This window comes from Nocardioides luteus, from assembly GCF_015752315.1.
In the GTDB taxonomy this organism is placed as follows: Bacteria; Actinomycetota; Actinomycetes; order Propionibacteriales; family Nocardioidaceae; genus Nocardioides.
The window spans coordinates 2,220,470-2,276,654 of sequence record NZ_JADOVJ010000001.1; the positions used below are offsets into that span (position 1 = coordinate 2,220,470).

At 69.0% G+C, this 56,185-nt stretch carries 59 protein-coding genes (2 of these 59 cut by a window edge); 52 read left to right on the forward strand and 7 right to left on the reverse strand.

Annotation, left to right across the window (positions count from 1 at the left end):
- The 12 genes from pdxT to HD557_RS10695 all read left to right on the forward strand — a co-directional run.
- Positions 1–480: the 3' portion of a pyridoxal 5'-phosphate synthase glutaminase subunit PdxT gene (gene pdxT / locus HD557_RS10640; RefSeq protein WP_196873870.1), read on the forward strand. 93 nt of this gene lie to the left of the window's left edge; the window shows 480 of its 573 coding nt (coding positions 94–573); its start codon lies beyond the left edge, outside the window; it ends in the stop codon at positions 478–480.
- 107 nt (positions 481–587) lie between these two features.
- On the forward strand, positions 588–1,355 hold the full coding sequence (locus tag HD557_RS10645; protein WP_008356873.1) for a YebC/PmpR family DNA-binding transcriptional regulator: 768 nt from the start codon (positions 588–590) through the stop codon (positions 1,353–1,355).
- Positions 1,356–1,471: 116 nt separating this feature from the next.
- A complete protein-coding gene (locus HD557_RS10650; RefSeq protein WP_196873871.1) occupies positions 1,472–1,714 on the forward strand; it encodes a DUF6458 family protein in 243 nt (80 codons plus the stop codon).
- 145 nt (positions 1,715–1,859) lie between these two features.
- On the forward strand, positions 1,860–2,408 hold the full coding sequence (ruvC, locus tag HD557_RS10655; RefSeq protein WP_008356869.1) for a crossover junction endodeoxyribonuclease RuvC: 549 nt from the start codon (positions 1,860–1,862) through the stop codon (positions 2,406–2,408).
- A complete protein-coding gene (gene ruvA, locus HD557_RS10660) occupies positions 2,409–3,011 on the forward strand; it encodes a Holliday junction branch migration protein RuvA (RefSeq protein WP_196873872.1) in 603 nt (200 codons plus the stop codon). It abuts the gene before it with no gap.
- 6 nt (positions 3,012–3,017) lie between these two features.
- Entirely contained in the window at positions 3,018–4,100 is a 1,083-nt protein-coding gene (gene ruvB, locus HD557_RS10665; RefSeq protein ID WP_008356866.1) for a Holliday junction branch migration DNA helicase RuvB, read from the forward strand.
- Between the two features lie 87 nt (positions 4,101–4,187).
- Positions 4,188–4,565 carry a preprotein translocase subunit YajC gene (gene yajC / locus HD557_RS10670; RefSeq protein ID WP_196873873.1) on the forward strand — a complete coding sequence of 126 codons (378 nt, stop codon included), beginning with the start codon at positions 4,188–4,190 and terminating at the stop codon, positions 4,563–4,565.
- Positions 4,566–4,573: 8 nt separating this feature from the next.
- Positions 4,574–6,289: a protein translocase subunit SecD gene (gene secD, locus HD557_RS10675; RefSeq protein WP_196873874.1), complete on the forward strand. Its 1,716-nt coding sequence runs from the start codon at positions 4,574–4,576 to the stop codon at positions 6,287–6,289.
- A complete protein-coding gene (gene secF / locus HD557_RS10680) occupies positions 6,289–7,527 on the forward strand; it encodes a protein translocase subunit SecF (protein WP_008356860.1) in 1,239 nt (412 codons plus the stop codon). The genes secD and secF overlap by 1 nt, the downstream gene beginning before the upstream one ends.
- Complete coding sequence (locus tag HD557_RS10685; protein WP_196873875.1) at positions 7,524–8,090, forward strand: adenine phosphoribosyltransferase; 567 nt, start codon at positions 7,524–7,526, stop codon at positions 8,088–8,090. Before secF ends, HD557_RS10685 begins: the two co-directional genes overlap by 4 nt.
- A gap of 62 nt (positions 8,091–8,152) precedes the next feature.
- The gene (locus HD557_RS10690) at positions 8,153–10,468 is read left to right on the forward strand and encodes a RelA/SpoT family protein (RefSeq protein WP_008356856.1); all 2,316 of its coding nucleotides are present in this window, start codon (positions 8,153–8,155) and stop codon (positions 10,466–10,468) included.
- 137 nt (positions 10,469–10,605) lie between these two features.
- Positions 10,606–10,761, forward strand: a complete 156-nt coding sequence (locus tag HD557_RS10695; protein ID WP_231380254.1) for a hypothetical protein — start codon at positions 10,606–10,608, stop codon at positions 10,759–10,761.
- A gap of 79 nt (positions 10,762–10,840) precedes the next feature.
- Here HD557_RS10695 and HD557_RS10700 read toward each other — a convergent pair whose 3' ends face one another.
- Positions 10,841–12,079 carry a DUF349 domain-containing protein gene (locus HD557_RS10700; RefSeq protein WP_008356854.1) on the reverse strand — a complete coding sequence of 413 codons (1,239 nt, stop codon included), beginning with the start codon at positions 12,077–12,079 and terminating at the stop codon, positions 10,841–10,843.
- A 187-nt stretch (positions 12,080–12,266) separates the two neighbouring features.
- On the opposite strand from HD557_RS10700, the gene HD557_RS10705 reads away from it, so the two are divergent.
- From HD557_RS10705 to aroB, 22 genes are all read left to right on the forward strand, one after another.
- The gene (locus HD557_RS10705) at positions 12,267–12,962 is read left to right on the forward strand and encodes an MBL fold metallo-hydrolase (RefSeq protein WP_196873876.1); all 696 of its coding nucleotides are present in this window, start codon (positions 12,267–12,269) and stop codon (positions 12,960–12,962) included.
- Complete coding sequence (hisS, locus tag HD557_RS10710; RefSeq protein WP_196873877.1) at positions 12,959–14,308, forward strand: histidine--tRNA ligase; 1,350 nt, start codon at positions 12,959–12,961, stop codon at positions 14,306–14,308. The genes HD557_RS10705 and hisS overlap by 4 nt, the downstream gene beginning before the upstream one ends.
- A complete protein-coding gene (gene aspS, locus HD557_RS10715) occupies positions 14,305–16,089 on the forward strand; it encodes an aspartate--tRNA ligase (RefSeq protein WP_008356851.1) in 1,785 nt (594 codons plus the stop codon). Before hisS ends, aspS begins: the two co-directional genes overlap by 4 nt.
- A gap of 246 nt (positions 16,090–16,335) precedes the next feature.
- A complete protein-coding gene (locus HD557_RS10720) occupies positions 16,336–17,349 on the forward strand; it encodes an ABC transporter permease (protein ID WP_008356850.1) in 1,014 nt (337 codons plus the stop codon).
- 91 nt (positions 17,350–17,440) lie between these two features.
- A complete protein-coding gene (locus HD557_RS10725) occupies positions 17,441–19,144 on the forward strand; it encodes an ABC transporter substrate-binding protein (protein ID WP_008356849.1) in 1,704 nt (567 codons plus the stop codon).
- 177 nt (positions 19,145–19,321) lie between these two features.
- Positions 19,322–20,368 carry an ABC transporter permease gene (locus HD557_RS10730; RefSeq protein WP_008356848.1) on the forward strand — a complete coding sequence of 349 codons (1,047 nt, stop codon included), beginning with the start codon at positions 19,322–19,324 and terminating at the stop codon, positions 20,366–20,368.
- A gap of 15 nt (positions 20,369–20,383) precedes the next feature.
- Positions 20,384–21,469, forward strand: coding sequence for an ABC transporter ATP-binding protein (locus HD557_RS10735; protein WP_196873878.1), 1,086 nt, complete (start codon positions 20,384–20,386; stop codon positions 21,467–21,469).
- Positions 21,469–22,656, forward strand: coding sequence for an ABC transporter ATP-binding protein (locus HD557_RS10740; protein ID WP_196873879.1), 1,188 nt, complete (start codon positions 21,469–21,471; stop codon positions 22,654–22,656). The genes HD557_RS10735 and HD557_RS10740 overlap by 1 nt, the downstream gene beginning before the upstream one ends.
- A gap of 232 nt (positions 22,657–22,888) precedes the next feature.
- Complete coding sequence (locus HD557_RS10745) at positions 22,889–23,890, forward strand: ABC transporter permease (RefSeq protein WP_008356843.1); 1,002 nt, start codon at positions 22,889–22,891, stop codon at positions 23,888–23,890.
- Positions 23,891–23,937: 47 nt separating this feature from the next.
- Positions 23,938–25,749 (forward strand): ABC transporter substrate-binding protein, encoded by a 1,812-nt coding sequence (locus HD557_RS10750; RefSeq protein WP_196873881.1) that lies wholly within the window; start codon positions 23,938–23,940, stop codon positions 25,747–25,749.
- Between the two features lie 106 nt (positions 25,750–25,855).
- A complete protein-coding gene (locus HD557_RS10755) occupies positions 25,856–26,848 on the forward strand; it encodes an ABC transporter permease (protein WP_196873882.1) in 993 nt (330 codons plus the stop codon).
- Between the two features lie 50 nt (positions 26,849–26,898).
- Positions 26,899–28,227 carry a replication-associated recombination protein A gene (locus HD557_RS10760; RefSeq protein ID WP_196876365.1) on the forward strand — a complete coding sequence of 443 codons (1,329 nt, stop codon included), beginning with the start codon at positions 26,899–26,901 and terminating at the stop codon, positions 28,225–28,227.
- Between the two features lie 12 nt (positions 28,228–28,239).
- On the forward strand, positions 28,240–28,785 hold the full coding sequence (locus tag HD557_RS10765) for a hypothetical protein (protein WP_196873883.1): 546 nt from the start codon (positions 28,240–28,242) through the stop codon (positions 28,783–28,785).
- Complete coding sequence (locus HD557_RS10770; protein WP_008356832.1) at positions 28,782–29,096, forward strand: DUF6167 family protein; 315 nt, start codon at positions 28,782–28,784, stop codon at positions 29,094–29,096. Before HD557_RS10765 ends, HD557_RS10770 begins: the two co-directional genes overlap by 4 nt.
- An 8-nt stretch (positions 29,097–29,104) precedes the next feature.
- Positions 29,105–31,780 carry an alanine--tRNA ligase gene (gene alaS / locus HD557_RS10775; protein ID WP_196876366.1) on the forward strand — a complete coding sequence of 892 codons (2,676 nt, stop codon included), beginning with the start codon at positions 29,105–29,107 and terminating at the stop codon, positions 31,778–31,780.
- Positions 31,780–32,250 (forward strand): Holliday junction resolvase RuvX, encoded by a 471-nt coding sequence (gene ruvX, locus HD557_RS10780; protein ID WP_008356828.1) that lies wholly within the window; start codon positions 31,780–31,782, stop codon positions 32,248–32,250. The genes alaS and ruvX overlap by 1 nt, the downstream gene beginning before the upstream one ends.
- Positions 32,251–32,534: 284 nt before the next feature.
- Positions 32,535–33,791 (forward strand): endolytic transglycosylase MltG, encoded by a 1,257-nt coding sequence (gene mltG, locus HD557_RS10785; RefSeq protein ID WP_196873884.1) that lies wholly within the window; start codon positions 32,535–32,537, stop codon positions 33,789–33,791.
- A gap of 13 nt (positions 33,792–33,804) precedes the next feature.
- Positions 33,805–34,641 carry a shikimate dehydrogenase gene (locus HD557_RS10790; protein WP_196873885.1) on the forward strand — a complete coding sequence of 279 codons (837 nt, stop codon included), beginning with the start codon at positions 33,805–33,807 and terminating at the stop codon, positions 34,639–34,641.
- Positions 34,638–35,315 carry a prepilin peptidase gene (locus tag HD557_RS10795; protein WP_196873886.1) on the forward strand — a complete coding sequence of 226 codons (678 nt, stop codon included), beginning with the start codon at positions 34,638–34,640 and terminating at the stop codon, positions 35,313–35,315. The genes HD557_RS10790 and HD557_RS10795 overlap by 4 nt, the downstream gene beginning before the upstream one ends.
- A gap of 45 nt (positions 35,316–35,360) precedes the next feature.
- On the forward strand, positions 35,361–36,539 hold the full coding sequence (aroC, locus tag HD557_RS10800) for a chorismate synthase (RefSeq protein ID WP_196873887.1): 1,179 nt from the start codon (positions 35,361–35,363) through the stop codon (positions 36,537–36,539).
- The gene (locus tag HD557_RS10805) at positions 36,539–37,054 is read left to right on the forward strand and encodes a shikimate kinase (protein ID WP_008356815.1); all 516 of its coding nucleotides are present in this window, start codon (positions 36,539–36,541) and stop codon (positions 37,052–37,054) included. Before aroC ends, HD557_RS10805 begins: the two co-directional genes overlap by 1 nt.
- 2 nt (positions 37,055–37,056) lie before the next feature.
- Positions 37,057–38,154: a 3-dehydroquinate synthase gene (gene aroB, locus HD557_RS10810; RefSeq protein ID WP_196873888.1), complete on the forward strand. Its 1,098-nt coding sequence runs from the start codon at positions 37,057–37,059 to the stop codon at positions 38,152–38,154.
- A 16-nt stretch (positions 38,155–38,170) separates the two neighbouring features.
- Here aroB and HD557_RS10815 read toward each other — a convergent pair whose 3' ends face one another.
- Complete coding sequence (locus HD557_RS10815; RefSeq protein ID WP_196873889.1) at positions 38,171–38,632, reverse strand: VOC family protein; 462 nt, start codon at positions 38,630–38,632, stop codon at positions 38,171–38,173.
- 48 nt (positions 38,633–38,680) lie between these two features.
- The gene (locus HD557_RS10820; protein ID WP_008356809.1) at positions 38,681–39,070 is read right to left on the reverse strand and encodes a helix-turn-helix domain-containing protein; all 390 of its coding nucleotides are present in this window, start codon (positions 39,068–39,070) and stop codon (positions 38,681–38,683) included.
- A gap of 86 nt (positions 39,071–39,156) precedes the next feature.
- On the opposite strand from HD557_RS10820, the gene HD557_RS10825 reads away from it, so the two are divergent.
- Complete coding sequence (locus tag HD557_RS10825; RefSeq protein ID WP_196873890.1) at positions 39,157–39,723, forward strand: type IV toxin-antitoxin system AbiEi family antitoxin domain-containing protein; 567 nt, start codon at positions 39,157–39,159, stop codon at positions 39,721–39,723.
- Positions 39,704–40,564 carry a nucleotidyl transferase AbiEii/AbiGii toxin family protein gene (locus HD557_RS10830; protein ID WP_196873891.1) on the forward strand — a complete coding sequence of 287 codons (861 nt, stop codon included), beginning with the start codon at positions 39,704–39,706 and terminating at the stop codon, positions 40,562–40,564. Before HD557_RS10825 ends, HD557_RS10830 begins: the two co-directional genes overlap by 20 nt.
- An 8-nt stretch (positions 40,565–40,572) precedes the next feature.
- On the opposite strand, the gene HD557_RS10835 is transcribed toward HD557_RS10830, so the two are convergent.
- A complete protein-coding gene (locus HD557_RS10835) occupies positions 40,573–41,730 on the reverse strand; it encodes an acyl-CoA dehydrogenase family protein (protein ID WP_008356802.1) in 1,158 nt (385 codons plus the stop codon).
- Between the two features lie 49 nt (positions 41,731–41,779).
- Positions 41,780–42,385: a TetR/AcrR family transcriptional regulator gene (locus HD557_RS10840; RefSeq protein WP_196873892.1), complete on the reverse strand. Its 606-nt coding sequence runs from the start codon at positions 42,383–42,385 to the stop codon at positions 41,780–41,782.
- Positions 42,386–42,447: 62 nt separating this feature from the next.
- On the opposite strand from HD557_RS10840, the gene HD557_RS10845 reads away from it, so the two are divergent.
- The 14 genes from HD557_RS10845 to HD557_RS10910 all read left to right on the forward strand — a co-directional run bounded on the left by HD557_RS10845 (position 42,448) and on the right by HD557_RS10910 (position 54,032).
- Positions 42,448–42,912, forward strand: a complete 465-nt coding sequence (locus HD557_RS10845; protein WP_196873893.1) for a type II 3-dehydroquinate dehydratase — start codon at positions 42,448–42,450, stop codon at positions 42,910–42,912.
- Positions 42,913–42,976: 64 nt separating this feature from the next.
- A complete protein-coding gene (locus tag HD557_RS10850; RefSeq protein WP_196873894.1) occupies positions 42,977–43,564 on the forward strand; it encodes a hypothetical protein in 588 nt (195 codons plus the stop codon).
- A 115-nt stretch (positions 43,565–43,679) separates the two neighbouring features.
- Entirely contained in the window at positions 43,680–44,246 is a 567-nt protein-coding gene (efp, locus tag HD557_RS10855) for an elongation factor P (RefSeq protein ID WP_008356794.1), read from the forward strand.
- A 3-nt stretch (positions 44,247–44,249) separates the two neighbouring features.
- Positions 44,250–44,663: a transcription antitermination factor NusB gene (nusB, locus tag HD557_RS10860; RefSeq protein ID WP_196873895.1), complete on the forward strand. Its 414-nt coding sequence runs from the start codon at positions 44,250–44,252 to the stop codon at positions 44,661–44,663.
- A gap of 172 nt (positions 44,664–44,835) precedes the next feature.
- Positions 44,836–46,020, forward strand: coding sequence for a MinD/ParA family ATP-binding protein (locus HD557_RS10865; RefSeq protein ID WP_231380257.1), 1,185 nt, complete (start codon positions 44,836–44,838; stop codon positions 46,018–46,020).
- Positions 46,021–46,044: 24 nt separating this feature from the next.
- A complete protein-coding gene (locus tag HD557_RS10870; RefSeq protein WP_196873897.1) occupies positions 46,045–47,055 on the forward strand; it encodes an NADPH:quinone reductase in 1,011 nt (336 codons plus the stop codon).
- Positions 47,056–47,135: 80 nt separating this feature from the next.
- Positions 47,136–47,693, forward strand: coding sequence for a bifunctional pyr operon transcriptional regulator/uracil phosphoribosyltransferase PyrR (gene pyrR, locus HD557_RS10875; RefSeq protein WP_196876368.1), 558 nt, complete (start codon positions 47,136–47,138; stop codon positions 47,691–47,693).
- Positions 47,690–48,631 carry an aspartate carbamoyltransferase catalytic subunit gene (locus HD557_RS10880; protein WP_008356784.1) on the forward strand — a complete coding sequence of 314 codons (942 nt, stop codon included), beginning with the start codon at positions 47,690–47,692 and terminating at the stop codon, positions 48,629–48,631. Before pyrR ends, HD557_RS10880 begins: the two co-directional genes overlap by 4 nt.
- Positions 48,628–49,917: a dihydroorotase gene (locus tag HD557_RS10885; RefSeq protein WP_196873898.1), complete on the forward strand. Its 1,290-nt coding sequence runs from the start codon at positions 48,628–48,630 to the stop codon at positions 49,915–49,917. Before HD557_RS10880 ends, HD557_RS10885 begins: the two co-directional genes overlap by 4 nt.
- Before the next feature lie 11 nt (positions 49,918–49,928).
- On the forward strand, positions 49,929–50,690 hold the full coding sequence (locus HD557_RS10890; protein WP_307785589.1) for a methyltransferase domain-containing protein: 762 nt from the start codon (positions 49,929–49,931) through the stop codon (positions 50,688–50,690).
- Positions 50,691–50,823: 133 nt separating this feature from the next.
- A complete protein-coding gene (locus HD557_RS10895) occupies positions 50,824–51,342 on the forward strand; it encodes a TrmH family RNA methyltransferase (protein ID WP_196873899.1) in 519 nt (172 codons plus the stop codon).
- 30 nt (positions 51,343–51,372) lie between these two features.
- Positions 51,373–51,723 (forward strand): DUF2200 domain-containing protein, encoded by a 351-nt coding sequence (locus tag HD557_RS10900; protein ID WP_307785590.1) that lies wholly within the window; start codon positions 51,373–51,375, stop codon positions 51,721–51,723.
- A gap of 141 nt (positions 51,724–51,864) precedes the next feature.
- Complete coding sequence (locus HD557_RS10905; protein WP_231380258.1) at positions 51,865–53,475, forward strand: ABC-F family ATP-binding cassette domain-containing protein; 1,611 nt, start codon at positions 51,865–51,867, stop codon at positions 53,473–53,475.
- A gap of 122 nt (positions 53,476–53,597) precedes the next feature.
- Positions 53,598–54,032, forward strand: coding sequence for a hypothetical protein (locus HD557_RS10910; protein WP_196873900.1), 435 nt, complete (start codon positions 53,598–53,600; stop codon positions 54,030–54,032).
- Here HD557_RS10910 and HD557_RS10915 read toward each other — a convergent pair.
- Positions 54,016–54,207 (reverse strand): type II toxin-antitoxin system VapB family antitoxin, encoded by a 192-nt coding sequence (locus HD557_RS10915; protein ID WP_008356770.1) that lies wholly within the window; start codon positions 54,205–54,207, stop codon positions 54,016–54,018. The two genes, HD557_RS10910 and HD557_RS10915, sit on opposite strands and share 17 nt — an antisense overlap.
- Before the next feature lie 154 nt (positions 54,208–54,361).
- Here HD557_RS10915 and HD557_RS10920 point away from each other — a divergent pair, with 154 nt between their 5' ends.
- Positions 54,362–54,949: an NUDIX hydrolase gene (locus HD557_RS10920; RefSeq protein ID WP_196873901.1), complete on the forward strand. Its 588-nt coding sequence runs from the start codon at positions 54,362–54,364 to the stop codon at positions 54,947–54,949.
- Positions 54,950–55,082: 133 nt separating this feature from the next.
- Here the strand turns inward: HD557_RS10920 and HD557_RS10925 are convergent, their stop codons facing one another.
- Positions 55,083–55,589 (reverse strand): endonuclease V, encoded by a 507-nt coding sequence (locus tag HD557_RS10925; protein WP_196873902.1) that lies wholly within the window; start codon positions 55,587–55,589, stop codon positions 55,083–55,085.
- A 109-nt stretch (positions 55,590–55,698) separates the two neighbouring features.
- On the opposite strand from HD557_RS10925, the gene HD557_RS10930 reads away from it, so the two are divergent.
- A protein-coding gene (locus HD557_RS10930) for an AIM24 family protein (protein WP_196873903.1) crosses the window boundary here: on the forward strand, positions 55,699–56,185 show its 5' portion. 455 nt of this gene lie beyond the right edge of the window; only the first 487 of its 942 coding nucleotides appear in the window; it begins with the start codon at positions 55,699–55,701; its stop codon lies off the right edge, out of view.

The window sequence follows — 56,185 nt, forward strand, 5'->3', positions numbered from 1 at the left end:
CGGAGGGAGGAGCTCGACGCGTGCGACGCCCTCGTCATCCCCGGCGGTGAGTCGACGGCGATGTGGCGCCTTGCCCGTACGTTCGAGCTGCTCGACCCGCTCCGCGACCGTGTCCGCACCGGGATGCCGGCGCTCGGCACCTGCGCGGGCATGGTGCTCCTGGCCGACCGCCTCCTCGACGGGGCGGCAGGCCAGGAGACCATCGGCGGGCTCGACATGACGGTGCGGCGTAACGCCTTCGGGCGGCAGACCGAGTCGTTCGAGACCGACCTGGAGGTCACCGGCATCGACGGAACGGTCCACGGCGTCTTCATCCGGGCACCCTGGGTCGAGGAGATCGGTGACGGCGTCGAGGTGCTGGCGAGCGTCGAGGGTCACCCCGTCGCCGTACGCCAGAACCAGCTGATGGCCACCAGCTTCCACCCCGAGGTCAACGCCGACGACCGCCTGCACCGGCTGTTCCTGGACACCTGCTGCTGACGGTGCCGCACGCCACGTAGTTAGAATGGGCACCTGCTGCCCTGTGACGACTCCGGTGGCGGCTCGACAAGCAGAGACGACGACGTGGGGCAAAGGACGGTTCAACGATGAGCGGCCACTCAAAGTGGGCAACGACCAAGCACAAGAAGGCGGCGATCGACGCCAAGCGCGGCAAGCTCTTCGCCAAGCTCATCAAGACGATCGAGATCGCGGCCAAGACCGGCGGTCCCGACCCGGCCGGAAACCCGACCCTCTACGACGCGATCCAGAAGGCCAAGAAGCAGTCGGTCCCCAACGACAACATCGACCGCGCGGTCAAGCGCGGCGGTGGGCTCGACGGCGGCGGCGTCAGCTACGACACGATCATGTACGAGGTCTACGGCCCCCAGGGTGTCGCCCTCCTCATCGAGTGTCTGACCGACAACCGCAACCGGGCGGCCATGGAGGTCCGCACCGCGGTCACCCGCAACGGCGGCACCATGGCCGACCCGGGCTCGGTCTCGCGCCTCTTCGACCGCAAGGGCGTCGTCGTGGTGGCCAAGGCCCAGGAGGGGAAGACGATCACCGAGGACGACCTGCTCGAGGCCACCCTCGACGCCGGTGCCGAGGACGTCAACGACCTCGGTGAGTCCTTCGAGATCGTCTCCGACCCCAGCGACGTGGTCGCGGTCCGCACCGCTCTCCAGGACGCCGGGATCGACTACGACTCCGCCGAGGTCCAGTTCGTCGCGAGCATGGACATCCCGGTCGCCGACGCCTCGTCCGCCGAGAAGGTCTTCAAGCTCATCGACGCCGTCGACGACCTCGACGACGTGCAGAACGTCTTCTCCAACGCCGACATCCCCGACGAGGTCATGGAGACCGTCGACGCCTGATCGCTCCGCTGATCGAGCTGCGAGTTGGGCCGTACGGCTCATTCTCGGGCCGGATGCTGGGTACCCGGAAGGTCACGAACCGCCACGAGGCCGGTTCGCACCGGAAGGAGTACACGATGGGATACGGCGTAGGAGCCATTCTGCTCGTCGTCGGACTTGTCCTGGCGTTGGCTGTGCATGTCTCGGTCAGTGGGGTCGATCTGACCCTGGTCGGCTGGATCCTGGCCGCTGTCGGAGCCGTGGTGCTGATCCTGACCGCTGTGACCCTGAACACCGGAGGTCGGTCACGCACGGTCGCGAGGCGGAGGCATGCCGACGGCACGGAGACCGTCGAGGAGCGACGCACCGACACTCTGTGAGCCCGGAGCCTCGACCTCGGACCTCCGGGCACGTCACATCCTCCTGAATGAGGGTGTCGCGGGCCCGGAGGCAGCAGCCGACCGGTAGTCTGCGAACAGACGTTCGACACCCGGCCGGCTCGGTCGTTGTGGAAGAGGTGCTCCAGTGCGCGTGCTTGGGATCGACCCCGGCCTGACCCGGTGCGGGATGGGCGTGGTCGACGGCTCGCTCGGTCGACCGCTGTCGATGGTGGACGTCGGAGTGATCCGTACGTCGGCAGACCTGCCTGTCTGGGAGCGCCTGGTGAGCATCGAGAAGGGGATCGACGCCTGGATCGAGGAGCACCGGCCCGACGCGGTCGCGATCGAGCGGATCTTCGCGCGCTCGAACGTCTCCACGATCATGGGTACGGCCCAGGCCAGCGGTCTCGCCATGGTCTGTGCCGCCCGGCGCGGTCTCCCGGTCGCCCTGCACACCCCGTCCGAGGTCAAGGCCGCGGTCTCCGGCAACGGCCGGGCCGACAAGGCCCAGGTGACCGCGATGGTGACCCGGATCCTGCGGCTCCCGACCCCGCCGAAGCCCGCCGACGCCGCCGACGCGCTCGCGCTGGCCATCACCCACCAGTGGCGCGGAGGCGCCCAGAACCGCATCGAAGCCGCGGTGGCCGCGGCAGGGCGGCGCTCAACAGATGTGCTCAACAGAAGGGTCCCGTAGATGATCGCGTCCGTGCGCGGCAAGGTCGCCGCCGTCAGTCTCTCCACCGCCGTCGTCGAGGTCGGCGGCATCGGCATCGAGCTGCTCTGCACGCCCAACACCCTGGCGACGCTCCGCACCGGCGAGGAGGCGCACCTGCCGACGAGCCTGGTCGTGCGCGAGGACTCGCTGACCCTCTTCGGCTTCACCGACACCGACGAGCGCACGCTCTTCGAGCTCCTCCAGACCGCCTCCGGCGTCGGCCCGAAGCTCGCCCAGGCGATGCTCGCGGTGCTCTCGCCCGACGGCATCCGGCTGGCCATCTCGACCGAGGACGCCAAGACCCTCACCAAGGTCCCCGGCATCGGTCAGAAGGGCGCCCAGCGGGTGATCCTGGAGCTCAAGGACCGGATCGGCGTGCCCACGGGCAGCGCCTCGGCCCCGGCGGCGGTCCAGCAGGGCGCGGCACCGTGGCGTGACCAGGTCACCGAGGCCCTCATCGGCCTGGGCTACAACGCCCGGGACGCCGACAAGGCGGTCACCGCCATCGAGCCGGAGGCCGGCGACCAGGCCAACATCTCGCTGCTGCTGCGGGCGGCCCTGCGTACTCTTTCGAAGGCATAGGCACTCATGCACGAGGACGACCTGACCGCAGCCGAGGAGGACTACTTCTCCTCGCTGACGATCGCCGAGGCCGACGGGGACGACCGGGCGGTCGAGGCCGCGCTGCGCCCCAAGAGCCTCGACGAGCTGATCGGCCAGCAGCGCGTCCGCGAGCAGCTCAGTCTCGTCCTGGAGGCGGCGAGGCAGCGCGAGCGGGCCCCTGACCACGTACTCCTGTCCGGGCCGCCGGGACTCGGCAAGACCACGCTCGCGATGATCATCGCCGCCGAGATGTCGGCACCCCTGCGGATCACCAGCGGACCCGCGATCACCCACGCGGGCGATCTGGCCGCGATCCTGAGCGGGCTCAACGAGGGCGAGGTGCTCTTCGTCGACGAGATCCACCGGATGAGCCGCCCCGCCGAGGAGATGCTCTACCTGGCGATGGAGGACTTCCGGGTCGACGTCGTCATCGGCAAGGGCCCGGGTGCGACCGCGATCCCGATCGACCTGCCGCCGTTCACGCTGGTCGGCGCGACGACCCGCGCCGGGCTCCTCCCCGGCCCGCTGCGGGACAGGTTCGGCTTCACCGGCCATCTGGAGCTCTACGACCCGGCAGACCTCGAGCTGATCGTGCGCCGCTCCGCGGGCCTGCTCGAGGTCACCCTCCGCGACGACGGCGCCGCCGAGATCGCCGGCCGCTCCCGCGGCACGCCACGCATCGCCAACCGGCTGCTGCGCCGCGTACGCGACTATGCCCAGGTCAAGGCCGACGGCACGGTCACCCAGCAGGTCGCCCAGAAGGCCCTGGACCTCTACGAGGTCGACCCGCTCGGCCTGGACCGCCTCGACCTGGCCGTCCTCGACGCCCTGTGCCGCCGCTTCGGCGGCGGCCCGGTAGGCATCTCCACGCTCGCCGTCGCGGTGGGGGAGGAGCGCGAGACGGTCGAGGAGGTCGCCGAGCCGTTCCTGGTGCGCAGCGGCTTCCTGGCCCGTACGCCGCGGGGCCGTGTCGCGACCCCGGCAGCATGGGAGCACCTCGGGCTGCCGGTCCCGGCCAGCGCCGAGGCAGCGGCATGGTCGAGGGACACGCTCTGGGATGAGGCCTGATTCACAGTCCCAACCAGGTGCCTGGTTAGACTTGCACGTCGCCGTGCGCCTGCCGGCCACCACTCAGACTGTCGGAGCCGAACCCCCGTGGAATTCCTTCCTTTCATCGTCATCATCGTCCTGTTCTACTTCCTGTTGATCAGGCCGCAGCAGAAGCGTGCGAAGGAGGCTCGAGAGCTCCAGCTCAACCTCCAGCCGGGTGACCGGGTGATGCTGACCGCCGGGCTCTTCGGCACCGTGACCGAGGTCGAGGAGACCACCACCAACATCAAGGTCGAGATCGCCGACGGCGTCGTCATCCAGGTCGTGCGCCAGGCGGTGGCCCAGAAGGTCACCGAGGCGCCCGCCGAGGACTCCGACGAGTCCGACGACGAGTCCGGCGAGAAGACCGAGGTCGAGGCTACGGCCGACGAGACCTCTGCCGATGCCGAGAACGTCATCGTGGACCTCGACAAGAAGGACTGACCGAACTCATGGCACGCAAGACCGCGCGCCCAGGGCGGACACTCGCACTGCTCTTCCTGGCGATCGCGATCATGTTCGGCGGCATCGCGTTCGCCGGCACCTGGAAGCCCGAGCTGGGCCTCGACCTCCGTGGCGGCACCGAGATCTCGATGACCGCCGAGAACTCCGAGGGCGGCTCCGTCCCGAAGGAGAGCCTCGACGAGGCGAAGGCGATCATCGACCAGCGGGTCAACGGCTCCGGCATCACCGGCGGCCGGGTGACCACCGAGGGCAACGACGTCATCAAGGTCTCGATCCCCGGCACCGGCAAGGTGCAGCAGGAGACCGCCGAGCGTGTTCGCCAGACCGCGAAGCTCCGCTTCCGCCTGGTCGCCTGCAGCCCGCAGAAGCAGTGCGGCGCGGGCGCCGACGCCGGCGGCTCGATGATCGAGGACCCGTCGACCGGCACCGTTCCGGGCACCTCCCCGCGGGCGCCGTTCGGCGGCGAGACCGCCAGCCCCACCGAGACCGCGAGCGCCTCCGACAAGGCCTCGAACAAGGCCTCCGAGAAGCCGTCCGCGGGCGCCAGCCCGTCGGCCTCGGCGAGCGCCAAGCCCGAAAAGCAGAACGACAACGCGGTCGTCAAGGTCGACGACGCGGTCGACTTCATGCGCAACGTGCCGCAGGAGTGGGCGACCGCCTACAACTCCTTCAGCTGCCCCGCCCCGGGTGCCGAGCCGGCCGAGGACATCCCCGGCAAGCCGCTGCTGACCTGCGACAACGACGGCGTTCCCTACCTGCTGACCCCGGCGGTCATCGAGGGCACCGAGATCGACGAGGCCTCCTACGGCATCCCGCAGCAGCAGGCCAACTACGTCGTGACGCTCGACTTCAAGTCCAAGGGCAACAAGGTCTTCGCCGACACCACCGGCGCGATCGCCGGCACCGGCGAGCAGTTCGCGATCGTCCTGGACGCCAAGGTCATTTCCGCCCCGACCGCCGAGTCGCGGATCAGCGGCGGCGCCCAGATCAGCGGAGACTTCACCCAGGAGACCGCCGCGTCGCTGGCCAACAACCTGAAGTACGGCTCGCTGCCGCTCGACTTCCCCGACGACGGCATCCAGACCCGGGTGATCGGCCCGAGCCTGGCCGGCAACCAGCTCACCGCCGGACTCTGGGCCGGTCTGATCGGCCTGATCCTCGTGGTGATCTTCTCGGTCCTCTACTACCGCGCGATGAGCATCGTGGTGATCGGGTCGCTGATCGTGGCGGGTGCCGGGACGTACGGGATGATCCTGCTGCTCAGCGAGACCGCCGGCGTCACCCTGGACCTTCCGGGTGTGGCCGGTCTGATCGTCGGTATCGGCATCACCGCCGACTCCTTCATCATCCTCTACGAGAGGATGCGTGACGACATGCGTGAGGGCCGCTCGATGCGGGTGGCCGTCGACACCGCCTGGGTCCGGGCCCGCAACACCTGTCTGGCCTCCGACGGCGTCTCGTTCCTGGCCGCGTTCGTGCTCTACGTGTTCGCGACCAACGAGGTCAAGGGCTTCGCCTTCATGCTCGGCCTGACCACGCTCATCGACGTGCTGGTGTTCTTCTGGTTCACCCACCCGATGACCAAGCTGATGGCCGGCTGGGGCTTCTTCAACAAGGGCCACGTGCTCTCCGGCATGGACAAGCGCGCTATCGGCACCGTCGACGCCCCCAAGGGCACCACTCTGGTCGGAGGCAAGGCCTGATGAGCAAGTTCTCCTTCTCGCGGCTCGGCAAGGAGCTCTACACCGGCGAGAAGTCCTTCGACTTCGTCGGCCGCCGGATGGTCTGGTACGCCGCCTCCGGTGTCGTGCTCGTCGCGGTCGTCCTCGGTGTCTGGCTCCAGGGCATCAACCTCGGCATCGACTTCACCGGCGGCACGCGCTACACCGTGACCGTCGCGCAGGCCGACCAGAAGCTGGCCGACGACCTGCGTACGGCCGTGGGTGACACCGCGGTCGAGGCCGCCGACGGCGCCACCGTGCGCACCTCCGGCAGCAAGTCGATCGTGATCGAGACCAAGGCGATCGCCGACAACTCCAAGGCCGACGACTCGATCATGGAGGCGATCACCAAGACCGCCGACGTGGCCGAGGACGACGTCAGCCGCACCGGCATCGGCCCCAGCTGGGGTCAGCGGGTGGCCTCCAAGGCGGGCCTCGCGCTGGGCATCTTCCTGGTCGGCGTGGTCCTGTTCATCTGGATCTACTTCAGGGAATGGAAGATGTCGGTCGCGGCCGTCGTCGCCCTGGCCCACGACGTGGTGATCACGGTCGGCGTCTACGCGATCGTCGGCTTCGAGGTGACCCCGGCGACGGTCACCGGCTTCCTGACGATCCTCGGCTACTCGCTCTACGACACCGTGGTGGTCTTCGACAAGGTCAAGGAGAACACCCGCAACCTGTCGCAGAAGAAGCAGACCTACGCCTCGGCCGCCAACCTGGCGATCAACCAGACGCTGGTCCGTTCGGTGAACACCTCGATCATCGGTCTGCTGCCGGTCGTCGCGATCCTCTACGTCAGCACCGTCCAGCTCGGCACCTCCTCGCTGAAGGACATCTCGCTGGTCCTCTTCGTCGGTATGGCCGTCGGCACCTACTCCTCGATCTTCATCGCCACCCCGCTCCTGGTGCACCTGAAGTCGAAGGAGAAGGACGTCGTCGACGCCGAGAAGCGGGCCGCCGCGCGGATGAAGGAAGCCGACAAGTACGCCGCGGTGCCGGTCTTCGACGAGGGCATGGCGGTTGCCGATGGCGAGCCGGACGAGCTCCGCGAGTCCTCCTCAGAGGACCTGCACGAGGCCGGCGTCAGCCGGGGCACCAGCCCCAACAGCTCCGCGCTCGGGCGAGGGCGCAACGTACCCTCCTCCCACCGCGAGGTGAGCGACAGCGGCGCCGCCGGGCGCCCGCAGCCCAAGCGCGAGTCGAGGTCGAAGCGCAAGTGACTGTCTCCGAGACGGCCGCCAGCGGCCGGTCGCTCGAGGAAACCCTCGAGCGGCTGGTCGCCGACGTCCCCGACTTCCCGGAGCCGGGGGTCGGTTTCAAGGACATCACCCCGCTGCTGGCCGACCACGCCGGCTTCAGCCAGGTGGTCGAGGCGCTCGCCGCACCGGCGCGCGACGCCGACGGCACCGTGACCGTCACCAAGGTGCTCGGCATGGAGTCGCGAGGCTTCATCCTCGGCGCTCCCGCGGCGCTGCATCTCGGCGTCGGCTTCGTGCCCGTCCGCAAGGCCGGCAAGCTGCCCCGCGAGACCCACGCGGTCTCCTACTCGCTGGAGTACGGCGAGGCCACCCTGGAGATCCACACCGACGCGGTCGCGCCGGGGGAGCGGGTGCTGGTCATCGACGACGTGCTCGCGACCGGTGGCACCGCGGCGGCCACGATCGAGCTCGTCGAGCGTTGCGGCGGCGTCGTCGCGGGCGTCTCGGTGCTGCTCGAGCTCGGCTTCCTCGACCCGCGCAGCAAGCTGCCGGACACTCCGGTGCACTCGCTGTTGGTCAGTTGACAGGTCCATCATGCAGGTGCCGTCCTAGCCAATGCTCCGGGTGCGGCCGGTAGACTCGCTACATGGCAGAGGATCGCATCGTCGCGCAGCCTCGTGCGCACAACATCGAGGCGCGGGAGAGCAGTGGCCCGGCCCCGTCGGGTCGTAGCGTACGTGCGCGTCTGGCCCGGATCGGTGGTCGTGGCGCGCCGGGCAATCCTGTGCTGGAGCCGTTGTTCCGGGCGGTCAGGTCCAACCACCCCAAGGCCGATCTGGCCCTTCTGGAGCGGGCCTACGTCACCGCCGAGCGCCTCCACGGCACCCAGATGCGCAAGAGCGGTGATCCCTACATCACCCACCCGCTGGCGGTGACCACGATCCTCGCCGAGCTCGGCATGACCGAGCCGACCCTCGTCGCGGCCCTGCTGCACGACACCGTCGAGGACACGCCCTACACGCTCAAGGAGCTCACCCGCGACTTCGGCGAGGAGGTCGCCCACCTCGTCGACGGCGTCACCAAGCTCGACAAGGTCACCTACGGCGACTCGGCGCAGGCCGAGACGATCCGCAAGATGGTCGTGGCGATGTCCCGGGACATTCGGGTCCTGGTGATCAAGCTGGCCGACCGCCTGCACAACATGCGTACGCTGCGCTACGTCCCGCAGAAGTCGCAGGAGCGCAGCGCCCGCGAGACCCTCGACATCTACGCGCCGCTGGCCCACCGGCTCGGTATGAACACCATCAAGTTCGAGCTCGAGGACCTCGCCTTCGCGACCCTCTACCCGAAGATGTACGACGAGCTCGTCCGCCTGGTCGCCGACCGCAACCCGTCGCGGGAGAAGTTCCTGGCCCAGGTCATCGACCAGGTCGAGCGCGACCTGCACGATGCCCGGATCAAGGCGACCGTCACCGGGCGACCGAAGCACTACTACTCGATCTACCAGAAGATGATCGTCGGCGGTAAGGACTTCTCCGACATCAACGACCTGGTCGGCATCCGGATCCTGGTCGAGGACGAGCGTGACTGCTACTCCGTCCTCGGCATCCTGCACTCGCGGTGGAACCCCGTCCTCGGGCGGTTCAAGGACTACATCGCGATGCCGAAGTTCAACATGTACCAGTCGCTGCACACCACCGTGATCGGCCCGCAGGGCAAGCCGGTCGAGCTGCAGATCCGCACCTTCGCCATGCACCGCCGCGCCGAGTTCGGTGTCGCCGCGCACTGGAAGTACAAGGAGGACGGCCGCAACGGTGTCGACACCGACCGGCCGATGGACAACGACATGAGCTGGGTCAAGCAGCTCATGGACTGGCAGTCCGAGGTCAACGACCCCGGCGAGTTCCTGGAGTCGCTCCGCTTCGAGATGAAGCGCACCGAGGTCTACGTCTTCACGCCCAAGGGCGACGTGATCGCGCTGCCCGCCGACGCGACCCCGGTCGACTTCGCCTACGCCGTGCACACCGAGGTCGGCAACAAGACCATCGGCGCCCGCGTCAACGGCCGGCTGGTGCCGCTGGAGTCGACCCTGGAGAGCGGCGACGTCGTCGAGGTCTTCACCTCCAAGTCGCCCAACGCCGGTCCGTCGAAGGACTGGACCTCCTTCGTCAAGTCCAATCGGGCCAAGGCGAAGATCCGGCAGTGGTACACCCGCGAGCGCCGCGACGAGGCCATCGAGAAGGGCCAGGACGCGATCGCCCGGCTCATGCGCAAGGAGGGCTTGCCCCTCAAGCGGCTGATGTCGCGCGAGTCGCTCATGCTCGCCGCTGACCACTTCGACCTCGCCGACGTCGAGGCGCTCTACGCCGCGGTCGGTGAGAGCCACCTCTCCGCCCAAGCGGTCGTACGTCGCGTCATCGAGGACCACGGCGGAGACGACGGCGCCGCCGAGGACCTCGCCGAGGCCATCAACGTCGGCCGCCGTCGCCACGGCAAGGTCTCCGCCACCAACTCCGACGCCGGGGTGATCGTCAAGGGATCCCCGGACGTCTGGGTCAAGCTCGCCAAATGCTGCACCCCGGTGCCCGGCGACGACATCCTCGGCTTCGTCACCAAGGGCGGGGGAGTCTCGGTCCACCGCACCGACTGCACCAACGCCGCCGAGCTCCGCTCCCACCCCGAGCGGCTGCTCGAGGTCGAGTGGGGCTCCACCTCCAACTCGGTCTTCCTGGTCAACATCCAGGTCGAGGCCCTGGACCGGGCCCGGCTCCTGTCGGACATCACGATGGCGCTCTCCGACGCCCACGTGAACATCCTCAGCGCCCAGCTCACCACCACCCGCGACCGCGTCGCGAAGTCCCGTTTCTCCTTCGAGATGGCCGACTCCAAGCACCTCGACACCGTCTTGAAGCAGGTACGCACCGTCCCCGGCGTCTTCGACGCCTACCGCGTCACCCAGTAGCCACCCGGCTCATCTGCTCACCCCGCGGAGTCGAGTCGGCACGAATGTCTCAACAAGGGGACATTTCGGCCCGCGCGGTTGTTATAAGGTAAAGACGCGTCGACTCGGGCGCCCTAGGGATGGAGCACACCGTGTTCATGTGGATTCTCATCATCGTCGGCGTAGTCCTGATCATCGGCTTGGCGTCGATATCGCTCGGCATGGCTCCCAAGGGAGTCGACCCCGAGGACGTACGCAACATCAAGCGCAACAATTCAGGTAAGGGCGACTACTTCGGCGGCGCCAGCATGTAGAAACTCGCCGAGCCTTCTGGTCAAGATGAGCCGACTCGGCGCTTCTGCTCGAGACAGATGCGCCGAGTCGGCGTGAGGATCAGGAGAAGTCGGCGCTGGCGCGCTTGGCCATCTCCAGGAACTGACGACGCGACTCGAGGTTCTCCTCGAGGCTCTTGACCTTCCGGGCGTCACCCGAGGCCTGGGCCTTGTCGAGGTCCTTCTCGACCTGCGCGATGGCTTCCTCGAGCTTGGCGATCATGTCGTCGGCACGAGCGGACTTCTCCGGGTCGGACTTGCGCCACTGGTCGTCCTCGGCGGACTTGATGGCCTGCTCGACCTTGCGCATCGCGCCCTCGAGCTCCTTGATGCGGTCGCGCGGGACCTTGCCGGCCTCGTCCCAGCGGTCGGCGATGTCGCGGAAGGAGCGCTTGACGCCGTCGAGGTCGTCGCCCTTCTCCAGCAGCGGGAGCAGCTCCTGCGCCTCGGCGAGCAGCCCCTCCTTGACCACGGCGTTCTGCGCGAACTCGGCGTCGAGCGCTGCGTTGGCGGCGTCGCGGGCACCGAAGAAGACGTCCTGGGCGGCCCGGAACTGCTTCCAGAGCTTGTCGTCGACGTCCTTGGGCGCAGGCCCGGCGGCCTTCCAGTCGCGCATCAGGTCGCGGTAGCGGCCGGCGGTGGGTCCCCAGTCGGTGGAGGAGGAGAGCTGCTCGGCCTCGGCGATGATCCGCTCCTTGATCACCTTGGCGTCCTCGCGGCGAGCGTTGAGCTCGGCGAAGTGGGCCTTGCGCCGGCGCGTGTAGGCCGTACGCGCGGTCGAGAAGCGCCGCCACAGCGCGTCGTCGGAGGAACGGTCGATGCGGGGGAGCGCCTTCCACTGGTCGAGCAGCTCCCGCAGCCGGTTGGCGCCGTTGCGCCAGTCGTTGCTCTGGGCCAGCTTCTCGGCCTCGGTGACGAGGGCCTCCTTGGCGACCTTCGCCTCGGCCGCCTTCGCGGCCCGCTCGGCCTTTCGGGCCTCGCGCTGGGTGGCGATGACCGGGGCCAGCGCCTCCAGCCGCGCCACCAGCGAGGCCAGGTCGCCGACCGCGTTGGCATCGGTCACCTTCTCGACGACGGTCTTGACCGCCGCGGTCGCCTCGTCGGGCGACGTCTTGCCCGCATGCACCCGCCGCTCGAGCTGCTCGACCTCGAAGGCGAGCTGGTCGAACCGGTTGGTGAAGAAGGCAAGCGCCTCCTCTGGCGTGCCTTCCGGGTATTGCCCCACGGAACGCTCGCCCTCTGCGGTCTTCACGTAGACCGTTCCGTCTTCCTCGACCCGACCCCACTGCTCGCTGGTCACAATGTCCCTACTCTTCGCATGAGGCGCTAACCTCTATGAAATCTCCCCCGCCGGACACCGTGCTCGTCACAGTCCCGGTCGGCTCAACTTGCAGGTCCCCGTGGTGTCCCGACACACCTCGGGATGCCCATCGTAGTCAGACGCCACGATGCGGCGCTGCACTGTACCGCTGGATAGGGTGTTTCTCGTGTTGATCGCAGGCTTTCCCGCCGGTCCGTGGGGCACCAACTGCTACGTCGCCGCCACCGGTCCGGGCACCGAGTGCGTCGTGATCGACCCCGGGAAGGACGCCGCGAAGGGCATCGAGGAGATCGTCCGCGAGCAGCGCCTCAAGCCGGTCGCCGTGCTCCTCACCCACGGCCACGTCGACCACATGTGGTCCGTGACCCCGGTGAGCAGGACGTACGACTCCACCGCCTGGATCCACCCCAACGACCGTCACCTCCTGGCCGATCCGCTCCAGGGCATCTCGCCGGAGTCGGCGCAGATGCTGCTCGGCATGCCGGCGGGGACCTACGACTTCGTGGAGCCTGACGACGTCCGCGAGCTGCGCGACGGTCAGGCCATCGACCTGGCCGGGATGAGCTTCCTGATCGACCATACGCCCGGGCATACCGAGGGGTCGGTCACCTTCCGGACTCCTTACCCCGACCACGCCGAGGTCAGTGACGTGATGTTCTCCGGCGACCTGCTCTTCGCGGGCAGCATCGGGCGTACGGACCTCCCCGGCGGTGACCACGCCACGATGCTGCAGTCCCTGACCACCAAGGTGCTGCCCCTCGCCGACGACATCGTGGTGCTCCCCGGCCATGGCGAGCAGACCTCCATCGGGCGCGAGCGCGCCACCAACCCGTTTCTCCAGGACCTGATCACCACACCATGAACAAGCCAACACCGCTCTCCGGCTTCCCGGAGTTCCTGCCCAGCCAGCGCGTCGTCGAGCGCGAGGTCATCGAGACCCTGAGCCGCACCTTCGAGCTGCACGGCTTCGGCAACATCGAGACCCGCGCCGTCGAGCCGATGGACCAGCTGCTGCGCAAGGGCGACACCTCCAAGGAGGTCTACGTCCTCAAGCGGCTCCAGGAGCAGGACGAGTCTCGCGACAAGGGGATGGGACTCCACTTCGACCTCACCGTCCCGTTCGCCCGTTACGTGCTGGAGAACGCCGGCAAGCTGGAGTTCCCCTTCCGCCGCTACCAGATCCAGAAGGTCTGGCGCGGAGAGCGCCCGCAGGAGGGCCGCTTCCGCGAGTTCGCGCAGGCCGACATCGACATCGTCGGGCGCGACACGCTGCCGTTCCACCACGACGTCGAGGTCGCCCGGGTCATGCTCGAGGCGCTCGGCAAGCTGACCTTCCTGCCCGGCTTCACGCTCCAGGTCAACAACCGCAAGCTGATCCAGGGCTTCTACGCCGGTCTCGGCGCCCCCGACGTCGAGGAGACCATGCGGCTCATCGACAAGCTCGACAAGATGCCCGCCGAGGAGGTCGGCAAGCTGCTGGTCTCCGAGGCCGGGCTGAGCGACGAGCAGGCCGCCAAGTGCCTCGAGCTCGCCACGATCACCGCCACCGACGACTCCTTCGTGGAGAAGGTGCGTGGCCTCGGTGTCGAGAGCGAGCTGCTCGACGAGGGCCTCTCCGAGCTGGCCACGCTGATCAACGCCACGGCCCCGCTGAACACCGAGTCCGTACGCGTCGTGGCCGACCTGAGCATCGCCCGTGGCCTGGACTACTACACCGGCACCGTCTTCGAGACCCGCTTGGACGGCTACGAGAGCCTGGGCAGCATCTGCTCCGGTGGGCGTTACGACGCGCTCGCCAGCGACGGCAGGACGACCTACCCGGGCGTCGGGATCTCGCTCGGCGTCAGCCGCGTCCTGGTGCCGCTGGTGCAGAAGGGCGTGCTCGACGGGGACCGCAAGGTCCCGAGCACCGTGCTGGTCGCGGTCGCCGACGAGGAGAGCCGTGCGAGCGCCGATGAGGCGGCCCAGGCGCTGCGCGCCCACAATGTTGCCTGCGAGGTCTCGCCCAACGCCGCCAAGTTCGGCAAGCAGATCCGCTTCGCGGAGCGCCGCGGCATCCCGTACGTCCTCTTCGCCACCGAAGGCGGCTACGAGATCAAGGACATCCGCACCGGCGACCAGGTCCCGGCCGACCCGGCGACCTGGACGCCCCAGAACGAGAGCGACCTGAAGCCCCAGGTCGTCGCGAACACCGAGGAGAAGAAGTGATCCGCACCCACGACGCCGGCACCCTGCGTGCCGAGCACGTCGGCCAGACCGTGACCCTCGCCGGCTGGGTAGGCCGCCGACGCGATCACGGCGGGGTCGCGTTCCTCGATCTGCGTGAGGCCAGCGGCGTGGTCCAGGTCGTCGTCCGCGACGAGGAGATCGCCCACGCCCTCCGCAACGAATACTGCATCAAGGTCACCGGCGAGGTCGTCGCGCGCACCGAGGAGAACCGCAACCCCAACCTCGCCACCGGCGAGATCGAGGTCGTCGCCAAGGACCTCGAGGTCCTCTCCGCCGCCGCACCTCTCCCGTTCCCGATCGACGACCACGTCGAGGTCGGCGAGGACGTCCGCTACAAGCACCGCTACCTCGACCTGCGCCGCACCGCGCCGGGCAACGCCATCCGCCTGCGCTCGAAGGCCAACAAGGCTGCCCGCGACGTGCTCGCTGCCCACGACTTCGTCGAGATCGAGACCCCGACGCTGACCCGCAGCACCCCCGAGGGCGCTCGTGACTTCCTCGTCCCGGCGCGTCTGCAGCCGGGCTCGTGGTACGCGCTGCCGCAGTCCCCGCAGCTGTTCAAGCAGCTGCTCATGGTCGGCGGCATGGAGCGCTACTACCAGCTCGCCCGTGCCTACCGCGACGAGGACTTCCGCGCCGACCGCCAGCCGGAGTTCACCCAGCTCGACATCGAGATGAGCTTCGTCGAGCAGGACGACGTGATCGCGCTCGGCGAGGAGATCGTCGCCGCGCTGTGGAAGCTGATCGGCTACGACGTGCCGCTCCCGCTGCCGCGGATGACCTACGCCGACGCGATGGCGAAGTACGGCTCCGACAAGCCCGACCTGCGCTTCGGCATCGAGATCACCGAGTGCACCGACTACTTCTCCGAGACGACGTTCCGCGTCTTCCAGGCGCCCTACGTCGGTGCCGTGGTGATGCCGGGTGGCGCGAGCCAGCCGCGACGCCAGCTCGACGGTTGGCAGGACTGGGCCAAGCAGCGCGGGGCCAAGGGCCTGGCGTACGTCCTGGTCCAGGAGGACGGCTCGCTGACCGGCCCCGTCGCCAAGAACCTCTCCGAGACCGAGGCCGCCGGCCTGGCCGCTCACGTCGGTGCCAACCCCGGCGACTGCATCTTCTTCGCCGCCGGCGCCCCCAAGTCGAGCCGCTCGCTGCTCGGTGCCGCCCGCCTGGAGATCGGCAACCGCCTCGACCTCCGCAAGGACGGCGAGTGGAGCTTCCTGTGGGTCGTCGACGCGCCGCTGCTCGAGCCCGCCTCCGAGGCGGTCGAGTCCGGTGACGTCGCGGTCGGCGCGGGGGAGTGGACCGCGGTCCACCACGCGTTCACCAGCCCGCAGGACGTCGAAAGCTTCGACAAGGACCCGGGCAACGCCATCGCCTGGGCCTACGACATCGTCTGCAACGGCAACGAGATCGGCGGTGGGTCGATCCGTATCCACCGCGAGGACGTCCAGAAGCGGGTCTTCGACCTGATGGGGATCGGCGAGGAGGCGGCCGAGGAGAAGTTCGGCTTCCTGCTCGAGGCCTTCAAGTTCGGCGCCCCGCCCCACGGCGGCATCGCGTTCGGCTGGGACCGCGTCGTCGCCCTGCTGGCCGGCACCGACTCGATCCGCGACGTCATCGCCTTCCCGAAGACGGGTGCCGGTTACGACCCGCTCACCGCCGCCCCGGCGCCGATCACCCCGGAGCAGCGCAAGGAGGCCGGTGTCGACGCGAAGCCTGCGGCTCCGGCCGCCGCCGAGGGCGAATCGGCGAACTGAGGCCACCTCAGGCAAATCCAACAGAGTCTCCGGGACCGATCCGTCGGTCCCGGAGACTCTTGCTGTTCGGTGGGGATTGGCGAGAAGGCGTCCCGATCTGGCGTATCACTGGATGAAATCGGATCGTTACCGGTCAGGGGTCCATCCGGGCAAAGGGATCACATAGAGTTCCATCCGGCGGCCGCGAGGCCCCCATGTTGTACGCGCGGTTCTCGGCCCGCTTCCTGACGACTAGACAGAGGAACCATGACCGAATCGTCCACCGCATTCGAAGGCGAGCAGCTCTCGGGTGGATCGGCCCCCTCGGTAGCACCCGCAGAGGCCAAGGCGATCGCGGGCAAGTCGCCGATGAAGCTGGCGATGATGCGGCTTCGCAAGGACAAGCTGACCATGGTCTCGCTCGTCATCGTCGTGCTTGTCGTCCTGGCCGCGATCGCTGCCCCGATCCTGGTCAAGGTCGGGGTCCTGGACCCCTTCGGCTTCAACCAGGACCTCCTCGACGAGAACACGCTCCCGGTCGGCGGCTGGAGCGGCGCCAGCCTGGACCACCCGCTGGGCGTCGAGCCGGGCACCGGCCGCGACGCGCTCTCCCGGTTCTGGTACGGCGTGACGTTCTCGCTCGTGATCGCGCTGACCGCGTCGATCCTGTCGGTGATCATCGGCGCCGTCGTCGGCATCATCTCCGGGTTCAGCGGTGGCTGGGTCGACGCCGTCCTGGGCCGGATCACCGACCTCACCCTCTCCTTCCCCTCTACCCTGATGCTGCTGGCACTGTCCTCGCTCGGTCTGGTGATCGTGCAGAACGTGACCGGGCTGCCGAACGGTCCCACCGTCCAGGCGATCTACTGCATCGTCGTGCTGGCGTTGTTCGGCTGGACCGGCACCGCCCGTGTGGTCAGGGGACAGGTGCTCTCGATCAAGCAGCGTGAGTTCGTGGAGGCCGCGATCGTGCTCGGTGCGGGCAGGATGCGGATCTACTTCAAGGAGATCCTGCCGAACCTGTGGGCGCCGCTGCTGGTGCTGGCGACGCTGATGATGCCCGCCTACATCTCGGCCGAGGCGGCCCTCAGCTACCTGCAGGTGAGCGTGAAGCCGCCGACGCCGACGCTCGGGAACGTGTTGGCGGACTCGTTGAAGTACGCGCAGACGGATTTCTTCTACTTCTTCGCGCCGGCGTTCTTGATCGCACTGATCGTGGTCTCGTTCAACCTTCTCGGTGACGGGTTGCGCGACGCCCTCGACCCCAAGGGAAACCGGTGAGCCTCGGGGCTCCGTAACACAAGCTGGTGTGCCTCGATGGCCACCGATATCAGCGCCACGTCGTGGCGGTGACAACACCAAGGAGAAACGAATGCTCAACAAGCGAGCAAAGTACGTGGCAGTCAGCGCTGCCGGCGTGCTGGGTCTCTCGCTGGGCCTTGCCGCCTGCGGCGGCGAGGACGGCGGGGGATCGAGTAGCAAGGCGCTGGTGATGGTCAGCGAAGACGCCATCGAGCACCTCGACCCTCAGCGCATCTACGTCGGCGCTGACATCGCCAGCACGACGCGTCTGGTCTACCGGCAGCTGTTGGCCTTCCCGTCCTCGACGGACCCGAAGGTGTCCGGCACCCCGACCCCGGACCTCGCGACCGACACCGGCACCTCGACCGAGGGTGGCAAGGTCTGGTCGTTCACCATCAAGGACGGCGTGAAGTGGCAGGACGGCTCCGAGATCACGTGTGAGGACTTCGCCTACGGCGCCTCGCGCAACTTCGCTGCCGACGAGCTCACCGGTGGTCCGGGCTTCTACCTGACCGCGAAGCTGGCCCTCAAGGGTGAGTACCCGGGCCCGTACACCGCGACGCCGGAGCAGCAGGCCGACTTCGACCAGGCCGTCACCTGCGACGACAAGACGATCACCTACAAGTTCAAGTCCCCGTGGCCTGACTTCCCGCTGGCGATCGCGTCCCTGCACATGATGGACCCCTACAAGAAGTCCTTCGACAAGGGCGCGAAGAACGACGACGTCATCTTCTCGAACGGCCCGTACAAGGTCGACAAGTGGAGCGCCACCAAGGGCGGCACGCTGGTCCGCAACCCGGAGTACGACCCCGAGACCGACGACAAGTCGCTGCGCGAGGCCCTGCCGGAGAAGATCGAGTTCAGGTACGGCGAGAAGGCCGAGACCCTCTACGAGAAGCTGTTCTCCGACAGCCCTGACTCGCAGTACATCGTTCCCAAGCAGAGCCGGGTACCACCGGAGTTCTACTCCCGTCTCACCGAGCCCGGCGTGAAGGACCGCTACGTCCAGGTCAAGTCGCCCTACGTCGACTACCTGGTCCCCAACCAGAACCAGATGAAGGACCCGAAGGTCCGTCGCGCGCTGGCGCTTGCGACCAACGTCGAGGCGTGGATCGCCGCCGGCGGTGGCGAGAAGGCCTACACCCCGGCCGACTCGATCGTGAACCCGGCCGTCGGTGGCTACGTCCCGAACCCGTCGTTCAAGGACCGCAACCTGGCCGGTGACGTCGAGGGCGCCAAGAAGCTCCTCGCCGAGGCCGGCGTCAAGACGCCTTACCCGATCACCTTCACCTACCCGCAGAGCGACACCGCTGACAAGCAGGCCGCTGCGCTGGTGGAGACCTGGGAGGCTGCCGGGTTCAAGGTCACCCTCGACCCGCTGGGCGACGTGTACTACACCGAGATCCAGAAGCCGTCCAACGAGGCCGACGTGATGTGGGGCGGTTGGGGTGCCGACTGGCCCTCCGCGATGACCGTCACCGCGGCGCTGTTCGACAGCCGTCAGATCGAGAAGTCGACCAACGGCCAGAACTACGGCAACTACAAGAACCCGGAGGTCGACGCTCTGTTCGACAAGGCCGGCTCTGCGGCCACGATCGAGGAGCAGAACAAGTTCCTCCAGGAGGCCGACGCCATCATGGGTGAGGACACCGCGTACGTCCCGCTCGAGATCGCGACCTTCAACTGGGTCTACGGCTCGAAGGTGAAGAACTTCACCACGACGACTGCGTCGAGCTCGTTCGTCGAGCTGGGCAGCATCGACATCGAGGACTGATTCCTCGACACTCCGAATTACCCGTCGGAGCGTCGCGAACAACGCGCGGCGCTCCGACTCTCGGAGGCGGGGTTCCCTGGTGAGCCCCGCCTCTGTCCTATGAATGTCTCAAGATTCCCCGGACGGCGTCAGTGATGGCGCGTGTGCGGGCCGATCCAACGAAGGTGAGACCTCCTGATGGTCGCCTACATCATCCGCCGCGTCATGGTCGGCGTTCTCATGCTTGTCGCGATGAGCGCCGTCGTCATCGGGCTCTTCTTCGCGAGCCCTGTCGATGCCGCGAAGTTCGCCTGCGGGAGGAACTGCCCGCCCGAGCGTATCGCCGAGACGCGCGAGGCTCTGGGATATCCGGATCCTTCTCTTCCCCCGATCGACAAGGCCGCCGCGACGATCAAGGTGTGGGGCGGCTTCCTGGAGGGTGTCGCAGTCGGTCGTGAGTACCCGGCGAACGAGGAGCTGCGTAAGGCGGCTCCGGAGCTGGTGACCGAGTGCCCCGCTCCGTGCCTGGGCTACTCGCAGAACAACCAGACCACCGTCAACGCCGAGATCGCCGAAGCGGCACCGATCTCGATCTCGATCGCCATGGTGGCGATCGTCATCTGGATGGTGTTCGGCATCCTCTTCGGTGTCTTGGCCGCGGTCACCAAGGGCAGCCTGGTCGACCGCGGCGTCGTCGGAGCGACCCTGATCCTGTATGCGTTCCCGACCTTCTTCATCGGTGCGTTGCTGCTCAACTACGTGGCGATCAAGTTCGGGTTGTTCCCGGCGCCGGGATACGTCCCGATCGCGGAGGGCGGCGTCGGCCAGTGGCTGGTGCAGCTCATTCTTCCCGGCTTCACGCTCGCGGTCGTCTACATGGCCGGCTACGTACGCATGACGCGCGCCTTCGTGCTGGAGTCGCTGAGCGAGGACTACATCCGCACAGCGCGGTCGAAGGGGCTCAAGGGTCCCAAGGTGCTCTTCAAGCACGCGCTGCGGGCCGCCCTGACGCCGCTGGTCACGATGGCTGGTCTCGACTTCGCCAGCGTCCTGGGCGGAGCGATCATCACCGAGAGCGTCTTCAACTACTACGGGCTCGGCAAGCTGGCTGTCACCGCGAACCGTGACTTCGACCTGCCCACCGTGATCGGGCTGGTCCTCCTCCTCGGAGCGCTGGTGATCGTCGCGAACATCATCGTCGACATCCTGTACGCCTTCATCGACCCGCGCGTGCGCGTCGCCTGACCCCGGAGCTGATTCATGACTGACCTCTCCAACACGCCCGGGACGACGCCGGCCAAGGACGGCGCGTTCCTCTCGGTGCGGGACCTGAAGGTCCACTTCACCACCTCCGACGGCATCGTCAAGGCGACCGACGGTCTCTCCTTCGACCTCGAGCGCGGCAAGACGCTCGGCATCGTGGGTGAGTCCGGCTCCGGCAAGTCGGTGTCCAGCTCGGCGATCATGGGGCTGCACCGTGGCACCAACGCCAAGCTGAGCGGCGAGATCCTGCTCGACGGGGTGGACCTGCTCAAGGTGAGCAACGAGGACATGCGCAAGCGCCGCGGCCGCGACGTGGCGATGATCTTCCAGGACCCGCTCTCCGCGATGCACCCCTACTACACGGTGGGCAACCAGATCATGGAGGCCTACCAGGTCCACAACGACGTGACCAAGCGGGAGGCGCGCAAGCGCGCCATCGAGATGCTCGACCGCGTCGGCATCCCGCAGCCCGACCGTCGTGTGGACGACTACCCGCACCAGTTCTCCGGCGGCATGCGCCAGCGCGCGATGATCGCGATGGGGCTGATCAACAACCCCAGCCTGCTCATCGCCGACGAGCCGACCACCGCTCTCGACGTGACCGTCCAGGCGCAGATCCTCGACCTGCTCCAGGACCTGCAGCGCGACTTCGACGCGGCGATCATCATCATCACCCACGACCTCGGCGTCGTGGCGGAGATGGCTGACGACGTACTCGTGATGTACGCCGGCCGCGCGGTCGAGTACGGGCCGGGCAAGGAGATCCTCACGAACCCGGAGATGCCCTACACCTGGGGTCTGCTCTCAAGCGTGCCGGACCTGACCGCGTCGACCGAGGCGAAGCTGATCCCGATCCGGGGCAACCCGCCCTCGCTGCTCAACCCGCCGCCGGGATGCGCGTTCGAGCCGCGCTGTGACCACGTGGCGAAGGTGGGCGGTGACCTGTGCCGGACGACCCTGCCCGCACTCACCCCCGCCAGCACTGGTGGCAACCACGTCAAGCGTTGCCACATCAAGAACGCCGACGAGGTCTACGAGGCAGAGATCCTGCCCGAGATCGCCCCTGACCTGGTGGAGGACTGATGAGCGACACCACGACTGCCACCGCGGCCTCGGTCGCGCCGGCGAGCACCGAGACGGTGCTCTCGGTCGAGAACCTGAAGATGCACTTCCCGGTCAAGGGCAGCGGCGTGATCCGGCGTACGGTCGGCCACGTCAAGGCCGTGGACGGGGTCTCCTTCGAGGTCGCCAAGGGCACCGCCCTCGGCCTCGTCGGTGAGTCGGGCTGTGGCAAGTCCACCACCGGTCGGATGGTCACGCGGCTCTACAAGCCCACCGAAGGCAAGATCGACTTCGAGGGCACCGACATCGCCAACTACTCGGGTCGGCAGCTGCACCCGATGCGGCGCGAGATCCAGATGATCTTCCAGGACCCGTCGACGTCGCTGAACCCGCGTCACACGGTCGGCTCGATCATCGGCGCGCCGCTGCGGATCCACAAGATGGTGCCGAAGGACAAGGTGCTCGGCCGGGTCCAGGAGCTGCTCGAGATCGTCGGTCTCAACCCGGAGCACTACAACCGCTACCCGCACGAGTTCTCCGGCGGCCAGCGTCAGCGCATCGGCATCGCCCGGGCGCTGACCCTGCAGCCGAAGCTGCTCGTCGCCGACGAGCCGGTCTCCGCGCTCGACGTGTCGATCCAGGCCCAGGTGATCAACCTTCTGCAGGACCTGCAGAGGGAGTTCGACATCTCCTTCCTGTTCATCGCGCACGACCTCGCCATCGTTCGCCACTTCTGCCCCGAGGTCGCGGTGATGTACCTCGGCAAGATCGTGGAGATCGGCGACCGCGAGTCGATCTACGAGCGGGCCCACCACCCCTACACGCAGGCGCTGCTCTCCGCCGTGCCTGACGTGAAGCAGGCCGCGATCGGCGGCCGCCGCGAGCGGATCCGGCTGGAGGGCGACGTACCTTCGCCGATCAACCCGCCCTCGGGCTGCCACTTCCGCACTCGCTGCGCCATCGCCAAGGACATCTGCTCCGTGGTCGAGCCGCCGCTGCTGCAGATCGGCAAGAAGCACAAGGTGGCCTGCCACTTCCCGGGTGAGATCCACCAGCACCCGGAGAAGCCGATCACGGCGCCGCTGCTGGGCGTCGACGAGTTCGGCGCGCCGGACCCGGGCGCCAGCCCTGCCGAGGTCCCGGGCGACGGTCCGGGCTACGCCGACACGTGGTACGACCTGGCGAACAACTCGCGGGGACGTGCCTGAGGATCTCCTGCGTCTCAGCAAGATTACGAAAGACGGTCCGCAGCCATCGGCTGCGGGCCGTCTTTGTTACGGATGTGTCACACGTCACGTCGGTATCGAACCGTTATCTGTAGGGGCGTCCCAAACGCCGGATCTTGGCATAACTTGAGCCAGCGCTGGCCCGGGACTGCGTGACGTGATCCCGGTCTTGGGCGAGCCGAGAGCGAAGGCATTCGAACGGAGATCCGAGCGTATGACTGTGTCCGAAGTGTTGATCCAGGGCGGGCCTGATCCCGAGATCGATCCGGAGCCGAGCTCCGGCGAGGTCGCCGGCCGCTCGCCGATGCGGATCGCCATGGACCGGCTGCTCTCGGACCGGGTCGCGATGATCTGTGCCGGGATCGTGCTGGTCTTCGTCCTGATCGCGATCTTCGCGCCACTGCTGTGCAAGCTGTTCGGTGTAGAGGTGCGTGCCGGCGACCCGGTCGCCGACACCGACTCGTTCAACTACCCCGTGATCGGGCCTCCCAACTACGGGTTCACCTGGGAGGCGCCGCTCGGGCTGGAGCCCAACTCGGGCAACGACCTGCTCGCCGAGTGGTTCTACGGCGCGCGTACGTCCCTGCTGGTCGCCACGGTCGCCACCATCGTCTCGACCGTCGTCGGGGTGGTCCTCGGCCTGATCGCGGGCTACAGCCGCGGCTGGGGAGACCGGGTGGTCACCTTCGTGACCGACCTGTTCCTGACGCTGCCGTTCCTGCTCGTCGCGATCGCCGTCTCGCCGATGCTCGTGGAGCGTTGGAAGGAGAACCCGGCGATGCTCGACAACGCCTCCCTGATCGCGCTGATCGTGATCCTCTCGGTGTTCGGATGGATGGGCCTGGCCCGGCTGATCCGCGGTGAGGTGGTCTCGCTGCGCGAGCGGGAGTTCATCGAGGCGGCGCGCGTGCTCGGGATGCCGACCCACCGGATCCTGTTCCGGGAGCTGCTGCCCAACCTGGTGGCCCCGATCGTCGTCTCGTTCTCGCTGAGCCTGCCGGCCACGATCGCCGCGGAGGCGACGCTGGCCTACCTCGGCGTCGGCGTCACCGGGCGCCCGTCGTGGGGTCAGACGATCCTGCGGGCCCAGAACTGGTTCGACGAGTACCCCTTGTTCCTCTACGCGCCGATCGTCGGGATCGTGGTCCTGGTTTTCGCGCTCAACCTGCTCGGAGACGCCATCCGCGACGCCTTCGACCCCAAGTCTTTCCGGTGAGCAGGTCGTCGGAGAGAGGCATCAACCATGGAAGGTGGAGACCTACGATGCGATTGAAGAGAACAGTGATCGCCGCCAGCGCGATCGCTGCGCTGACGCTCACCGCTGCGTGTGGCGGCGGGAGCGGGAGCGGCGAGGACTCGACCGGCGAGTTCAAGGCCGGCGGCGGCGCCGGTGCCGGTAAGGACGCCACGGCGGAGGGCCCGCTGGCGATCCCGGACGACGCCAAGAAGGGTGGCACCATCACGGTGCTGTCGAACAACGCACCGCACACCCTCGACCCGACCCGGACCTACTACACCGACTCCGGTGCGATCATGTCCGGCCTGGTGACCCGGTCGCTGACGCAGTACGTCTACGACGAGAAGAGTGGTGACTCGATCCTCGTCCCCGACCTCGCCACCGACCTCGGCCAGGTCTCCGAGGACGGCCTGACCTGGACCTTCGAACTCAAGGACGGGCTCAAGTACGAGGACGGCACCGACGTCACCGCCGAGGACGTCGTCTACGGCATCAAGCGCTCCTTCGCCGTCGACACCCTGACCGACGGTCCGACGTACCAGCTGACCTTCTTCAAGGACGGCGACAAGTACAAGGGCCCGTTCGCGGACACCGACGCCGAGCTGAAGAAGCTCCCCGACTACGACGCCGGCGCGGGCTGGTACGGCGGTGAGGACTACGACGGCGTCGAGGCCGACGGCAACAAGGTGATCATCCACCTCGCGCAGCCGTTCCCCGAGCTCGACTACTACGCCTCGTTCCCCGTCTTCTCGCCGATCCCGAAGGCCAAGGACAAGGACCCGCTGGCCTACGAGAGCCACCCGATGGCGACCGGCCCCTACAAGTTCGAGTCCTACAAGCCCGGCGTCTCGCTGAAGCTGGTCAAGAACGACCAGTGGGACGCCGACTCCGACCCCGGCCGCTTCCAGGCCGCCGACGCCTTCGACTTCCGGTTCGCTCAGGACACCGCGAAGCTCGAGAACCAGATCCTCGGCGACAAGGGCGCGGCGCAGACGATGATGACGTACGACGACGTCACGCCTCCGACCTACAAGTCGATCAAGGAGAGCGCGCCGGACAACCTCATCGAGGGCACCTCGCCGTGCACCTACATGTACCGCCCGGACCAGACCAAGATCAAGGACAAGAAGATCCGCGAGGCCATCAGCTGGGCCTACCCCTACCAGGCTGCCTGGAAGGCCTCCGGCGAGATCGTCGGCGTCACCATCCAGCCCGGCACCTCGCTCCTGCCTCCGGGCACCGCGGGCCGTGTCGAGTACCAGTACCCGAAGGGCCAGGACGGTCAGACCACCGACCCGGAGAAGGCCAAGGCGCTCCTGGAGGAGGCCGGTGCTGTCGGCTTCGAGCTGAAGTGGCACTACCAGCGTGACGACGAGAACTCGGTGGCCAAGAAGGACCAGATGGTCAAGGGCTTCGAGGCGGCCGGCTTCAAGGCGACCCCGGTGGCCTCGACCGACGAGACCTACCGCGACGACGAGAGCAACCTGGACGCCCCGGTCAACCTCCGCTACGGCGGCTGGTGCTCCGACTGGCCCTCGGGTGGCTCGTGGTTCCCGGCGCAGTGGATCGGCTCCAACGCCAACAAGGCGGGTATGCCGAACCCGACCAACTTCAAGGAGGCCGACGCCGACGCGAAGCAGGCGGAGATCCTGAAGATGGACGCCGACGAGGTGCCCGCTGCCTGGGGCGAGTTCGACAAGTGGATGCAGGAGACCTACATGGTCGAGATCAACGCCGGCTACGACGCGAACGCCTTCATCAAGGGCTCGCAGGTCGGCGGGGTCGTCAACGACCCGGTCAAGGGCATGCCGAGCTTCTCCATCATGTACCTCAAGTGAGGTGAGCCGGCCGGCGTGGGCGATCCCCACGCCGGCCGGCCCCCGGAATTCGGAAACACCGGGCCAGCGCCCGCGCACATCTTCTAGGAAGCGAGACCTCCGTCCCATGATCGGTTTTGTCGTACGCCGGCTGATCTCGGCACTTCTGGTGCTGTTCGTCATCTCGGTGGCGGTGGTCGCGCTCTTCACCTATGGCCCGAGCGACCCGGCGGACGCGATGTGCCCCGAGCCCAAGTGCACCGCCGAGCGCCAGGACGCGATCCGGGAGGCGCTCAACCTGGAGGCGCCGATCTACGTCCAGTACGGCGAGTACATGTCCGGGATCGTCAACGGCCGCCAGATCGCGTTCGGCTCCGAGGCGTACGACTGCGAAGCGCCGTGCTTCGGGGTCAGCTTCATCTACCGCGTCAACGTCTGGGACGACATCAAGGACCGGATCGGGCCGACCGTCTCGGTCGCGGTCGGAGCCGGTGCCACGATCCTGCTCATCGGGGTGCCGATCGGGATGTTCGCGGCCAGACGCCGCGGGACCTCGGCCGACAAGGCCGTCATCGGCGCGACCCTCGTGATCGAGTCGATTCCCTACTATCTGTTCGTCCTGCTCGCCTTCCTCTATCTGGCGGTCGGGGCCGGGATCTTCCCGCAGGACGGCTACCACCCGCTGACCGACTCGCCCCTGAAGTGGGCCTGGGCACTGCTGCTGCCCTGGCTCGCGCTCGGGCTGGTGAACTCCTCCAAGTACGCCCGGTTCACCCGTGGCTCGATGATCGAGGCGTTCAACGAGGACTACGTCCGCACCGCGAGGTCCAAGGGTCTGCCCGAGCGGACGATCGTCAACAAGCACGCGCTGCGCGCGGCGGTCGTGCCGATCGTGACCATCTTCGGTCTCGACTTCGGCGCCCTGCTGACCGGCACGATCTTCACCGAGAAGATCTTCGGCATCAACGGCCTCGGCCTCCGCGCCCTCGACGCCGTCGGGCAGAGCGACCTCCCGGTCATCGAGGCGACCACCCTGATCTCCGCCGCCATCATCGTGCTCACCAACCTCGTGGTGGACATGTTCTACAGCGTGCTCGACCCCCGCGTACGCCTCACCTGAGCGTTGTCGGTGCCGGCCACTAGGGTTGGCGTGTGGATGGGTTGTTCGAGATGGGCGCTGCCGGCGCCTCACGTGGCGGGTCGCTGAGCCACAGCGACCATGCGGCCGCGCCGCTGGCGGTGCGGATGCGGCCGCGTACGCTCGAGGAGCTGGTGGGGCAGAGCTCGCTGCGCGCGGCCGGGTCGCCGCTGCACCAGGTCGTCGAGGGCGGGCAGTCGCTCTCGCTGCTGCTGTGGGGACCGCCGGGGACGGGGAAGACCACCATCGCCTCCATCGTGAGCCGCTCCACCGACCGGCGCTTCGTCGAGATCTCCGCGGTCTCGGCCGGGGTCAAGGAGGTCCGGGCCGCGATCGACTCCGCCCGGGCCGAGCTGGTCGCGACCGGCAAGGAGACGGTGCTCTTCGTCGACGAGGTGCACCGGTTCAGCAAGGCGCAGCAGGACGCGCTGCTGCCGGGCGTGGAGAACCGCTGGGTCACGCTGGTCGCCGCCACCACGGAGAACCCCTTCTTCTCGGTGATCTCGCCGCTGCTGTCCCGCTCGCTGCTGCTGCGGCTGGAGTCGCTGACCGACGACGACATCCGTGGCGTACTCCTGCGGGCGTTGGAGGACGAGCGCGGCCTGGGTGGCTCGGTGACGATCTCCGACGAGGCGCTGGACCATCTCGTCCGCCTCGCCGGTGGCGACGCGCGACGGTCGCTGACCTATCTGGAGGCGGCCGCGGGCGCCGCGTCCGAGGGGGAGATCACCCTGGAGGCCGCCGAGCGCGCGGTGGACCAGGCCGCGGTGCGCTACGACCGCCAGGGCGACCAGCACTACGACGTGGTCAGCGCCTTCATCAAGTCGGTGCGCGGCTCGGACGCAGACGCGGCGCTGCACTACCTGGCCCGGATGATCGAGGCGGGGGAGGACCCCCGGTTCATCGCCCGCCGGCTGATGATCCTCGCCTCCGAGGACATCGGCCTGGCCGACTCGACGGCCCTGCAGACGGCGGTCGCCGCCGCCCAGACGGTGCAGCTGATCGGGATGCCCGAGGCCCAGCTCACCCTCGCGCACGCGACGATCGCGCTCGCGGTGGCGCCCAAGTCCAACGCGGTGACCAACGCCATCTTCGCCGCCCGCGCCGATGTCGCCGCCGGGAAGATCGGCAACGTCCCGCCGCACCTGCGCGATGCCCACTACGAGGGTGCGAAGAAGATCGGGCACGGCGAGGCCTACAAGTACGCTCACGACGAGCCGTTCGGGATCGCGACCCAGCAGTACGCGCCGGAGGCGGTGGCCGATGCGGAGTACTACCGGCCGACGACCCACGGAGCCGAGGCCGGAGTGAAGGAACGTTGGGAGCGTGTCCGGAAAATCGTGCGCGGACAGGATGGATAGGGTAGGTCCACCATGACGATCTCGAGCATGCCCGGCTGGGCGCTGGCGGCGGCACTGGCCGCGGTGGGGGTTCTGGTCCTCATCTCGCTGGTGGCCGTGCTGCTCGCGCTCGGGGCACGGCGCCGCGCTCGGCTGAGGCTCGAGGCGGCCGAGGCCAGCGAGGCCGAGCTGCGTGAGCGGCTCGAGGCGCTGGAGAAGCGGCTGGCGCAGCCCGAGGTCAGGCGACGAGGCCGGGACGAGAAGGAGTACGTCATCACCTCCCTGGGGGAGGACGGCGAGCCTGCCGAGGTGGAGCAGGTGGTGCAGCGTACGTTGACCGCACCGGCCTTCGCGGACGCCGTCTTCCGGGAGACGATGGTGCACAGCGCCGCGCTGGTCCACGGGGTGCGCCGGGCGCTCTCGCCCGAGGTGCGGTTCAAGATCCGCTACGAGATGCACCGCGAGGTCAAGCGGGCACGCAAGGACCGGAAGAGCGAGATGCGCGAGGCGCTGCGGGAGTACCGAGCGCGCCAGCGCGAGGCAGTTGACGAGGACGTACGTATGGAGGACACCCGATGAGGGGCGCGATCTGGTTCGTGGTCGGTGCGGGCGCGGGCGTGTACGCGATGGTCAAGGGACGCCGCGCCGCCGAGGCGTTCACCGCCGACGGGCTGCGTGACCGGGCCCAGGCGATCGGGGTCGGCGCGCGGATCTTCCGCGAGGAGCTGGCCCAGGGCAAGGCGGAGAAGGAGCTCGAGCTGCGCGAGTGGATCGAGGCGAAGACCGCAGGTCCGAAACAGATTGGCGCCACGGGCGCCGAGCAGCAGAGACTTGGACTGAACGGGCCAACCGAGGACCCGAGGAAGAACACGGAAGGTAGTACCCCCTGATGGAGTGGTTGAGCACGGCGGAGATCCGCCGCCGTTTCACGGCGCATTTCGCCGAGAACACCGAGATCGGCGAGCACACGGTGGTGCCGTCGGCATCGCTCCTGCTCGACGACCCCAACCTGCTCTTCGTCAACGCAGGCATGGTGCCCTTCAAGCCGTTCTTCCTCGGTCAGGCGACCCCTCCCTACCCGCGGGCGACGTCGGTGCAGAAGTGCATCCGTACGCCCGACATCGAGGAGGTCGGCAAGACCACCCGGCACGGCACCTTCTTCGAGATGTGCGGCAACTTCTCCTTCGGTGACTACTTCAAGGAGGGCGCCATCACGCTCGCCTGGGAGCTGGTCACCAAGTCGGTCGCCGACGGTGGTTTCGGCTTCGACGAGTCGGTCCTCTACCCCTCGGTGCTCAACGGTGACGAGGAGGCGGTCGCGCTCTGGAAGAAGGTCTCCGGCCTGCCCGACGACCGCATCGTCCGGCTGCCCCCGAGCGAGAACTACTGGTCGATGGGCGTGCCCGGCCCGGGCGGCCCGTGCTCGGAGATCCTGATCGACCGCGGTCCCGAGTTCGGCGCCGACCGCGACTGGGACGCCGGCGACCGCTACCTGGAGTTCTGGAACCTCGTCTTCATGCAGGACAACGTCGTCGCGGCGCGGTCCAAGTACGACGTCGACATCGACGGCCCGCTCGCCCAGACCGGCATCGACACCGGCCTCGGGCTCGAGCGCGTCGCCTACCTCATGCAGGGCAAGTCCAACATGTATGAGACCGACGTCGTCTTCCCGGTCATCGAGAAGGCGATGGAGCTGACCGGGAAGAAGTACGGCGCGGCCTACGAGGACGACGTCCGCTTCCGCGTGGTCGCCGACCACGTGCGCTCCTCCCTGATGCTCATCGGCGACGGTGTCACCCCGGGCAACGAGGGCCGCGGCTACGTGCTGCGCCGGCTGATGCGCCGCGCGATCCGCAACATGCGGCTGCTCGGCTACGAGGACCCGGCGATGCCCGAGCTGCTGCCGATCTCCCGCGACAAGATGGGGGAGACCTACACCGACCTCCACACCGAGTGGGACCGGATCAAGCGCGTCGCCGACGCCGAGGAGGAGGCCTTCCGCAAGACCCTCGCGGCCGGCACCCAGATCTTCGACCTGGCCGCGACCGAGGTGAAGTCGAGCGGATCCACCACGTTCACCGGTGACAAGGCGTTCCAGCTCCACGACACGTACGGCTTCCCGATCGACCTCACCCTCGAGATGGCCGCCGAGGCGGGCCTCGAGGTCGACGAGGCCGGCTTCCGCGGTCTGATGACCGAGCAGCGCGAGCGGGCCAAGGCCGACGCGCGCGCCAAGAAGGGCCAGCACGCCGACCTGACGGTCTACCGCGGCATCCTGGACACCAACGGGCCGACCGACTGGCAGGCCTACACGACCCTCGACACCGAGTCGAAGCCGGTGGCGCTCCTGCGGGAGGGCAAGCCGGTCGACGTGCTCGGGCCCGAGGAGATCGGCGAGATCGTCCTCGACCGCACCCCGTTCTACGCCGAGTCCGGTGGCCAGTCCGCCGACGCGGGCATCATCGAGTTCGACGGTGGCCGGCTCGAGGTCGTCGACGTGCAGCGGCCGGTCAAGGGCCTCGTGGTGCACCAGGTCCGCGTCGTCGACGGCGAGTTCCACGGCGGCGAGTCGCTCGTGCACGCGAAGGTCGACCCGGAGTGGCGTCTCGGCGCCCGCCAGGCCCACTCCGGCACCCACGTGGTGCACGCGGCGCTGCGCGAGGTGCTCGGTCCGACCGCGCTGCAGTCTGGCTCGTTCAACCGCCCCGGCTACCTGCGTCTCGACTACGGCTGGACCAAGGGCCTGACCCCGGAGCAGATGCACGAGATCGAGGAGGTCTCCAACAACGCGCTGCGTGCCGACCTGCCGGTCTCCTGGGACTACATGACTCTCCCGCAGGCCAAGGAGTGGGGAGCGATCGCGCTCTTCGGCGAGACCTACGACGACTCCAAGGTGCGCGTCGTCGAGATCGGCGGCCCCTGGTCGCGCGAGCTGTGCGGTGGCACCCACGTCGACCACTCCGCCCAGATCGGCACCATCGTGGTCACCTCGGAGGCCTCGGTCGGCTCCGGCAACCGCCGTATCGAGGCCTACACGGGCGTGGAGGGCTTCAAGTACCTCGCCCGCGAGCGCGACGTGGTCTCCGAGCTCAACTTGCTGCTCAAGACGAAGTCCGACGACGTCGTCGGCCGGGTCTCCGACCTCATGGAGCGGCTCAAGGCCGCCGAGAAGGAGATCGCCCGGGCGCGTACGGCGCAGCTGCTCGCCTCCGGCGGCTCGATCGCGGCCTCCGCGGTCGACGTCAACGGCGTCCAGGTCGTCGCCCAGCGGGTCCCGGGCGTGGGCGGCGGCGACGCGCGTACGCTCGCGCAGGACGTACGCTCCCGGCTCGGTGACGCGCCGGCGGCCGTCGTGCTCTTCGGCGACGCCGACGACAAGGTCGCCGTCGTGGCCGCGGTCAACCCGGCCGGCATCGCCAAGGGCGTCAAGGCCGGCGACCTGATCAAGGAGCTGGCGCCGGTCGTCGGTGGGCGCGGTGGCGGCAAGCCCGACTTCGCCCAGGGCGGTGGCACCGAGGTCGGCAGGATCGACGAGGCGGTCGCCAAGGTCAAGAGCCTGGTGGCCGGAGCCTGATGCGTCACGGCGTACGCCTCGGTCTCGATCCTGGCGACGCCCGGATCGGCGTCGCCAGGAGTGACCCCACGGGGTTCCTGGCGACGCCGCTCGAGACGGTCAAGAAGGGCCGCGGGGATCTCGCGCGGCTGCAGGCGATCGTCGCCGAGATCGGCGAGGAGTCGACGATGCTCGAGGTGGTCGTCGGGCTGCCCCGCTCCCTCAAGGGAGGCGAGAATCCGGCGACTGCTAAGGTCCGGGACTTCGCCGCGTCGTTGGCGCGGCGAGTGGCCCCGGTCCCGGTTCGTCTCGTCGACGAGCGGCTCACCACTGTTTCTGCGGAGGCTATGCTCCGAGACCGAGGTCGCAAGGGTCAGGACCGTCGAGCAGTTGTCGACATGGCCGCGGCGGTTGTGATCCTGCAACACGCATTGGACAGTGAGCGCGCTTCGGGGGCCGCGCCTGGAGAGATCGTTGAGGTCGGTCATTGAGTGAGCGCTACTACCCCCCGGACCCGCGCGACCCGCGTCGCCCTGGTCAGGGGTCATATGGTCGCGATCCGCGCGGTGGCTACCCGCCGCGCCAGCAGCCGCCGCAGGATCCCCGCGACCCGCGCCGGATGCCGCCGCAGATGCCCGGGCAGATGCCCGGTCAGCTGCCTCCTCAACATCAGGGGCAGCCTCGTCCGGGCCAGCAGGCTCGTCCGGGCCAGCAGGCTCGTCCGGGCCAGCCGGCTCAGCCGGGCCAGCCGGGGCGACGGCAGGGGCCGCGTCCGGTGCCCGGCGCCGGCACACCCCCGCCGGGCTACGGTCACCAGGAGCCCCCGCAGCGGCCCGGTGGCTACGGTGGGCCGACCTACCAGCAGCACCCGAGCTTCTTCGAGGCCGGTCCCGGCGAGCACGATCCCTACTTCGACGAGGAGCCACCCAAGCGCAAGCGGCGCTTCGGTGGCTGCCTGGCCGTGCTGGTGGCCATGGCCGTCGTGCTCGGTGGGTTCTACGTCGTGGGTGACCGCGCCATCGACTACGTGAAAGACATGGTCGCGCCGCCCGCGGACTACCCTGGACCCGGCACGGACCCGGTCTCCTTCGAGGTGCACGAGGGAGACTCGGTCTCAGCCGTCGGCCGCAATCTCAAGGATGTCGGCGTGGTGGAGTCCGTCGATGCCTTCATCGATGCGGCCAACGCCGAGGGGCTGACCGTCCAGGTCGGCTTCTACCCGCTGAAGAAGCAGATGAAGGCCGCCGACGTCGTCGAGATCCTCGCCAACCCGGACAACATCGACACGATCAACGTCACCATCACCGAGGGATCGCGCGCCAAGGCGATCTACAAGGTGCTCGCCGAGAAGACCAAGACGAAGCCGGCCGACTTCAAGAAGGCCGCCGAGGACACCGAGGCGATCGGGCTGCCCGACTACGCCAAGGGCAACGTCGAGGGTTACCTCTTCCCCGCGACGTACGCCTTCCCGCCCGACGCCACGCCGACCGAGATGCTGGCGATGATGGTCGACCGCTGGGAGCAGGCGCTGGGCGACAACGACATCGAGGCGCGCGCCAAGCAGCTGAAGTGCGGTGGCGGCAAGGCCTGCACGCCCGAGCAGATCATGACCGTGGCCTCGCTGGTCGAGGCCGAAGGTCGCGGCGACGACATGGCCAAGATCGCCCGGGTGATCTACAACCGGGTCGAGAATCCCGGCACGGCCGGTCAGGCGGGATTCCTGCAGATCGACGCGACGGTCAACTACGCGCTCGGGAAGTCCGGCAGCACCGAGCTCGGCGGTGTGAACGTGCAGTCCGTGGACTCGCCCTACAACACCTACACCAACAAGGGGCTGCCGCCGGGGCCGATCGGCGCGCCGGGTGACGGCGCGATCCAGGCTGCGCTCAACCCGGCAGAAGGTGACTGGTACTACTACGTGACCGTCAACCTGAAGACCGGCGAGACCAAGTTCGCCAAGAACTACGACCAGTTCCTGAAGTTCAAGGCCGAGTACAAGAACTACTGCGAGACCGAGTCGAAGAGCTGTTGAGGAGGAGACCTGAGTGAAGTGTGCTGTCCTGGGTGACCCGATCGGTCACTCGCTCTCGCCGGCTCTCCACCAGGCGGCGTACGCCGAGCTGGAGATGTCGGACTGGTCCTACACCTCCACCCGGGTGCAGGCCGGCGGCCTGGCGAAGTACGTGGCCGACCTCGGTGGCGACTGGCCGCCGAGCAAGTGGCGCGGGCTGTCGGTGACGATGCCGCTCAAGCGGGAGGCCTTCGAGCTGGCGCGGTCGGTCTCGCCGCGGGCGCGGCTCGTGGGGGCGGTCAACACACTGGTGCGCTCTTCGCACGGCTGGGTGGGGGACAACACCGACCTGCCCGGTGCGGTCGCGGCGGTCCGGGAGCGAGCCGGCGACGGCTTCTCCTGCTCCCACGGTGCGGTCCTGGGCGCCGGCGCCACGGCCGCCTCGACCGGCCTCGCACTCGCCGAGCTGGGCGCTTCCCGGATCACGCTGCTGGCTCGCAACCCGGGTGCGGCGGGGGAGACGATCGAGATGATCTCCCGTCACCGGAGCAAGCCCGTGGTCTCGGTGTTGCCGCTGGACTCCGCCGTCGACGGTGTCGACGCGGTCGTCTCCACCGTCCCTGCGAAGGCACTGACCCCCGAGCTCATCGACCGCTGGGCGCCGACGCCGGTCGTCTTCGACGTCGTCTACGACCCGTGGCCCTCGCCGCTGCTCTCCGTCGCACCAGGTGTGGCGGTCAGCGGCCTGGACCTGCTCGTGCACCAGGCGGTGCTGCAGTTCGAGCTCTTCACCAGCCGTCCCGCTCCGCTCGAAGCCATGCGGGCGGCGGGGGAGAAGGCGCTGGGGATCGCGGAGCTGTCACCGGCATGAGTCCTGGGGCGGTCGTGCTGGTGAGTGCGGCCGTCGCCGGTCTGCTCGCTCTCGGCATGCCGGCACTTCTTTGCCGGCTCCCCGAACCTGTCGACGACCCGCCCGGGGTCTCGTACGCATCCCTCGCAGGCTGGGCACCGTTCCGGCCTCTCGCGGTGGCCGTCTCCGCCGCGGTCGCAGGGCTGCTCGCCTGGCAGGTCGATCCGTCGCGGCTGATGGTGGCGCTGGCGCCGCTCACACCGATCTGCGTGCTGCTCGCCTACGTCGACTGGCGCGTCCAGCGGCTGCCGAAGGTGCCGATCCTGGTGGCCACCGCGGTCGGGATCGCGCTGCTCGGCGCCGAGTGGCTCTGGACACGCGACACCGCAACAGCCCTCGGCGCCCTCGCCGGGCTGGTGGTCGCCCGCTCGGCGTTCTGGCTGCTGTGGCGGCTCCTGCCGCACGCGATGGGCTTCGGCGACGTACGGCTCGCGGCGCTGGTCGGCCTGGTCCTCGGTCGCCTCGGCTGGGACCAGCTGGCGATCGGGCTCTGGGCCGGGCTGGCGATCTTCGGTCTCTGGGGCATCGGACGTGCGGTCGCGCGACGTTCGCGCACGGCGATGCGGGAGCCGCTGGCGTACGGGCCGTTCATGATCTGGGGCATGCTCGTCGGGGTCTTCGCCGTCTCGCTTTGAGCCCGGGTGCACGGGGTTGCGTGGCGGGGATGAAAGACTGGCGTCATGTTGCGTTGGCTCACTGCGGGCGAGTCCCATGGTCCGTCCCTGACGGCCGTGATGGAGGGTCTGCCCGCCCACGTCCGGATCACCTCTGACGACATCGCTGATGCGCTGGCCCGGCGCCGGCTCGGCTATGGCCGCGGTGCCCGGATGAAGTTCGAGAAGGACCAGGTGCGGATCACCGGCGGCGTACGCCACGGGGAGTCGCAGGGCGGTCCGGTCGCGATCGAGGTCGGCAACACCGAGTGGCCCAAGTGGGAGACCGTGATGGCCGCCGACCCGGTCGATCCCGACGTGCTCGCCGGACAGGCGCGCAACGCCCCGCTGACCCGGCCGCGGCCCGGTCACGCCGACCTGGTCGGGATGCAGAAGTACGACTTCGACGACGCCCGCCCGATCCTGGAGCGTGCCTCGGCCCGCGAGACCGCGGCCCGGGTCGCCCTCGGCGCGGTGGCCTCGGCCTTCCTCGAGCAGGCGCTCGGCGTCCGTCTGGTGTCCCACGTCCTGGAGATCGGCGGCGTCCGTACGCCGGGCCGCGACGTCCCCTCGCCCGAGGATGTCTCCCGGCTCGACGAGGACCCGGTGCGGGTGCTCGACCCGGACGGCTCCAAGCAGATGGTCGCCCGGATCGACGAGGCCCACAAGGACGGCGACACCCTCGGCGGCGTTGTCGAGGTCGTCGTCCACGGGCTGCCGCCGGGTCTCGGCTCCCACGTGCACTGGGACCGCCGCCTCGACGCCCGCCTGGCCGGTGCGCTGATGGGCATCCAGGCGATCAAGGGCGTCGAGGTCGGTGACGGCTTCGAGCTCGCCGCGACTCCGGGCTCCAAGGCCCACGACGAGATCGTTCCCTCCGCCGACGGCATCCGCCGCGCCTCCGGGCGCTCCGGCGGCACCGAGGGCGGGATGTCGACCGGCGAGATCCTGCGGGTCCGTGCGGCGATGAAGCCGATCGCGACGGTGCCGCGGGCGCTGCGTACCGTCGACGTTGCCACCGGCGAGGAGGCCGTCGCCCACCACCAGCGCTCCGACGTCTGTGCGGTGCCCGCCGCCGGTGTCGTCGCCGAGGCGATGGTCGCGCTCGTGCTGGCCGAGGCGGCGCTGGAGAAGTTCGGTGGCGACTCGGTCGCCGAGACCGCCCGCAACGCGAAGGCCTACCTCGAGAACCTGAGGTACTCCTGATGCCGGCTGTCGTGCTCGTCGGCCCGATGGGCGCGGGCAAGTCGACGGTCGGAGCGCTGCTCGCGGCCCGTCTCGGTGTCACGCTGCGCGACACCGACGAGGACATCGCGGCAGCCGCCGGCAAGAGCGTGCAGGACATCTTCGTCGACGAGGGTGAGGCCCACTTCCGCGCGGTCGAGGCCGAGGCCGTCGCGGCGGCGCTCGCCGAGCACGACGGCGTGGTCTCCCTCGGCGGCGGCTCCGTCCTGGCCGAGCAGACCCAGATCCTGCTCAAGGAGCACACCGTCGTCTACCTGCGGGTCGGCGTCGCCGACGCGGTCAAGCGGGTCGGTCTCGGCTCGGGCCGTCCGCTGCTGCTCGGCAACGTACGCGGCCGCATCAAGGCGCTCCTGGAGGAGCGCGCACCGATCTACGAGTCGGTCGCCACGATCGTCGTCGACACCGACGGCCGCTCGGCCGACGACGTCGCGACCGAGCTCGCCACCGCCCTGACCGCGCTGAACACCACGGAGTAGAAGTGACCGGAACCGTCATCAGGGTCGAGAGCGCCGCGGCGTACGACGTCGTCATCGGCTCCGGCCTCGCCGGCCGGCTCCAAGGGCTGCTGGGGGAGAGCGTCGAGCGGGTGGCGTTCCTCTACGCCGCCGAGCTGGCCGAGTACGCCGAGCCGGTGCTCGAGGAGCTGCTCAAGCACTACGACGTGCTCGGCCTCGGCCTGCCCAGCGGTGAGGACCAGAAGACCGTCGCGGTCGCGAACGACTGCTGGGAGGCGCTGGGGGAGCGGGGCTTCACCCGCTCCGACGCGGTCGTCACCTTCGGTGGCGGGGCGACCACCGACCTCGGCGGCTGGGTCGCGGCCGGGTGGCTGCGCGGCGTACGCGTCGTGCACATGCCGACCACCGTCCTCGCCATGGTCGACGCCGCGGTCGGCGGGAAGACCGGCGTCAACACCGCCGCCGGGAAGAACCTCGTCGGCGCGTTCCACGAGCCGGCCGGGGTGCTGTGCGACCTCGCGCTGCTCGCCACCCTGCCGGAAGAAGACCTGATCGCCGGCCTCGGCGAGGTCGTCAAGTGCGGCTTCATCGCCGACCCGGAGATCCTGCGGCTGGTCGAGGAGACGGACGAGATCACCGCTTCCTCGCCCGTTCTCGCCGAGCTGGTCGAGCGCGCTATCCGGGTCAAGGCGGAGGTCGTCGCCGCCGACCTGAAGGAGACCGGCGGCGCCGACGGCCACCCCGGCCGCGAGACCCTCAACTACGGCCACACCCTCGCCCACGCGCTCGAGAAGCACTCAGGCTTCTCGATCCGCCACGGTGACGCGGTCGCCGTCGGCTGCGTCTACGCCGCCGAGCTCGCCCGTCTCGCCGGCGTCCTCCCCGACGAGGTCGCCGCCCGGCACGCGCCGACGTTCGCGAAGGTCGGCCTCCCGACCACCGTCAAGGAGCTCGGCGTCGAGGCCGGCTTCGACGACCTCATCGGCGCCATGCGGGTCGACAAGAAGGCCCGCGGCTCCGTCCTCCGCTTCCTCGTCCTCCACGACATCGCCGACCCCCGCATCCTCACCGGGCCGACCGAGGAGCAGCTGCGCGAGGCGTACGCGGTCGTCGGGGGCTGACGTCCGGGGCGCCGGTTCAGGCGCCGGACCAGCGGGCGATGTCCTCGTCGGTGACCTCGACGGGACCCTCGACGCGCTGCGTGGCGCGGATGTGGTTGCCGAAGGGGTCGCGGAAGGCGCAGTCGATACCGTAGGGCTGCTTGGTCGGCTTGTCGGTGAACTCGACGCCCTTCGCGGAGAGCTCCTCGTAGAGCTTCTCGCAGTCGTCGGTGTTGAAGATGACCACGGCACCCATCGCGCCCTTGGTGACCAGGTCACGCAGTTGGGCCGCCGTCTCGGCGCTGTGGGCGGGGGAGCGGCCCGGCACCTCGAGCAGGAGCTGGTGGTCCGGGTCGCCGGGGAGGTGGACTGTGAGCCAGCGCATGAAGCCCATGTCGACGTCGCTCCCGACCTCGAGGCCGAGCTTGCCGACGTAGAAGTCGAGCGCCTCGTCCTGGTCGAGAACGTAGATTCCGGTGATGTTGATGTTGGTCAGCATGCGACCAGTCTGCGACGCGTTCGACGCCGGGCGCTTCTCCGAAACTGCTCAGCTCGCCGGCCGCATCCAGGCGCGGGCGACGCACCCGGGCACGGCGGGGCTGTGGGCCCTGGCCCGGTAGCCGCTCGGGGAGGTGCCGACGATGTCGCGGAACGTACGGCTGAAGGTGCCGAGGCTGGTGAAGCCGACCGTGAGCGCGACCTCGGTGACCGGAGTCGGGGTGTCGCGCAGCAACGCCATCGAGCGCTCGATCCGGCGCCGCTGGAGATAGCGGTGGGGCGTCTCCCCGAAGACGGCCTTGAACCGGCGGCTGAAGTGCGCGGGGGAGACATGCGCGACCCGGGCCACCGCGGCGACGTCGAGCCGCTCGGCGTAGTGCCGGTCCATCACGTCCCGCGCCCGCAGCAGGCGGCGGTTCTCGTCCTCGCGAGGCGTCATGCTCCGAGGGTACGCCGTCACAGAACCCGAACGGCCGAGGCAAAATCGTACCGAATAAGGTACGCTTTTGCCCGGAGGTGTCACTCATGAGCTATCGCAGCGTCCTACGCGAGCTGGCATTCGACACCCACGGAGTGGTCACGCTCGCGGAAGCCGGGTCCTGCGGTGTGCCCGCGGTCGAGGTGCGCAAGCTGGCGTCCCGAGGAGCGCTGGTCCGACTGGGTCAGGGCGTGTATCGGATGGCCGAGGTCGCGCCTGGACCGCTGGACGAGTTCGCGGCCGCGGTGGCACTTGTCGGGGCGGACGCTGTCCTGGCAGACGAATCCGTGCTGGCTGCGTACGACCTCGGGCAGATCAACGTGCGCCGGATCAAGGTCGCCACGACGGCGCGAATCCGCAAGCGGCTGCCGCCGACGGTCGAGATCGTCCGGAAGCAGGTGCCAACGCACCTCCGGTCCGATATCGAGGGAATCCCCTCGATGCGTGTCGGTGCCGCTGCCCTCGCCTGTCATGGCAAGGTGATGGAGACACGACTGGTCGATGCAATGAATTCAGCTTCGGCCCGGGGCCTGATCGACCACGGCGAGGCGCAGCGGATCATCTCGGAACTGGAGGCGGCGGATGGGTGGAGCAATGCCGAGGAGGGTCGGTGACCTGATCCGGTCGACGACGCTCCTGGCCGCAGAGCGCGGCATCTCCCAGAAGCGGCTGGTGGCATTGGTCGCGAATGTCGTCTTGGCGCAGATGCTGCCCGACTCGGCGGTCAAGGGCGGCACCGGACTGAAGCTCCGCTTCGGCGAGCGGCTGACCCGCGAGACCCCCGACGTCGATGCCGCCTATCGAGGTGACCTCGACACCTTCCGCGATGAGCTCGCCGGTCGTCTCGGCGTGGGCTGGCATGGGTTCACGGGCGAGGTGACGATGGGCGAACGGCGTGCGCCGGAGTCGGTTCCGGCCGCGTACGTCATGCAGCCGTTCCGGGTGCGGCTCAAGTTCGCCCGCAAGACGTTCAAGGCGATCGACCTCGAGATCGGGTACGACGAGCTGGAGTCGACGACGAACGAACCGCCGGAGCTGGTGATGTCGTCGGAGGTTCTGGAGATCTTCGAGGCACTCGGCCTCCCGGAGCCGGCCGCGGTACGGGTCCAGCCGCTACATCACCAGATCGCTCAGAAGATCCATGCCTGCACGGCTCCGCAGAGCCAACGAGCCCACGACCTCGTCGACCTTCAGCTGATCGTTCCTACGACCGATCCGAGGCTGGTTGCGAAGGTGACCGAGCGGCTCTTCGCATTTCGTCGGGAGCACGACTGGCCGCCGCTGCTGTCGGCTGGCGCGCGTTGGGAGTCGCTGTACGAGGAGGCGGCCGAGGGGCTCGACGTACTGGACTCGGTCTCCGAGGCGGTCGCCTGGCTCAACGACTACATCGCCGAGCTGGGACGGGCAGAGGAGCACATGCGGGCTGGAGCCTCGGAGAAGCCCCAGCCCGCCTGATGCTCATCTCACAGACCCATGTCCTTGGCGATGATGAGCTTCATGACCTCGGAGGTGCCGCCGTAGATGCGGTTGACGCGGTTGTCGGCGTAGAGGCGGGCGATGGGGTACTCGTTCATGTAGCCGTAGCCGCCGTGGAGCTGGAGGCAGCGGTCGATGACGCGGTGGGCGACCTCGGTGCAGAACAGCTTGGCCGAGGCGGCCTCGGCGGCGGTCAGCGTGCCGGCGTCCTCGGCCTCGATGGCCCGGTCGACCACGGCCTCGGCGGCGTCGACCTCGGCCTTGCACGCGGCCAGCTCGAACTTGGTGTTCTGGAAGGAGGCGACGGCGGTGCCGAAGACCTTGCGGTCGTGGACGTACGCCTTGGCGAACTCGACGGCGGCAGCTGCCTGGGCGTAGGCGCCGACGGCGATGCCGAGGCGCTCGACCGGGAGGTTCTGGCCGAGGTAGGAGAAGCCCTTGCCGACCTCGCCGAGGACGTCCTCGACCGGGACCTGCACGTCGGTGAAGGAGAGCTCGGCGGTGTCGGAGACCTTGAGGCCGAGCTTGTCGAGCTTGCGGCCGACCTCGTAGCCGGGCAGCTTGGTGTCGACGGCGAGGAGCGTGATCCCGCCGCGGCGGTCCTCGGGGGTGGCCGGCGCGGTGCGGGCGCAGACGATCACCCGGTCGGCGTTGACGCCGCCGGTGATGAAGGTCTTGGCGCCGTTGAGGACGTAGTGCTTGCCGTCCTCGGTGAGCTTGGCGTTGGTGGTCATGCCGGCCAGGTCCGAGCCGGTGCCCGGCTCGGTCATCGCGATCGCCCACATCTCCTCACCGGAGACGAAGCCGGGCATCCAGCGCTCCATCTGCTCCTTCGTGCCGAGCTTGAGGAGGTAGGGCAGGCAGAGGCCGACGTGGGTGCTGGAGCCACCGAAGGAGACACCGGCGCGGGCGAGCTCCTCGGTGATGACGGCGGAGTACTTGAACGACTCGATCCCGGCGCCGCCGTACTCCTCGGGCACCTGGATGCCCCACACGCCGAGCTCGCCGAGCTTGAGGTAGAAGTCGTGGGGGACGATCCCGGCCGCGTACCACTCGTCGTAGACGGGGGTGACCTCCTTCTCGATGAACGAGCGGATGGTCTCGCGGAAGGACTGGTGGTCCTCGGTGTAGATGGTGCGGCGCATACGGTGCTTACTCCTCGGGGTGCATTCTTCTCGGGGGCGAAACGGACGTTCAGGGGCGGGCGCCGACGGCGCGCAGCGCCAGATCGGCGTAGAAGTCGGCGAGGGCCTCGGGCGTCCAGGAGCCGTCGTCGCGGTACCAGCGGGCCAGGTCGATGCCGAGCGAGAGCAGGGCGGTGGCGGCCTTGGCCGGGTCGGGGGTGTCGAAGTCGCCGCTGCGTACGCCTTCCTCGACGACCTCGCGCATGACGGTGTCGATGGCGCGGCGCAGCCCGGCGATCTCCTTGAAGTGCTCCTCGGTCAGCGCCGCGAGCTCGTAGTTGATGACCCGGGCCATCGTGTGCGAGCGGGCGTGGAAGAGGACGTAGGTGCGTACGGCGGCGGCGACCCGCTCGGCGGGTGTGGCGTCGGCACGGGTCGCGTCGGTGACCGCCTCGAGGATGACCTCGTGGCCGCGTACCGCGATGGCGTGCAGGAGCTCCTCCTTGGAGCGGTGGTGGACATAGACCGCTGCCGGGCTCAGGCCGGCTGCGGTAGCGATGTCGCGGGTGCTGGTGCCGTGGAACCCCTTCGCGGAGAAGGCCTGGACCGCCGCGTCGAGCAGACGGGCGCGGCTGCGGTCGCCGCGTGCCTGGGTGCTGGTGCGGAGCTCGCTCATGCCATCAGTCTGACATAAAGGTAAGTGAGCGCTTAGATTCGGCTCGAGAAAACAGTGCAAAGATGTTGCTCGTGAGCAATGCGTTGAATCAAGTCCTGGTCCTCAACGGCCCCAACCTCGGACGTCTCGGGAAGCGTCAGCCCGAGATCTACGGGCACACCACCCACGACGAGCTCGCCGCGATGTGCGTCGACTGGGGCCACGCGCTCGGCTTCGCCGTGGACGTACGTCAGACCAACCATGAGGGCGCCATGGTCGACTGGCTCAACGCCGCCGCCGACAAGGACATCCCGGTCGTGCTCAACGCCGCCGCCTGGACCCATTACTCCTACGCCATCTACGACGCCTGTGCGCAGCTGACCGCACCCCTGATCGAGGTGCACATCTCCGAGCCTCTGGAGCGGCCCGAGGTCTTCCGGCACACCAGCGTCGTCACCCCCCATGCGACCGCGGTCGTGGCGGGCAAGGGCATCGACGGCTACCGCGAGGCGCTCGAGGTCATCGCCGGGAAGCTCGGCGAAGCCTGACCCATATTGGCGATCGGCGCAGCGGGATCGTTGCGCGGGCGCGTCCCGGAGTCACCGTGAGGTCATGCGTCAGCTCCTCGACGGTCCCGCGCGGGTCCTCGCCGTGCTGCTCGCCGGTGGGATCCTCGGCGCCCTGATCGGCGGAGTCGGCGGACGGGTCGTGATGTACCTGCTGATCCGGCTCAGCCCCGCGGCCGACGGCGTGACCAGCGACGACGGGTTCGAGATGGGGCGGTTCACCCTGAGCGGCTCGCTGAACCTCGTCGGCGTGGGCATGGCCCTCGGGCTCGTCGGGGCGGTGCTCTACCTGCTCGTCCGCTGGCTGCTGTTCGGGCCGTGGTGGTTCCGCGTCCTCAGCGTCACCCTCGCATCGGGGGTGGGGGTGGGCAACATCATCGTCCACACCGACGGTGTCGACTTCAGCCTGCTCCAGCCGGCCCTGGTCTCGGTGCTGGCGTTCGTGGCCGTCCCTGCGGCCTATGGAGCCGCCCTGACGGTGGTCGCCGAGCGGCGGATCCTGGCCGCCTGGCCGGTCCCACCCTCGACGGGAGCGGTGGCGAGCGCCACGCTGTGGGTGCTGCGCGCGGTGGCGCTGGCCGTCGGCGTACTGTCGCTCGTGGATCTGGTCGGGAAGACCGCGGTCGTTGCTTGATTCGGCCGTGTGCGGACTCGCGGATAGGATTCTCCGAGGCCCTTCGGGCCCCAGGACATTGACAACGAAAGCCTGCATCGGTGCAGGTCGAAGAGACGAAGGCTGACGGACGGTTATGGCGACGACGAACGACCTCAAGAACGGCATGGTGCTGAAGATCGAGGGCCAGCTCTGGCAGGTGGTCGAGTTCCAGCACGTGAAGCCCGGCAAGGGTCCGGCCTTCGTCCGCACCAAGCTGAAGAACGTCGAGTCGGGCAAGAACGTCGACAAGACCTTCAACGCCGGCACCAAGGTCGAGACCGCGACGGTCGACCGCCGCACGTTCCAGTACCTCTACAACGACGGCTCCAACTTCGTCTTCATGGACGTCGCCGACTTCGACCAGGTCGAGGTCGGCCCGGAGATCGTCGGTGACGGTGCCGGCTTCCTCCTGGAGAACCAGGAGGTCATCCTGGCCACCAACGAGGGTCGCGTGCTCTTCGTCGAGCTCCCGCCGTCGGTCGAGCTCGTGATCTCCTACACCGAGCCCGGCGTGATGGGTGACTCGGCCACCGGCCGCACCAAGCCCGCCACCCTCGAGACCGGCGCCGAGATCCAGGTGCCGCTCTTCATCGAGCAGGGCGAGAAGATCAAGGTCGACACCCGCGAGGGCGGTTCCTACCTCTCCCGCGTCAAGGGCTGACCTGTGGCTCACGTCGCCACCGCCCGCACCAAGGCCCGCAAGCGCGCTCTCGACCTGCTCTTCGCCGCCGAGGCCCGCGGCCTCTCCGCCGGTGATCTGCTCGACCAGCAGATCAGGGAGGGCGAGGTGCCCAACAACCCGTTCACGGTCAAGATCGTCCGTGGCGTGGTCGCCGAGGCCGAGCGGATCGACGCCCTGATCGGCGCGTTCGCCAAGGACTGGACGCTTGCCCGGATGCCCGCGGTCGACCGCAACGTCCTCCGCATCGGCGTCTGGGAGCTCCTCGACGGCGACGTCGCCTCCGAGGTCGCGATCAGCGAGGCGACCGCCCTGGTGACCGAGCTGTCGACCGACGACTCGCCGTCGTTCGTCAACGGAGTGCTCGCCGCGGTCGCGAAGGATCTCGCCAAGGCCTGATCAGCACACGACGTACGCCTGCCCTGGACCTTTCCGGGCAGGCGTCGCGTCATTTCGGGGTGCGGCGCGAAGCGTGTGTTTTCCGGTTATCGACGATTGCTTCGGTCGGGACCGTATGTTTGGACCCAAGGCTGATGGAGGCCGTAAACCAGCACCCGTATTCGGAGAGCGCATGACGCAGGAGAACAACCCCTACGACGAGCCGGACTCGCGCACCCGGCCGGCCGGAACACCCTCGCACTGGGTGACGCCGCCTCCGCCGAACTCGGCGGGCCGGCCGCCGACGCCCCCCGTACAGCCCCATCCCGACCCGAGTCAGGAGGCGACTCGCATCACCAACCCACAGGTCACCACGACACCCGCTCCGCCCCCGCCGGCGGTGGCGGTGACGCCGCCACCGCCCGGCGGCCACGGGCTGGAGGTACCCAGCGCGACCGACTTCCTCGACCGGCGCGCCGAGACGGCCGGGTTCGGTCCCGCGACCTGGGGCTGGCGAGGCGCGATCCGCAAGATGTCCGGCGGACTGATCAGCCCGAAGATGGGGCCTGCTGAGGTCGCCTACGAGCAGGACCGGGCGATGATCCAGCGCGACTTCGACGGTCCGCGCACCATCGTCTTCATCAACCCGAAGGGCGGCGCCGCTAAGACCACCGGCGTGCTCGCCGCGGGCTACACCTTCGGCACCGTACGCGGCGGGGGAATCGTGGCCTGGGACAACAACGAGACCCGCGGCACCCTCGGCATCCGCGGCATGCGGAGCACCCACCGCAACACCACCCGTGAGCTGCTCGACAACCTGGCCGCGTTCAACAACGTCTACCAGTCCCGCATCGGCGACCTCGGTGCCTTCGTACGCTCCCAGGGCGACGCCCACTTCGACGTGCTCGCCTCCGACGAGCGCCCGGATGTGACCGGCCAGATCCACGCCGACGACTTCGCGCAGGTCCACCAGCTGCTGGAGCGGTTCTACAAGGTCATCCTGGTCGACACCGGCAACAACATGCGGGCCGAGAACTGGCTGGCCGCCGCCGACACCGCCGACCTGCTGGTGGTGACCTCGACGGTCCGCGAGGACACCGGCTACAGCGGTCTGTGGATGCTCGACGCGCTCCAGGAGTCCGGCTACGCCGACCTCAAGCTGAAGACGATCACCGTGCTCTCCGACCCGTCCCCGAAGGTCGACAACAACCTGGCCCGCGACCTCACCGAGGTCTACCAGCAGCGCACCCGCGGGGTCTACCGGGTCCCGTTCGACCCGGTTCTCGTGGCGGGGTCCACGGTGCAGTACTCCCAGCTCTCGGAGGACACCAAGATGTCCTGGCTCAAGGCCTGTGCTGGGATGGCGCACGCGCTCTAGCCGGCGGCCGCTAACGTCGGAGTCATGCGCGCTGTCGTCTACTCCGAGAACGGTCCCTCCTCCGCCATGCGTCTGACCGAGCGGCCGGTGCCGAAGCCCGGCCCCGGTGAGGTCCTGGTCAGGCTGGTGCGAGCGGGCGTGAATCCCACCGACTGGAAGGTACGCGCCGGCGTGAGCGCGACGCTCACGACTCCGGAGGCCACCCCGGGCCAGGACGGCGCCGGCGTGATCGAGGAGATCGGCGAGGGCGTCGGCAACCACATCGTCGGTCAGCAGGTCTGGCTCTACATGGTCCAGCACGGCCAGGCCTGGGGGACCGCGGCGGAGTACGTCACCGTCCCGGCCCACAAGGCCGTCGAACTCCCCGCCGGAGCCTCCTACGACCTCGGCGCCTCGCTCGGGGTCCCGGCGATGACCGCCCACCGGGCGCTCACCTGCGGAGCGGTGGAGCGGGTGGCCCCGGGCTCGTTCGACGGTCTCACGATCCTCGTCCACGGTGGCGCGGGAGCGGTCGGCAACGCCGCCATCCAGCTGGCCGTGTGGGCGGGGGCGACGGTGATCACCACGGTCAGCTCCCCGGAGAAGGCGGCGCTGGCGAAGGCCGCCGGCGCCCATCACATCGTCAACTACCGCGAGGGCGACCCGGCCGCGGAGATCCGCGAGATCGCGCCCGACGGCGTCGATCAGATCGTCGAGGTCGCACCGGCCGACAACAACGACCTCGACCGCGCGGTCGTCGCCAAGCGCGGCACCATCGCCATCTACGCCAACAACGGTGGTGACGAGCTCACCCTGCCCGTGAGGGCCACCTTCTCGCTCAACCTGCGCTACCAGTTCATCCAGCTCTACGGCATCGAGGACGCGCAGCTCCAGGCCGCGGCCGAGGACGTCACCGCCGCCGTGGCGGCGGGGGCGCTGCGTGTGGGCCCGGAGCACGGCGTACCCCTGCACCACTACCGGCTCGAGGAGACGGCAGCCGCCCACGACGCGGTCGAGGCCGGCGCGATCGGGAAAGTGCTCATCGACCTGGAGTGAGGATAAGGTTGGCCCGATCCTTTAACGAGCCGTCCCGTGAGGCGGAGAAGGAGACCACAACCTTGTCTGATGCCGTCCCCATGCCCGCGACCGATGGTCGCGTCGTGCTCGACTCCCGTGACATCTCCCGGGCGCTGACCCGGATCTCCCACGAGATCCTGGAGCGCAACCGCGACGCCGAGGACCTGGTGCTGCTGGGTCTGCACACCCGCGGGGTGCCGCTGGCCAAGCGGATCGCCACGCGGATCGAGGCTGCCGAGGGCCATCCGGTGGCTCACGGCGCGCTCGACGTGACGATGTACCGCGACGATCTGCGCACCCACCCGACCCGGGCGCCGCACCACACCGAGATCCCGCCCGGCGGCATCGACGGGAAGACCGTCGTGCTGGTCGACGACGTGCTCTTCTCGGGCCGCACGGTCCGGGCCGCGCTCGACGCGCTGGCCGACTACGGCCGACCCGCCGTCGTACGCCTGGCCGTGCTCGTCGACCGCGGCCATCGGCAGCTGCCGATCCGAGCCGACCACGTCGGCAAGAACCTCCCGACGGCACGCTCCGAGCGGGTCGGGCTGCGGCTGGAGGAGACCGACGGCATCGACGAGGTACGCATCGTGGAGCTGGAAGGGGTGCCCGCATGACGCGCCATCTGCTGTCCATCGACGACGTGAGCGCCGAGGAGATCCAGCAGCTCTTCGCGACCGCCGCCGAGATGCACGACGTCCAGAAGCGCGAGGTCAAGAAGCTCCCTGCGCTGCGCGGACGCACCGTGATCAACCTCTTCTTCGAGGACTCGACCCGCACCCGGTCCTCCTTCGAGATCGCCGGGAAGTGGCTCTCGGCCGACGTCATCAACCTGTCGGCGAAGGGCTCGTCGGCCTCGAAGGGCGAGTCGCTGCGTGACACCGTGCTGACGGTGACCGCGATGGGCGTCGACGGCCTGGTGATGCGTCACTCGGCCTCCGGCGCGGCCCACCAGGTCGCCGGCTGGCTCGACATCCCCGTGATCAACGCCGGCGACGGCATGCACGAGCACCCGACCCAGGCCCTGCTCGACGGCTACACACTGCAGCGCCAGCTCGGTGGGCCGGGCTCGCTGGAGGGCAAGCGGATCGCGATCGTCGGCGACCTGACCCACTCGCGGGTGTTCCGGTCCAACGTGAAGTCGCTGAGCAAGCTCGGCGCCTCGGTCGTCGCGGTCGCGCCGCCCACGCTGATGCCCTCGGGTGTCGCCGAGTGGGCCAAGGCCGACGGCTTCGCCACCTCCTACACGCTGGACGACGTGCTGCCCGAGGTCGACGCGGTGATGATGCTGCGCGTCCAGCGGGAGCGGATGAGCGGCGGCTACTTCCCGACATCGCGCGAATACACCGTGGGCTACGGGCTCACCCGTCAGCGGCTCGCGCTGCTGCGTGAGGGCGTGCCGATCCTGCACCCCGGCCCGATGAACCGTGGCCTGGAGATCTCTCCCGAGGCCGCCGACGCCGCCTCCTCCCGGATCCTCGACCAGGTCTCGGCCGGCGTCGCGATCCGGATGTCCGTCCTCTACCACCTGCTTGCCGGCGAGGAGTCCGCATGAGCCTGTTGATCAAGGGTGCCTCCGTCCTCGGGGCAGAGCCGACCGATGTGTACGTCGACGGGGGAGTGATCCGGGAGATCGGCACGGTCTCCGCCACCGCGGACGAGGTCGTCGCCGCCTCAGGCCTGGTCCTCCTCCCGGGCCTGGTCGACCTGCACACCCACCTGCGCCAGCCGGGCCGCGAGGACGCCGAGACGGTCGCCTCCGGTGCCGCCGCGGCCGCTGCGGGCGGCTACACCGCCGTGCTCGCGATGGCCAACACCTCGCCGGTCACCGACACCGCCGAAGCCGCGGTCTCGGTGTGGGAGCTCGGCCGCGAGGCCGGTTTGGCCGATGTGTTCCCGGTGGGCGCGGTGACCAAGGGGCTGGCCGGCGAGGAGCTCGCCGAGCTCGCGTTGATGAACCGGTCGCGCGCCGGTGTCACGGTCTTCTCCGACGACGGTCGCTGCGTCTCGGACCCGCGGGTGATGCGGCGGGCGCTGGAGTACGTCAAGGCGTTCGGCGGCGTGATCTCCCAGCACTCCCAGGATCCGTCGCTGGCTCCCTACGGCTCGGCCTGCTGCCACGAGGGCGAGCTCTCCGGACGGCTCGGTCTGCCCGGCTGGCCGGGCGTCGCCGAGGAGGTCATCGTCGCCCGCGACGTGATGCTCGCCCGCCACACCGGCTCGCGCGTCCACGTCGCCCACGCCTCCACCGCGGGCACCGTCGAGGTGCTGCGCTGGGCGAAGGCCCAGGCCGAGAAGGACGGCAGCTGGGCGGTGACCGCCGAGGTCACCCCGCACCACCTGCTGCTGACCACCGACCTGCTCGCCGGCTACGACCCGACCTTCAAGGTCAACCCGCCGCTGCGCCCCGCCGAGGACGTCGAGGCGCTGCGCGCCGCGCTGGCCGACGGCACCATCGACGCCGTCGCCACCGACCACGCCCCGCACGCGCGCCAGGACAAGGAGCACGCCTTCGTCGACGCCGCCTTCGGGATGCTCGGGCTCGAGGAGGCGCTCTCGGTGGTCTCGACCGTCATGGTCTCCTCGGGGCTGCTCGACTGGGCCGGCGTCGCCCGCGTCATGTCCACGACCCCGGCCCGGATCGCCGGTCTCGAGGGCCACGGCCGCCCGGTCGCCGTCGGCGAGCCGGCCAACCTGGCCCTGGTCGACCCGGCCGCGACCTACGTCGTCGACCGCGACCGCTCGCTCTCGCTCTCCCGCAACAACCCCTGGCACGACCGCAAGCTCACCGGTCGTGTCGTCTCCACCTACCTGCGAGGGAAGCAGACCTACGCCGGTTAGGCTCCACCGCCGTGACCGACGTCTTCTCTGACAAGCTCGCGCAGTGGCGGGCGTACACCGCGACCCCGTGGGGCCGGATCCGCTACACGGTGGTCGAGGAGGTCCTGCGTCGCCAGTGCGCCGAGCTGGGGGCCGGTCTGCGGATCCTCGACGTCGGTGGGGGCGACGGGATGGACGCGATGCCGCTGGCGCTGGCCGGGCACGACGTCACGATCGTCGACCCGTCCGAGGCCTGGCTGGCCGAGGCGAAGCGGCGGGCGGCCGAGGCGGGTGTCTCGCTGACCACGCTCGTCGGTGGCGTCGAGGAGCTGCCCGAGGGGGAATGGGATCTCGTGCTGTGTCATTTCGTGCTGCACTATCGGCCCGCTGACGCCGGAGACGTACGACGCCTCGCAGCCGCCGTCCGCCCCGGCGGGCGGCTCTCGGTGATGGTCCCCAACCCGGCGAGCATGGTCCTGCGCCAGCTGGTCACGGGCGGTCCCGAAGCCGCGCTCACCGAGCTGCGCGCGGACACCAAGCGTGCCGTGACCTTCGACCATGACGTACGCAAGGTGTCGATGGGCGACCTCGAGGCCGAGCTCGCCGCCGCGGGCCTGCGGCTGAACGGCCGCTTCGGCACCAGGATCGCCAACGACCTCCTCACCGACGACGCCGCCAAGCACGACCCCGCCTACTTCGACCGTCTCCTCGAGCTCGAGCGCGAGCTGTGCGACCAGGAGCCGTTCGTACGTATCGCCGGGATGTACCAGCTCGTCGCCGAACGACCCGCCTGAGCCGAATCACGGGTGCGCCGACCGAGCGCCTGCGGCTATCCTGCGTCGGCAGAACCCGTACGTCGATGGCCCGGCGCCGCCGCTGAAAGGCGCCTTTGATCATGATCATGTCGGGAGCCTCCACCGTGCGCCGATGAGCGGCGCCAAGACCAAGCCCCGCGAAATCCGGGCTATGCGGCGATCCGGCCGCCACTCCTGCTGGGACCACCTCGTCGTCGCGCCGCTGTGGGTGGCGTACGAAGCCAACCTCGGCACCCTGCTGCGCACGTGTGACGCGATTGGGGCGTGCCTGGCGGTGCCGCGCACCAAGCACTATCTCGATGCGCTCCAGATCGGTGACACGCTGCGTGGCAGACGTCCGTGCATCCACTGGGTGACGCCCAGCAAGGAGGGGTGGATCGCGGCGCAGCGGGAGGCCGGCAAGCGGATCGTCGCCGTCGAGCTTGCCGACGGCGCGACCCCGTTGACCCGGCTGGCGCCGGCACGGGAGCCGACGGTGCTGTTGCTCGGCCATGAGCACCAGGGAGTGCCGGATGACGTACTCGCGGAGGTCGAGGAGTGCGTCGAGATCCCGATGGTCGGGTGGGGTGCGAGCCTGAACGTCGCGGTGGCCGGAAGCCTGGTGGCCTACCGGCTGGCCGGTCTGTCGTGACACCGGCGAGGCCGGGTTAGGCTCGCGAGCGTGGATAACCTCGCGCGCGTCTACAAGATGCCCTTCGGCTCCGTCTACCCGCACTACGTGACGAAGGTCGAGAAGAAGGGCCGCACCAAGGCCGAGCTGCACCAGGTGATCACCTGGCTGACCGGCTTCGACGACGAGGCGATCGCCAAGCACATCGAGGCGGAGACCAGCTTCGCGGAGTTCTTCGCCGCCGCCGACCTCAACCCGGCCTCGGAGCTCATCACCGGCGTCGTCTGCGGGGTGCGGGTCCAGGACATCGAGGACCCGGTCATGCGTCAGGTGCGCTACCTCGACAAGCTGGTCGACGAGCTGGCCAAGGGCAAGGCGATGGAGAAGATCCTGCGCGGTTAGCCGTGTTCGGTTAATCGGTTGGACGGCGCAGGCGTCCGCCGCGTACGCTTTTGCCATCATGAAGATCTCGCGCTGACCTCCGACCCGCGCCCGAGGCATCTGCCCGGCGGGTCGTCCTCGAACCCGAAGGCCAGCGCTCTCATGCCTATGAATCCCATCGTCGTCCGCGACCTCTCCGTCTCCTTCCGCAGCGGCTCCGTTCTCACCGGGATCGACCTCACCGTCTCCCCGGGCGAGCGGATCGCGCTCGTGGGGGAGAACGGCGCCGGCAAGTCCACGCTGCTCCGCGCTATCGCACGCAGGCTTCCCGCCAGCGCCCAACGCACCGGCACCCTCGAGGCGCCCGACGACCTCGTCTGGCTGCCCCAGGAGCCGCCGTTCCGCGACGAGGCGAGCATCGAGGACGTGCTCGCCACCACTCTGCGTCCGCTGCGTGAGGCCGTCGCGACGGTCGAGACGCTCGCCGACCGGCTCGACGACCCCGAGGTCGCCGAGACGTATGCACGTGCCCTCGACTTCGCCGTCGCCCACGACGCGTGGGACGCCGACCGGCGGGCCATCCTGGCCGCCGAGCGGCTCGGCCTCAGCGGGCTCGACCGGGAGCGGCCGATCAGCACGCTCTCCGGCGGTCAGCGGACTCGGCTTGCGCTCGCGACGGCGATCACGCGACGGCCCGACGCGCTGCTGCTCGACGAGCCGACCAACCACCTCGACGACGAGGCGGTCACGGTGCTGGGGGAGTTCCTGCGCGATCTGCCCGGCGTCGTCCTGATGGCCTCCCACGACCGGGTCTTCCTCGACGAGGTCGCCACCGGGCTCTTCGACCTCGACCCGACGGCCTTCGGCACCGACGGTGCCGGTGGCCGGCTCTTCGGCGGTGGCTGGAGCGCCTACGAGGAGTCCCGGAAGGCCGCGCGCGAGCGGTGGGAGCAGACCTACGCCGAGCAGCAGGAGGAGCTCAAGCGCCTGCGTACCGCGACCAGGATCGGCAACGACGCGATCGCCCACAACCGAGGCCCGACCGACAACGACAAGTTCATCTACAAGTTCAAGGGCAGCAACGTCGAGCGCACCGTCGCCCGCCGCAAGAAGGACGCCAACCGGCGGCTGGAGGAGGCCGAGGAGGCACAGGTACGCAAGCCGCCTCCGCCGTTGCGCCTCAACGCCGCGCTGTCGGCTGCGGGGGCGAGCGGACGGATGGTCGTCGTGCGCGACCTGGTGGTCGAGGAGCGGCTCAGCCTGCCGGTCCTCGACATCACGGCGGGGGAGCACCTGCTGATCACCGGGCCCAACGGCAGCGGCAAGTCCACGCTGCTCGGGGTGATCTCGGGCCGGGTGAAGCCCACCTCGGGAGACGTCCAGGTCAGTGCTCGGCACGTCGAGGAGCTCACCCAGGACCCGCAGTTCGGAGACCTGCGCCGCAAGGTCGCCGACGTCTACCGCGAGTCCGTGGGGGAGGTGCTGGCGACGGAGGTGCCGCTGCGCGAGCTGGGCCTGGTCCACCCGCGCGACCTCAACCGGCCCGTCGGTGCCTTGAGCGTCGGGCAGCGTCGCCGGCTGGACCTGGCGATCGCGATCGCGACCGGTCCGGACCTCTTGCTCCTCGACGAGCCGACCAACCACATCTCGCTCACCCTGGCAGGCGAGCTGGAGGAAGCGATCGATGTCACCGCGGGCACCATCGTCGTCGCCTCCCACGACCGTTGGCTGCGCCGACGCTGGGCCGGTCCGGAGCACCGCCTCGTGCCCTGAACGGGGTCCTGAAAGGGGCGCTGACGGGCCACTTACGAGCGAAGCCCTGTGGATGAGCAGCGTTATCCACAGGGCTTCGGATCGTCGTTGTCCTCGCCGGCAGGCCATGGTGGCCTACACCCATGACCGACAAGACCCCGTACGCCCCAGTCCTCCGCACCCAGGCCGACGTCGAGGCCGCCTGGCGACATCTGATCAACCCGCTCGGCTGGCCGGAGCCACGGCTGTGGTTCATGTTGGTCGATCCCGACGGGGTCCCGTTCCCGCAGCTGTGCCAGATCGAAGGGCTGCCGGTGGAGATCGCCGATGACGGTGCGGCCAACCTCGCCACGATGCTGCACGACCTGGTCGAAGCGCACGGCTTCGACCGGGTCGAGCTTCTGCTGTGCCGGCCGGGCGGTGGCCCACCGAACCGCTCGGACCGGAAGAACGCAGCCGAGCTCTATGGCGCGTGCGTCGTCGCCGGAGTGCCGCTCGATGTCGTCCATCTCGCGACCGACCACGACTTCTGGCCGATCCCGCTGGACGCGCTCGGTGAGATCAGAACTCCAGCGTGACCTTCGTGTCGCCCAGCTCGCGCTCGACGATGCGGTCGAACTCCGCGGAGGCGGCCTCGCGCTCGACCAGGTCACGCAGCGCGTGGTCGATCGCAGCCTGGTTGGTCGTCGTGCCGGCGATCTTCCTCGCCTCGGCCAACAGCTCCTTGTCGATGCTGATCGACGTCTCGGTCATTGCGTACCCCCGCACGTAATCGTGATGAAACATCGAAACGCTAGCGGCGCACACCATGCAACGCAATGACCTGCGACAACCGTCACATCGTGTCGCACTCAACTGGTTCCAGGTGGAGTCGCGGTGTCGGTGGTCGCCTCTAGGGTGCTCGACCATGAGCCCGGAGGACCGACTGTTGACCGACATCGCGATCATGGTGGACTCGATCGAGCCGATGGACACCGCGGAGAGCGGCCACATCGCCGACGCATCGGCGTGGTTGTGCACGACCGACGACGTCTTCCGGCGCAGCACCGCCCCTACCGAGCCGGCCAAGCACCTGGTCTCCTACTTCCTGCTCGTCGACCCCGTCAGCGGTCACGTGCTGCTGGGCGACCACCGTAAGTCCGGCCTCTGGCTGCCCTCCGGCGGCCACGTCGAGCCCGGTGAGAACCCCGCCGAGACCGTCCGCCGCGAGTGCGTCGAGGAGCTCGGTGTCGAGGCGCAGTTTCATCCCGCCCTCGGCCCGCGCCCGCTCCTCGTCAGCGTCACCAACACCCGACCGGACCGGCCCGACGTGCACACCGACGTCAGCCTCTGGTTCGTCCTCGCCCATGACCGTCACCAGCCGCTGCGGCCCGACGAGCGGGAGTACGCCGCAGTGCGCTGGTGGACGCCCTCGGAGATCCGCGCCGCCGACCCCGCGTCGTTCGACCCGCACATGGGTCGGATGCTCGACAAGCTGGAGACGCTCGGAGCCTGAGCCTCACTCCGGGCCTTATCCCTGTGGGTTGCCGTCAGATGGCTGAACGCCAGGGTGCTCGAAGAGGGCTCTCGCGGCGATGGTGCAAGCAGTGCTTGCACAAATGCCGGCGGCTGATCCAGAGACCGGCCGGTCAGCGCACCGACCGGGCGAGTCGGTCGACAAGTCGCAGGGCCTCGGGGAGGCGGGCTGAGCCCGACATGGTGCGAACGAGGTCGGCGGCATCGGTTCGCGACACGCCTGCGGCTGTGACGTACAACGGTCTGGTCGACGTTCCCCGGAGGACGGGCTCGGCGTGGGTGGCGCCGCGAAACGCGGTCTTGGCGACGCCGATGACCACCGGAGCGAGGCCGGCCTTCCAGACGTGCCACCCCAGACCGGGCGTTCCGTCCGGGTTGAGGTCGACGTACCCGTCGACGATGAGCACGTCGAGCGGATCGACGTCGGTGAGGAGGGTGGTCAGCGCGGGCAGCTCGCGTTCGTAGAACCTGCCCGGGGTGTAGGGGGCGACCTCGTCGAGCCAGGCCGTACGTTGCTCGACGATCTCGCCCAGCGCGGGCTCCTCGCTCACCACGAGTGCGGCATGCCCCCCACCGGATAGCGGGTAATGGACATCGGCCGCGCCGAACCGGGTCACCACGGTCACAGATTAGGGCGAGCGTGTGGAACACCGGTGAGTCGCGCATCAGGCACATGCCAGGATGGAGTCGAGAAGGACCGATGTGGGTCCGTGAACGCAAGGGTTAGAGATGACGGACGCAGCGTGGTACCCGGACCCGACCGGACAGGCCGAGCTTCGCTACTACGACGGGAGCCAGTGGACCGAGCACGTCTCCACGGGCGGGCAGCAGTCGACGGCGCCCCTGACGCCGCCGCAGGCCACCGTGGAGCAGGAGGCTCCGACGCAGGTCGGCTCGGCGCAGGCCGCGCAGGCGGCGTACGGCGACCACGCGCACGCGCAGCAGGCCCAGTACGGGCAGCAGCCTGCCCAGGCTCAGCCCGCGGGCGACGCGTTCGCGGGGATCTCCGGTGACCTGATCGACGGTCGCTTCTCCGAGATCGAGGGCAACGGCGCGGTGCTGCAGAACAAGAAGCTCCTGCGCGTACGCGTGGGCGAGCCGTTCCAGGCGCGCCAGGGCTCGATGGTGGCCTACCAGGGCAACGTGCAGTTCAAGTACCAGGGCGGCGGCGTCGGGAAGTTCCTCAAGAAGGCCGTGACCGGTGAGGGTCTGAGCC

What these genes read in the sequence shown, in the direction of transcription:
- hisS (WP_196873877.1), top strand. Translation starts at nt 12,959, where the DNA reads ATGAACAAGCCAACACCGCTCTCCGGCTTCCCGGAGTTCCTGCCCAGC.
- HD557_RS10920 (WP_196873901.1), top strand. Translation starts at nt 54,362, where the DNA reads ATGAGCCCGGAGGACCGACTGTTGACCGACATCGCGATCATGGTGGAC.
- HD557_RS10905 (WP_231380258.1), top strand. Translation starts at nt 51,865, where the DNA reads ATGCCTATGAATCCCATCGTCGTCCGCGACCTCTCCGTCTCCTTCCGC.
- ruvX (WP_008356828.1), top strand. Translation starts at nt 31,780, where the DNA reads ATGCGTCACGGCGTACGCCTCGGTCTCGATCCTGGCGACGCCCGGATC.
- secF (WP_008356860.1), top strand. Translation starts at nt 6,289, where the DNA reads ATGAGCAAGTTCTCCTTCTCGCGGCTCGGCAAGGAGCTCTACACCGGC.
- HD557_RS10870 (WP_196873897.1), top strand. Translation starts at nt 46,045, where the DNA reads ATGCGCGCTGTCGTCTACTCCGAGAACGGTCCCTCCTCCGCCATGCGT.
- HD557_RS10910 (WP_196873900.1), top strand. Translation starts at nt 53,598, where the DNA reads ATGACCGACAAGACCCCGTACGCCCCAGTCCTCCGCACCCAGGCCGAC.
- efp (WP_008356794.1), top strand. Translation starts at nt 43,680, where the DNA reads ATGGCGACGACGAACGACCTCAAGAACGGCATGGTGCTGAAGATCGAG.
- HD557_RS10915 (WP_008356770.1), bottom strand. Translation starts at nt 54,207, where the DNA reads ATGACCGAGACGTCGATCAGCATCGACAAGGAGCTGTTGGCCGAGGCG.
- HD557_RS10820 (WP_008356809.1), bottom strand. Translation starts at nt 39,070, where the DNA reads ATGACGCCTCGCGAGGACGAGAACCGCCGCCTGCTGCGGGCGCGGGAC.
- HD557_RS10755 (WP_196873882.1), top strand. Translation starts at nt 25,856, where the DNA reads ATGATCGGTTTTGTCGTACGCCGGCTGATCTCGGCACTTCTGGTGCTG.
- HD557_RS10865 (WP_231380257.1), top strand. Translation starts at nt 44,836, where the DNA reads ATGACGCAGGAGAACAACCCCTACGACGAGCCGGACTCGCGCACCCGG.
- HD557_RS10745 (WP_008356843.1), top strand. Translation starts at nt 22,889, where the DNA reads ATGACTGTGTCCGAAGTGTTGATCCAGGGCGGGCCTGATCCCGAGATC.
- HD557_RS10645 (WP_008356873.1), top strand. Translation starts at nt 588, where the DNA reads ATGAGCGGCCACTCAAAGTGGGCAACGACCAAGCACAAGAAGGCGGCG.
- HD557_RS10845 (WP_196873893.1), top strand. Translation starts at nt 42,448, where the DNA reads ATGTTGCTCGTGAGCAATGCGTTGAATCAAGTCCTGGTCCTCAACGGC.
- HD557_RS10650 (WP_196873871.1), top strand. Translation starts at nt 1,472, where the DNA reads ATGGGATACGGCGTAGGAGCCATTCTGCTCGTCGTCGGACTTGTCCTG.
- HD557_RS10720 (WP_008356850.1), top strand. Translation starts at nt 16,336, where the DNA reads ATGACCGAATCGTCCACCGCATTCGAAGGCGAGCAGCTCTCGGGTGGA.
- ruvA (WP_196873872.1), top strand. Translation starts at nt 2,409, where the DNA reads ATGATCGCGTCCGTGCGCGGCAAGGTCGCCGCCGTCAGTCTCTCCACC.
- HD557_RS10895 (WP_196873899.1), top strand. Translation starts at nt 50,824, where the DNA reads ATGAGCGGCGCCAAGACCAAGCCCCGCGAAATCCGGGCTATGCGGCGA.
- aroC (WP_196873887.1), top strand. Translation starts at nt 35,361, where the DNA reads ATGTTGCGTTGGCTCACTGCGGGCGAGTCCCATGGTCCGTCCCTGACG.
- HD557_RS10765 (WP_196873883.1), top strand. Translation starts at nt 28,240, where the DNA reads ATGACGATCTCGAGCATGCCCGGCTGGGCGCTGGCGGCGGCACTGGCC.
- HD557_RS10735 (WP_196873878.1), top strand. Translation starts at nt 20,384, where the DNA reads ATGACTGACCTCTCCAACACGCCCGGGACGACGCCGGCCAAGGACGGC.
- pyrR (WP_196876368.1), top strand. Translation starts at nt 47,136, where the DNA reads ATGCCCGCGACCGATGGTCGCGTCGTGCTCGACTCCCGTGACATCTCC.
- HD557_RS10815 (WP_196873889.1), bottom strand. Translation starts at nt 38,632, where the DNA reads ATGCTGACCAACATCAACATCACCGGAATCTACGTTCTCGACCAGGAC.
- HD557_RS10795 (WP_196873886.1), top strand. Translation starts at nt 34,638, where the DNA reads ATGAGTCCTGGGGCGGTCGTGCTGGTGAGTGCGGCCGTCGCCGGTCTG.
- HD557_RS10825 (WP_196873890.1), top strand. Translation starts at nt 39,157, where the DNA reads ATGAGCTATCGCAGCGTCCTACGCGAGCTGGCATTCGACACCCACGGA.
- HD557_RS10885 (WP_196873898.1), top strand. Translation starts at nt 48,628, where the DNA reads ATGAGCCTGTTGATCAAGGGTGCCTCCGTCCTCGGGGCAGAGCCGACC.
- HD557_RS10695 (WP_231380254.1), top strand. Translation starts at nt 10,606, where the DNA reads ATGTGGATTCTCATCATCGTCGGCGTAGTCCTGATCATCGGCTTGGCG.
- HD557_RS10750 (WP_196873881.1), top strand. Translation starts at nt 23,938, where the DNA reads ATGCGATTGAAGAGAACAGTGATCGCCGCCAGCGCGATCGCTGCGCTG.
- HD557_RS10760 (WP_196876365.1), top strand. Translation starts at nt 26,899, where the DNA reads ATGGGCGCTGCCGGCGCCTCACGTGGCGGGTCGCTGAGCCACAGCGAC.
- HD557_RS10805 (WP_008356815.1), top strand. Translation starts at nt 36,539, where the DNA reads ATGCCGGCTGTCGTGCTCGTCGGCCCGATGGGCGCGGGCAAGTCGACG.
- HD557_RS10770 (WP_008356832.1), top strand. Translation starts at nt 28,782, where the DNA reads ATGAGGGGCGCGATCTGGTTCGTGGTCGGTGCGGGCGCGGGCGTGTAC.
- secD (WP_196873874.1), top strand. Translation starts at nt 4,574, where the DNA reads ATGGCACGCAAGACCGCGCGCCCAGGGCGGACACTCGCACTGCTCTTC.
- HD557_RS10730 (WP_008356848.1), top strand. Translation starts at nt 19,322, where the DNA reads ATGGTCGCCTACATCATCCGCCGCGTCATGGTCGGCGTTCTCATGCTT.
- HD557_RS10690 (WP_008356856.1), top strand. Translation starts at nt 8,153, where the DNA reads ATGGCAGAGGATCGCATCGTCGCGCAGCCTCGTGCGCACAACATCGAG.
- HD557_RS10840 (WP_196873892.1), bottom strand. Translation starts at nt 42,385, where the DNA reads ATGAGCGAGCTCCGCACCAGCACCCAGGCACGCGGCGACCGCAGCCGC.
- HD557_RS10835 (WP_008356802.1), bottom strand. Translation starts at nt 41,730, where the DNA reads ATGCGCCGCACCATCTACACCGAGGACCACCAGTCCTTCCGCGAGACC.
- HD557_RS10850 (WP_196873894.1), top strand. Translation starts at nt 42,977, where the DNA reads ATGCGTCAGCTCCTCGACGGTCCCGCGCGGGTCCTCGCCGTGCTGCTC.
- ruvB (WP_008356866.1), top strand. Translation starts at nt 3,018, where the DNA reads ATGCACGAGGACGACCTGACCGCAGCCGAGGAGGACTACTTCTCCTCG.
- HD557_RS10740 (WP_196873879.1), top strand. Translation starts at nt 21,469, where the DNA reads ATGAGCGACACCACGACTGCCACCGCGGCCTCGGTCGCGCCGGCGAGC.
- HD557_RS10725 (WP_008356849.1), top strand. Translation starts at nt 17,441, where the DNA reads ATGCTCAACAAGCGAGCAAAGTACGTGGCAGTCAGCGCTGCCGGCGTG.
- HD557_RS10830 (WP_196873891.1), top strand. Translation starts at nt 39,704, where the DNA reads ATGCCGAGGAGGGTCGGTGACCTGATCCGGTCGACGACGCTCCTGGCC.
- HD557_RS10880 (WP_008356784.1), top strand. Translation starts at nt 47,690, where the DNA reads ATGACGCGCCATCTGCTGTCCATCGACGACGTGAGCGCCGAGGAGATC.